The sequence below is a fragment of the Allobosea sp. 67-29 genome, assembly GCF_001898115.1.
GTDB lineage: Bacteria > Pseudomonadota > Alphaproteobacteria > Rhizobiales > Beijerinckiaceae > Allobosea.
On record NZ_MKSQ01000022.1, the window covers coordinates 109,431 to 165,049 of the forward strand.

Consider the following 55,619-nt stretch of genomic DNA (forward strand, 5'->3'; position numbering starts at 1 on the left):
TGAGCAGCCACGCGTTCGGCTGACACCCTTGGAGGCTCTGGACGCGCAATCCGATGGCCGCCAACAGGCGGCCTTGTCATTTCTGTGAAGTCAAGGACACCAACATGACCGCCGTGAAGCAAATCCAGGCTTCGGCGCGCGCACAGGTCGGCAAGGGGGCCGCCCGTGCAGTTCGCCGCCAGGGCCAGACGCCTGCCGTGATCTATGGAGGGGGCGCCGCTCCCGAAGCCATCGCGCTCGACGCCAACAAGACCCGCCAGCTCATTTTCGGCGGCCACTTCCTGACCACGATCTTCGAGATCGATGTCGCCGGCAAGAAGCAGCGCGTCATTCCGCGCGACTATCAGCTCGACCCGGTCAAGGACTTCCCGCTCCACGTCGACTTCCTGCGCGTCGCGAAGGGCCAGACCGTGACGGTGCTCGTGCCGGTCCATGTCGTCGGCCAGGAAGCCAGCCCCGGCGTCAAGTCCGGCGGCCTGGTCCAGATCATCGAGCACGCCCTCGAGATCTCGGTCGAGCCCGACAGCATCCCCGAGGCCTTCGAGGTGTCTGTTGCCGGCCTGAACATCGGCGACTCGCTTCACGCCGACGCCATCAAGCTCCCGGCCGGCGCCAAGCTGACCGTCGGCTCGGATGCCACGGTCATCACGATCGCTCCGCCGACCGTCGAGGTCGAGCCGGAAGCCGCCCCTGCCGAGGGCGAGGCCGAAGCCAAGGCCTGACGCGCGGGTGCCTCCCGGCACCCTTCATCGCGAATGTATCTGAAGCGGCCGGGTTTGCCCCGGCCGTTTTGCTGTGGCATCGGCTGTGCCGATCACCGGCTCCGACCCGACGGACCGATGCCTCTCGAGCCTGCCGGAGTTCCGTCATGCTGATCTTTGCCGGCCTCGGCAATCCAGGCACGCGCTATGCGCGCAACCGCCACAATATCGGCTTCATGGCCGTCGACGCGATCGCCCGGGCCCATCGGGCCTCGCCCTGGCGCGCCCGCTTCCAGGCCGAAGCCTGCGAGGCAACGATCGGAGGCGAAAAGGTGATCCTGCTCAAGCCGCAGACCTACATGAACGAATCCGGCCGTTCGATCGGCGAAGCCGCACGGTTCTTCAAGGTCCCGACTGCGGACGTCATCGTGTTCCATGACGAGCTCGACCTCGCCCCAGCCAAGCTCCGCGTGAAGCTCGGCGGCGGCAATGCCGGCCATAACGGCCTGCGCTCGACCACCGCCGCGATCGGCAACGACTACCGCCGGGTCCGGATGGGCATCGGCCATCCCGGCCTGAAGGAGCTGGTCCATGGCTATGTGCTGAACGATTTCGGCAAGGCGGAGCAGCCCTGGGTCGAGGATCTCTGCACCGCCTGCGCCGATTTTGCGCCGCTGCTCGCCGCCCATGACGATGCCGGCTTCCAGAACAAGGTGCATCTGTTCATGGATGCACGCGGGCATGCTTCCGTGAAGCGGCTGGGGGAGAAGAGCGAAGGCTGACCAGCCTAATACGGCAGCTTCGCCCCATCCTTCGCGATCGTGACCCGTTTGGTCGCATAGCTCCCGTCCGCCTGCCGGCTCGCGGTCATCGCGACCTGCGCGCCGGCCTTGAGCTCGTCCAGCTCAGCCGGCGTCGCCATCAGGATCGTGGTTTCCGGCGTGATCGTGACCTTCTGCTCGCCGCCGGGATAGCTGAGCACGAGACTGGCCCCGTCGACGCGCACGACCCTGTCGGCCACGGTCGCGTTTGTCATGGTCGCGTCCGGCAGCACGGCCCAGGGCCGGTGCCCCTCCCCGGTGCCCCGCATCGACTCGGGAAAGATGAAGACCTGCACCGCGAGCAGCGTCCCGTCCGGCTGCGGCCTGGCGCCGACGCCGATGAAGCTGCCCTTGCCGATGTCGGAGGCCTTTGCCGGCATCACACCGCCGACCGAGGAGCCTGGCGCAAGCGTGACTTTCGCCAGCTTCCCGTCCGCGCTCTTCAGCATCAGAACGCCGCCGTCGGCGGCCTCGATCTCGCCGCGGAGTCGTGTGCCGGGCGTCTGGGCGAGCGCGGCCGAACCGGCCAGGAATACGAAGATGGCGGCGAAAAGCGGGCGGCGCATCGGCAACAACCTCATCGAAGGGATCGGCCTCTCGAACCTGCGCCGGACGCCGCGCACCCCCTATCCACGTTCCCGTGATCGCTTGACACAAAAACACGGAAACACGATGTCGGTGACAGAGGTGTTTCCATGAACAACCTGAGCCTGACCCTCCCCGACGAGACCTATCAGAACCTGAGAATGGCGGCTGCGCAGCAAGGCAAGAGCATGTCCCGCCTGGTCGGCGAGCTCGTCGAGCGGCGGATCGGCCGGCCGATCAGTAAGGCCGAGGCGATGCGGCGGTTTCTGGCCGGACCGAGTCTGGACCTGACCGACGAGAACGGGAATGCGCCGACCCGCGACCAGATCCATGACCGCTGATGCGCTCGTCTTCGTCGATACGAATGTCCTGATTTATGCGCGCGACCATCGCACTGGGGACAAGCACGGCTTGGCCCTGCGCTGGCTCGATCGGCTGTCGGTCACCGAGCTCATGCCGCTCAACCTGCGGGTCCTGAACGAGTTGACCGATTGGATGCTGCGCAAGGGGCAGGCCTCGATCGCAATTGCCCGGGACGCCGTCGAATGGCTGCGCGAATTCGGCGAGGCGCCTCTGCGCAGCGAGGATGTCGAGCGCGCCTGGGACGTGCGCGAGGCCCTCGGCTACCCGTGGTTCGACTGCCTGCTCGTTGCGAGCGCCGCAAATGCAGGCTGCAGCCACTTCCTGTCGGAAGACATGGGGCACGAGACCCGCTATGGGTCCCTCACGATCATCAATCCCTTTCGGGTCGATCCCGAGACCATCCTAGGCAAGAACTGAGACCATGGGCTTCAAATGCGGAATTGTCGGCCTGCCGAATGTCGGCAAGTCGACCCTCTTCAACGCGCTGACGCAGACGGCGGCCGCGCAGGCTGCCAACTACCCCTTCTGCACGATCGAGCCGAATGTCGGCGACGTCGCGGTGCCCGACGAGCGGTTGGAGCAACTCGCCGCCATCGCCGGCTCGAAGGAGATCATTCCGACGCGTCTCACCTTCGTCGACATCGCCGGCCTGGTGCGCGGCGCCTCGCGGGGCGAAGGGCTGGGCAACCAGTTCCTCGCCAATATCCGCGAATGCGACGCCATCGCCCATGTCGTGCGCTGCTTCGAAGATGGCGACATCACCCATGTCGAGGGTAAGGTCTCGCCGGTCGACGATATCGAGACGATCGAGACCGAGCTGATGCTGGCCGATCTCGAAAGCCTGGAGAAGCGCGTTCTCCCGCTGGAGAAGAAGGCGAAGTCCGGCGACAAGGAGGCCAAGGAGGCGGTCGAGTTGATGACCCGTTGCCTCGTGCTTCTGCGCGACGGCAAGCCGGCCCGCCTCGCCGAGATCCCGGCCGACCAGAGGCGCGCCTTCGAGCAGCTCGGCCTGCTCTCCTCCAAGCCGGTGCTCTATGTCTGCAATGTCGAGGAGGCGAGCGCCGACAAGGGCAATTCCTTCTCGGAACTGGTGAAGAAGCGTGCTGCCGAGGAAGGCGCGGTCGCCGTCGTCGTCTCAGCCAAGATCGAGAGCGAGATCGCGGTGCTGCCTCCCGAGGAGCAGACGGAGTATCTGGAGGCGGTCGGCCTCGAGGAGCCGGGTCTCAACCGCGTCATCCGCGCCGGCTACAAGCTGCTCAACCTCGTGACCTACTTCACAGTCGGACCGAAGGAAGCGCGCGCCTGGACGATCGAGAAGGGCACCAAGGGGCCGCAGGCCGCTGGTGTGATCCATACCGATTTCGAGAAGGGCTATATCCGCGCCGAGACCATCGCCTATGACGACTACGTCGCCAACAAGGGCGAAGCCGGCGCGCGCGAGGCCGGCAAGTTCAGGCTCGAGGGCAAGGAATATGTCGTCGCGGACGGCGACGTCCTGCATTTCCGCTTTGCCAACTGAGAGCCGGGCGATGCTGCAGTTCGAGGATTTCGTCGTCGGCGAAAGTGTCCGCACGCGCAGCATCGCCGTGTCGCAGCAGGATCTCGTCGCCTTCGCCTCGCGCTACGACGCGCAGGATTTCCATGTCGATCCGGAAGCGGCGAAGGCGAGCTTCGTCGGCAGCCTGATCGGCTCCGGCTGGCAGAGCTGCTCGCTGCTGATGCGGCTGATCGCCGAGGACTTCCTGCTCGACTCCACCGGCATGGGCGCCCCCGGCATCGACGAGGTGAAGTGGCTGAGGCCGGTCTTCCCGGGTGACGCCTTGAGCGCCCGGCGCACTGTCCTCGAAACCAAGCCGTCGCGCTCGCGGCCCGAGATGGGCCTGGTGCGCTTCCGCTTCGAACTGCTCAACCAGCGTGACGAGCCCGTCCTCGAACAGACCAACTGGATCATGTTCGGACGCAAGGACTCCGGCATTGCGCCGCAACCTCGGGGCGATTGGCTCGCCCACGGACCGGATTACGAACGGCCGGCCCTCGAAAGCCCGCTGATCGCCCCGGAAGAGCCCGCGACGCCGACGCGCTTCTTCGAGGAATTGGAGATCGGCAGCCGCCATGAGCTCGGCAGCTTCGTCTTCACGCCGGAGGAAATCATCGCCTTCGCCCGCAGCTTCGACCCGCAGCCTTTCCACATGGATGTTTCCGCCGCGCGCGGCAGCATCTTCGGCGGGCTTGCGGCCTCCGGCTGGCATACGGCTTCGGTCTGGATGGCGACGATGGTTCTGCACCGCAAGCGCCAGCTTGCCGCTACCCCCGGCCGGCCGGCCCGTCTTGGCCCCTCGCCTGGCTTCAAGAACCTGCGCTGGTCACGGCCTGTCCTCGCCGGCGACCGCATCACCTATTTCTCGGAGGTCGCCGGCAAGCGCGAAAGCGCCTCACGACCGCAATGGGGCCTGTTCTTCCACCGCAATACCGGCGTCAACCAGCGCGGCGAAGAAGTCTTCAGCTTCGACGGCTGCGTTTTCGTCGAGCGGAAGCCGACATAACACCTTTCGTAATCGGTCGATTACGGCGATATTCGAGGAATCAGTTCCGAAACAATCGACGTAGCAGCTACAAGCCGGAAGGTTCAGGAACGTCCGGGGTCCGCGCCTGCCCGCGACGAACCGTTATCGGTAGACGAGTACCGGCACCTTCGAGTGGGTCAATACCTTGACTGTGACGCTTCCCAGCAAAAGCGCTGCGAAGCCTCTTCTGCCATGCGAGGCCATCGCAACCAGATCGCACCCTCGCTTTTGCGCTGTCTCGATGATGACCCGGTAGGGATCATCGCTTTCAATAGCTGCGGTCTCGACGGGGACATCATGTGCTTTCGCATCCGCCGCGGCCTCTTCGAGCGCGAGGTCGGCCTGACGGCGCGCCTCCTCGCTGTATTGTTCTTGCGTCGACTCAAGCTGTTCTGGAGAAACCGAGAATATCCTGAAGGGCTCGATGACGGTCAGCACCGTGACACGTGCTTTGGCATCGTGAGCGAGCGCTATCGCTTTCCGCATCGCCGCCATGGAAAGAGAAGAGCCATCGATGGGGATGAGAATATGGCCGAACATGTTCGCTCCATCTGCGGTTTGGGTGAAAACGGCCCTGACGCGTCAATGCGACATCAGGATCGGCAAGCGACAGTGCTCGAGCATGGACCGCGTCACGCCTCCGAGAAACCACTCTCGCAGGCGCGAATGCCGGTAGGCCCCGCTCACGATCAGGGACGTTTCAAAACCCGCGGCTTCCCGCTGAATGGCGGCTGCGACAGTCTCGTTCGAGCCGACCGCTGTGTTCGTCACGGTCACGTTGATGCCGTGGCGTGCGAGATGGGGCGCAAGAGCCGCGCCCGGCACGGATGCCGACAGGTCCTTTTCGCCTAGGACCGAAAGAATTTCGACGGCCTCCGCCGCTTTCAGGAACGGCATGGCTCCCGCCACGGCCCGCGTCGCACTGGCGCTGCCATCCCATGCGATGACGACATGTCGACATTCGAAGCGGGTTCGGCCGGGCGGCACGATGATGACTGGCCGGCCGCTCTCGAAGAGGCCTGCTTCGATCAATCCCCAGTCGGCTTCCATTCGTGACGGTTCGGCGTCGAGGATCGAGAGGTCATGCACGCGAGCATGTGCGAGAAAGCGATCCAGCAGCTCGCTGTAGTACAACTGCGGACTCTCGACCGCGCACACCACGCCGGCAAAATCCGCTTCCGCCTTAGCCGTTTCGGCGAGGTGTTCGGCCAACGCCGCGATGCGGCGGTTCTCCGCAGAGATGATCCTCTGAGAAAAATCGTCGAGCATCGAGTAAGGAACGTGGAAGCGGCCAGCGGCGGCCTGGATCGTCAGATGCGCATTTGCTTCGCGCGCCAGCGAAAGACCGTAATCAAGGGCAGAGACATCTTCCTCACGCCCTTCCTCGGTTATCGTGACCAGTACGCTCTTGATGCCCTCGACCATCGACGCCTCCCTTGATTTGAAAGCATCGCAGACAAAACGGAGCTCATCTTTGCGCGAGATCAAATCGCGCGTTCAGTATCCGCGATTGTCTTCCTGCAGGTTCCGGTGCGGCCATCGCGGTGGACCGCCGCCCATAGGATCAGGCTGCTTTGGTGCGGGAGGACGCGTTGTGAAGCCCGTTGGCCTATCCGTGCAACGTTGGCACTGCCTCTCTCGCGACGCCGCGCTCGCAAGTCTGGAAGCATCGGTTGATGGCTTGAGCCAGGAGGAAGCGCGTCGACGTCTTATAACGTTTGGTCCCAATCGATTGCCAGAGGCCAAAGGTAAGACGTTCCTCGCTGTCTACGTATCTCAGTTCCGCAGCCCTTTTATCTATTTGCTGCTGGGCGCGGGCGGGATCTCGCTGACCCTGGGACATCTTACCGACGCGTTGTTCATCTTTGGGGTACTCGTCGTCAATGCTGCCATCGGAGCGGTGCAGGAATGGCAGGCGGAGACGCGTGCGCGCGCGCTCAAGGCGTTGATTCTCGGCACGGCGACCGTTAGGCGCGATGGCCTCACCCTCACTGTTCCGACCGACCGTCTCGTTCCCGGCGATATCGTCCAGGTCGAAAGCGGCGTGAGAATCGCGGCGGACCTCAGGTTGCTCGAGTCGCAACGGTTGATGGTCGACGAGAGCCTCTTGACGGGGGAATCCTCGGCGGCAGAGAAGGCGGCGATTGACGAAGTCCCTTGCGAGGCCAGCCTGGGAGATCGTTCCACCATGCTTCATGCTGGCACCCTGGTCACCGCTGGTCGCGGTCTCGCCGTAGTCGTCGCAACGGCACGCGATACCCAGGTGGGACAGCTCGCAGCCGTGCTGGATCTGCCACCACCTCCGCCGCCGCTGGTCGGGCGGATGGCGCGCCTGACCAACCACATCGCCGTCGCGATGCTCGGCATGATCCTTCTGATCGCCGCAGCGGAAGCTTGGCGCGGAACAGGCATCACCGAAATCTTCCTGCTGGCGGTCGCGCTGGCTGTTTCCGCCATTCCGGAGGGATTGCCCATTGCCATGACGGTCTGCCTGTCGATTGCTGCGCAGCGAATGGCGCGATGCCACGTCGTCGTCCGCCATCTGGCGGCCGTGGAAGGTCTCGGCGCCTGCACCCTGATCGCGACCGACAAGACGGGCACCCTCACGCAGAATCGGTTGACGGTGGCCCGTCTTTGGGTCCCCGGTCATGGAGCAATCGAGCCGACGGATTGCCGTGGGCGGGACCTGCTCGAAGCGGCAGTTCGCGCGAGCGAAAGGCCGGCTGGAAGCGAACAGGGTCCGGGCGGCGATGCGGTCGACCTCGCCATTTTTCGAGCGGCATCGCTTCAAGGGCTGAACGCGGCAGGCGCGCCGCCGGTCCATCGTCACCCCTACGAACCGGAAGCTCGCTATGCGGCGAGCTTTCACGACGAGGGGGATAGCCTTGTCGTCTATGCCAAAGGCGCGCCGGAAACGGTGTCGTCGTTCTGCCGGGAGATTGATCTGGGAGCCGCGCCAGCCGTTCAACAACTCTCGGCCGAGGGTTACCGCCTGATCGCTGTCGCGGCGGGCAGAACGGCACTCGCGCCGGCGGGAAAGCTCGCCGGACTGCGGCTTCTCGGATTGGTTGCGTTGATCGATCCACTTCGGCCCGAAACGAAACAGGCCGTCGGGCGTGCGCGACAAGCGGGCCTTCAGGTCGTCCTGATCACGGGCGATCATCCGCTGACGGCATGGGCCATCGCCCGCCAGCTTGGCCTCGTCAAACGTCCCGAGGAGGTCCTGTCCGGCGCAACCCTTGCGAGATCCGAAGGCAGCGCCTTCGACCGGCTTGTTGCCGGTGCCAAGATCTTTGCAAGGGCCGAGCCGATGCAGAAACTTGCCATCGTGCAGAGCCTGCGCCGGCAGGGACATGTGGTGGCAGTAACCGGTGACGGCGTGAACGATGCCGCAGCCCTGCGGGCCGCCGATGTCGGAGTGGCAATGGGCAAGAGCGGTACCGACATCGCGCGCGATGCGGCGGATCTCATACTGACCGATGACAATTTCGCCTCGATCGTTGCAGGCATCGAAGCTGGCAGGATCGCTCACGACAATCTGCGAAAGGTGATCCTCCTCACGCTATCGACCGGAGGCGCCGAAATCTTGCTGATGCTGCTCGCAACGTTGTTTGCGCTGCCGCCACCTCTGACCGCGGTTCAACTGCTTTGGCTGAACCTCATCACCAATGGCATCCAGGACGTGGCGCTCGCCTTCGAGGCCGGCGATCCCGCGGTCCTGCAGCGCGCTCCCCGTCCCAACAGCGGAGCGATATTCGATCGTCGCATGACAGAGGCCTTGCTGTTGGGAGGCGCGGTCATCGGTCTGACGGCTTTCGGCTATTATTATTGGGCGGTCCGAGGGTTGGGCATGCCCCCTGCCGCGGCACAGGGGGCGGTTCTCTGGCTGCTCGTCTGGTGCGAAAACGCGCATTGCTTCAACTGCCGGTCGGAGGAGCGCTCGACTTTTACAGTGCCGCTGAGTTCGAATTTTGTCTTGGTCGGTGCCGTGCTGGGTACGCAGATGCTCCAGATTATCGTTCTCTGGGTGGCGCCGGTACGTGATCTGCTCGGGCTCGGCGCGCTGAAGGTTACGGACGGGCTGGTCCTGGCTGGAGGAGGCCTGCTGGTTCTGGCCGTGATCGAGCTGTACAAGCGGATCCGGCCGTCGAACATCGCCTTGCGAGGGCGGCCACAGCCAGGCTGTGCGAGCTAGAGAAGTGGCGCCGGTGGCAGGCCAAACTGATCACCGGTCTCGACGGAGATGAGGTCTCTTCCCGCTTGGCCGGGCCAATGGGAAGCAAGCGAACTTGCGGACCTTTCCTTTGGGGCTGTGAACGGGCGCCAAGCCGACCTCTCTGGCGCGGAAGAGCCTTCCAGAGGATTGCAAACTCTTCTGCCAAGGTGGGCGCAAAGCACACATGAGCGATGCGATGACAGACCGCGTGGTCGTTCGACGGCTGCGTCTTCATCGAACGGAAGCCGCGCTTCGCCGGTTGAAGCGGGACGCAACATCCGCTTGGGTTCCACAACACCGCCGTCGACCGAAGGGGAACCTTATCCGTGCTCTCGCTCGAACAGATCAAAGGCCGGCACATCGCCGTCTGCACGCCCTGCTATGGCGGCCAGCTCCATCAGAACTACGTCTTGAGCGTTCTCGGGCTCGTGCACGCCTGCATGCGGCACCAGGTGACGTTGTCCTTCATCCTGCGCGGCAGCGATTCCCTCATCCCGCGCGCGCGCAACATGATCGCAGCCGAGTTCATGGCCACGGAGGGCTATACCCATCTGCTCTGGATCGATGCCGATATCGGCTTCGAGCCCAGCGCGGTCTTCCGGCTCCTGCAGGCCGATCGCGATGTCGTGGCGGGCATCTACCCGATGAAGCAGATCGCCTGGCCGGACGTGGTCCCCGCCGGCATGACCGGCGCCGAACTGGAGGCACGCTCTCTGCGCTATCCGTTCAATCCGATCGACGGCCGCATGGAAGCCGACCCGAACGGCTTCGCCGAGGTCCTGGATGCGCCGACGGGCCTGATGCTGATCAAGCGCGAGGTCTTCCCCGCAATGATCGCGGCGTTCCCCGACCACAAGATCGTCGTCGACAGGTCCGCCGGCGGCGAGGGGGAGCGTCGAGGGTTCGACGACTACCAGTACCGCTTCTTCGACGTCATGGTCGATGACGACGGCCGCTATCTCTCGGAAGATTATGCGTTCTGCCGGCGCTGGCGCGCCCTCGGCGGCAAGATCTACGTCGACCTCATCTCGAAACTGAGCCATCAGGGTCAGATGCTGTATCGCGGCAACTTCCTGCAGAAGCTGACGATCCAGTAGCGCCGATCGCCGCGGCGACGGCTTGCGTCAGAGCGCAGCGCCTTCCGGCTGTCAGCCGGTCTTCACCCGGACGAGGTCGACGGGGCCGCGCTGGCCGTCCGATGACGGCCGCATCTGGGCCAGGAACGCCTCCTCGTCCGAGTTCACCGCGACCCGATCCCGGCCGCTGTGCTTGGCGGCATAAAGAGCCTTGTCGGCGTCCTGCAACAGCGCGTCGAAGTCGATGATGCTCTCTTCGCTGCGGGCGACGCCGGCGCTCAGCGTGCAGCCGAAGGAGCCCGCACCACCGGCAAAATGCCGCTTGGCGAGACGCGCGCGCACGGTTTCGGCGACGATGGCCGCCGAGACCAGCGAGGCATGCGGCATCAGCAGGGCGAATTCCTCTCCGCCGAGCCGCGCGGCCAGCCCGTGCGACCGGTTCGAGATCAGGATTTCTCCGAACGCCCGCAGCACTTCGTCGCCGGCGAGATGCCCCTGGAGGTCGTTGATCCGCTTGAAGTGGTCGATGTCGAAGATGATCAGCGCGGCCGGCCCGACGACCTCGCCCGCAATCCTGTCGAGCAGAGCGCGACGGTTCAGTAGCCCTGTCAGCGCGTCGGTTTCCGCATCGCGCTTGTGGCCGCGCGCCAGCCTGGCCTGGTTCAGCGCAAGCGACAACGCTCCGATCCCGGCGAGCGTGGCGAGGCAGGCGGCGATATTGAGGTCCTCGGCCCAGTTCGACGGAGCTGCGGACAAGACCCACCGGCCGTCCATCGCGAGGAGGACGGCGCAGGGAATGAAGGACAGCCCGGTCAGGACGTAGAGGGCCGTCAGCAGCGTGATCGCCAGCCTGGCCTCCGCCCGCCCGAGCCAATAGTCCCAGGCCGTGACGAACAGGATGATGCTGGCTGCGAGATTGAGCACGAAGATCGCGATGCCGTTGTATCCCGCCAGCATCGGCACGGCCACGACGATGGACGAGCCCGCCGCCATGGCGAGCATGCTGCGCCAGGGCAGGATCCGCGTGCGGAATTCACGGCCGGCGCCGAACACGAAGGCAAGGCCGATGAGCAGGACGGTGTAGCCCGCAGCGCCGAGGAGCGGTGCCATGGTCGTGACATAGGCGGCGTAGATCAGCACTCCCAGAGCCATCAGCGAGACGCCGATGGTCCAGGCCATCAGGAAGCGCTCCTTCTTCGAGACGAGCCAGCTGACGAGAAAGGCAGCTGCAAGCCCGCAGCCGGAAAGCGTGAAGGCCGTCAGCAGTGAGTGGTAGTCCAGTGGCACGGGAGTCTCTGGGCGCGGGAAGGCTGCGAGTTATGTCGGGGCTGCGCTTGCGGAAAGCTTAAGCCCAAAGGCGGCATTTTCACTGGGCACGCCTCTCCGGCGCGGCAGTTAACCGACCTTGCCGTAGCCTGCGAACTTCGCGGAAACCCGCGCCATTTCCTCCTCGTCGAGGATGACCGGCGCCAGCCCCGCTGCAAGGATGTCGAGATACTGCCCTGCGAGGTTCTCGACTTCCGCCGCGATCTGGTGTGCGCCGGCAAGCGAGCCGCCCAGCGCGATGACGCCGTGATTGGCGAGCAGGACCGCCTTGCGCCCTTCCAGTGCCGTCACGGCGTTGGCCGCCAGCTCCGGCGAGCCGAAGGTCGCATAGTCGGCGCATCGCACATCCGCGCCTCCGCACAGCGCGATCATGTAGTGGAAGGCCGGGATGCCGCGGCGCGCGCAGGAGAGCGCCGTCGCCCGCGGCGAATGCGTATGCACGATCGCCTGCGCATCCGGCCTCGCCCGGTAGATCTCGACATGGAACGGCCATTCCGAAGACGGCTTGCGCGCTCCCGACAGCACGGTCCCGTCGAGCGCAAGCTGGATCAGATCCTCTGGTCGCGTCTGCGCATAAGGCAAGCCGGATGGCGTGATCAGCAGGCCTCCGTCGAAGCGCGCCGAAACATTGCCGGATTTCGAGGGGCAGAAGCCCGCCCGGTCGATCGCCTGGGCGACCGCGACGATCTCCCCCCGCAAGGCCTGCTCGCTCATGCCGCTGCTCCACCCGCCATCTCGGGAAACAACCCCGCCAGTCCCTCGCCACTCGCGGCACAGACGCCGCGCTCGGTGATCAGCGCCGTCACCAGCCGCGCCGGGGTGACGTCGAAGGCCGGATTGGCCGTCGCACTGCCGGGAGCGACCACGCGCACGGTGCGAACCTCACCATCCTCCGCCAGTCCCACGGCATGGGTGACCTCGCGTCCGGCCCTCTCCTCGATCGGAATCCCGGAAAGGCCATCGCCAATGCTCCAGTCGATCGTCGGCGACGGCAGCGCCACATAGAACGGCACGCCGTTGTCATGCGCCGCCAGCGCCTTGAGATAGGTCCCGATCTTGTTGGCGACGTCACCTCGCGCGGTTGTGCGATCGGTGCCGACGATCACCAGATCGACCTGGCCGCGTTGCATCAGATGCCCGCCGGCATTGTCGACGATCACCGTGTGCGGCACGCCATGGCCGCCGAGCTCGAACGCCGTCAGCCCCGCGCCCTGGTTGCGCGGCCGCGTCTCGTCGACCCAGACATGGACCGGGATGCCCGCGTCATGCGCGAGATAGACCGGAGCCAGCGCCGTGCCCCAGTCCACTGTGGCGATCCAGCCCGCGTTGCAATGGGTGAGGATGTTGACCGGCTCGCCGGCCTGCTTGCCCGCCGCCAGGGAGCGGATCAACGGCAGGCCGTGCTCGCCGATCGCGCGGCACAGGGCGACGTCCTCGTCGCAGATCGCAGCCGCTTCGCGATAGGCGGCCTCGCAGCGCCGCGACGGCTCGTGGGATGCCAGTACGCGGCGCATCCGCTCGAGAGCCCAGCGCAGATTGACCGCGGTCGGCCGGGTCGCGCCCAGCAAGGCAAGCGCAGCCCCCAGTCCCGCATCCGAGGCATCGACCCGCATCGCGAGCGCGACGCCGTAGGCCGCGGTCGCGCCGATCAGGGGAGCACCGCGCACCACCATGTTGCGGATCGCATCCGCGGCCTGCTCGGCGGAACCCAGCGCCACCGTCTCGAAGCGGAACGGCAACCGCGTCTGGTCGATGACCACGACGCGCCAGCCATCCTGAGCGAGCCAGATCGTGCGATAATGCTGGCCGTTGATCCTCATGACGGCGCGCTCAATGCCCGCTGAACGAGACCAGCGTGCGCACCGGCACGCCGAGTCGGCGTATCTTGTCGGCGCCGCCGAGTTCCGGCAGGTCGACGATGAAGCAGGCAGCGACGACCTCGGCTCCCAGCCCCGTCAGCAGGTTCACGGCGCCTTCGGCCGTGCCGCCCGTTGCGATCAGGTCGTCGACGAGCAGGACGCGCTCGCCCGGCTGCACCGCGTCGCGATGCACCTCGATCTCGTCGGTGCCGTATTCGAGAGCGTAGGTGACGCGCAGCGTCTCGCGCGGCAGCTTGCCCTTCTTCCGGACCGGAATGAACCCGGCGGAGAGCTGATGGGCGACCGCCCCGCCCAGAATGAAGCCGCGCGCCTCGATGCCGGCGATCTTGGCGATCTTCAGCCCGGCGAAAGGTTGTACAAGCTCGTCCACGGCACGCCGGAAGGCCCGCGCATCGCCCAGCAGCGTGGTGATGTCGCGGAAGACGATGCCCGGCCTCGGGTAATCCGGAATCGCGCGGATCGTGTCGGCGAGGTTCATGGGCGGCATCCCGGGCGCATGGTCGAGCGCCTTGGTCGGACGCCCGGCCCGCTTCGTCAAGGGCGCGGCCATCACGCGCCCTTCAGCACCCGCCCGGCGACAGCATCGAGCTTCGCCAGCAGCGCAGGGTCGCGGAAGGCCGGAGCCGTGATCAGCGCATGGTCCAGCGCGTTGTGGGAGCCGGCGGGGCAAGGCTCGCGCTCGGCCGGGAAATCGGCGGCCAGCCGCGCGACCAGGCGGCGGGCCTTGTCGGCATTCGCGTGCAGCACCGCGACGACGGAGGCGACGTCGACGACGCCGTGCAGCTCGTGCCAGCAATCGTAATCCGTGACCATCGCGACGGTCGCGTAGGTGATCTCTGCCTCCCGCGCGAGCTTGGCCTCGGGCATCGCGGTCATGCCGATCAGATCGTAGCCGAGGCCGCGATAGGTCGTGGATTCGGCGTAGGTCGAGAATTGCGGCCCCTCCATCGTCACCAGCGTGCCGCCTCTGACGAAGGGCAGCTCCTCGGCCTCGGCCGCCGCTGCGATCCGGGCCTGCAGGTTCGGTCCGACCGGGTGCGCGACCGAGACATGGGCGACGCAACCCTTGCCGAAGAAGGAGCTCTCGCGCCGGCTGGTGCGGTCGACGAACTGGTCGACCAGGACGAAAAGACCGGGATAGAGCTCGGCCTTGTAGGAACCGCAGGCCGATAGCGAGACGAGGTCGGTCACCCCTGCCCGCTTCAGCACGTCGATATTGGCGCGGTAGTTGATGTCGGAGGGCGACAGCGCGTGGCCGCGCCCGTGCCGCGGCAGGAAGACGATCCTCGTCGCGCCGATGCGGCCGATCCTCAGCGCGTCCGACGGCTCGCCCCAGGGGCTCTCGATCCGCTCCTCGCGGATGTCGGTCAGGCCCGGAAGATCGTAGATGCCCGATCCGCCGATGATTCCGAGAACGGCTTCGCTCATGACTGATTCCCTGTTGCGGGCGCGGAAGGGACCACCTTTCGATGACGGTCGCAATACGGCGGCGGCGGTGAGCGGCCGCTGAGCCTTCCGCGGCACAAGCGGGGCGGCCGACGAAAAAGGCCCCGTCTCCGGGGCCTTCTCGTCTTCGATCAGGCTGTGCGGGGCTCAGTGCGCCGGCGAACCATCCGGCATCCGCGCCCAGATCTTCTTCTTGCTGAAGTAGAGCAGGATGGCGAGGATGATAAGGAACGGCATGAACCACAGCGCGATGCGCTTGCGCTGCTCCATATGCGGCTCGGCCACCCAGACCATGAAGGCGGCGACGTCGCGCGCATACTGGTCGACCGTCTCGGGCGCCTGCGGCTTGCCGTCCTCGCCCTTCGGATACTCGACCTGGCCGTCGTTCAGCGGCTTCGGCATCGCGATCAGATGGCCGGGCATGTACTTGTTGTAGTGCTGGGTCGGCAGCAGCGGCGGGAAACCGGCAGGCGGCTCCTCATAGCCCACCATCAGGGCGTGGATGTAGTCCGGTCCCTGTTCCTGATAGGTCGTGAAGATGTCGTAGATGAAGCGCGGGAAGCCGCGCTCATAGGTGCGCGCCTTGGCCAGCACCGAGAAATCCGGAGGGTAGGCGCCGCCGTTCGAGGCGCGTGCGGCCTGCTCGTTCGGGAACGGAGCCGGGAAGGCGTCGGCCGGGCGGCCGGGACGCTGGAACATCTCGCCGGTCTCGTTCGGCCCGTCCGTGATCTGGTAGGTCGCCGCGAGCGCGGCGATCTGCCCTTCCGAGAACTCCGGCCCGCCGGGCTGCGCCAGGTTGCGGAAGCGCAGCAGGTTGGCCGAATGGCAGCTCGAGCAGACCTCCTTGAAGACCTTGAAGCCGCGCTGGATCTGGGCCCTGTCGAACTTTCCGAGCGGCCCCGAGAACGTCCAGCTCAGCTTCGGCGGCTCGACGCGCCCTTCAGCGGCCCGCGCGGCCGGCAGCGAGAGCGCGGTGAAGGCGAGACCGGCGGCAAGGCCCGTCAGGGCCAGACGAAACGATGTCTTGCTCATGGTTCCGTCAGCCCTTGACGTTCGGTTCGGCAGCGGTGGCAGCCGCCATGCGGGTGGCCGAGCCCCCCTTGGCGGAGGCCAGCACGGAATCGGCGATCGAGGTCGGCAGCGCCTTGGGACGCTCGAAGAGCCCGACGATGAACAGCGCGACGAAGAAGCCGAAATACAGCACGGTGAAGATCTGCGACGCGATCACATAGCCGCCCTCCGGCGGCATCGCGCCGAGATAGCCCAGCCCGACGCAGACCACGAGCCAGGCCCAGAATAGCTGGCGCGCGATCGGACGGTAGTTCATCGACTTGACCTTGGAGGTGTCGATCCAGGGCAGGAAGGCGAGCACGACGATGGCCGAGCCCATGGCGAGGACGCCGCCGAGCTTGTCGGGAATGGCGCGCAGGATCGCGTAGAACGGCAGGAAGTACCATTCGGGCACGATATGCGCCGGCGTCGCGGCCGGGTTGGCCGGGATGTAGTTGTCGGCATGGCCCATGAAGTTGGGCTGGTAGAACACGAACCAGCCGAACACGATCATGAACACGACCATGCCGAACAGGTCCTTGATCGTGGCGTAAGGCGTGAAGGGCACGGTGTCCTTCTCCACGTTCTTCACCTCGACGCCGGTCGGGTTGTTCTGCCCGACGTGGTGCAGGGCCCAGACGTGCAGCACGACGACGCCGAAGATCATGAACGGCAGGAGGTAATGCAGCGAGAAGAAGCGGTTCAGCGTCGGATTGTCGACCGAGTAGCCGCCCCACAGATAGGTCACGATCGTCTCGCCGACCACCGGCAGCGCCGAGAACAGGTTGGTGATGACTGTCGCGCCCCAGAACGACATCTGGCCCCAGGGCAGCACGTAGCCCATGAAGGCGGTGGCCATCATCAGCAGGAAGATCACGACGCCGAGGATCCAGAGCACCTCGCGCGGGGCCTTGTACGAGCCGTAATAGATGCCGCGGAAGATATGCACGTAGACCGCGATGAAGAACATCGAGGCGCCGTTGGAGTGCAGGTAGCGCAGCAGCCAGCCATAGTTCACGTCGCGCATGATGTGCTCGACGGAGTTGAAGGCCATCGTCGCGTGCGGAGTGTAGTGCATCACCAGGATGACGCCGGTGATGATCTGCGCCACCAGCATGAACGCCAGGATGCCGCCGAAGGTCCACAGATAGTTCAGGTTGCGGGGAACCGGATAGGAGACCGCGGAATCATGGGCCAGCCGGATGATCGGCAGGCGCGCGTCGAGCCAGCGCTCGATGCCGGTCTTCGGAACGTAGGAACTGTGACCACTCATGAAGAATGCCTCAAGGCTGTCTCAATCTGTCGGGAAAGCGTTGAGCGCATCGCTCAGCCGATCTTGATCTTCGTATCCGCCGTGAAGGCATAGGGCGGAACCGGCAGGTTCAGCGGTGCCGGGCCCTTGCGGATGCGGCCGGAGGAATCGTAGTGCGAGCCATGGCAGGGGCAGAACCAGCCGTCGAAATCGCCCTTCGGCTCGCCCGGAGCGGTGCCGAGCGGAATGCAACCGAGATGGGTGCAGTTGCCGAAGACGATCAGGTACGGCTCGTGGCCGGGCTTGGTGCGCTGCTGGTCGGTCTGCGGGTCGCGCAGCGTGCTGATGTCGACCGCCAGAGCCTCGTCGATCTCCTTCTTGGTGCGATGGCGCACGAAGATCGGCTTGCCGCGCCAGAAGATCTTGATGGCCTGGCCCTCGGCGATCGGAGCCAGGTCGACGTCGACAGGCGCGCCGGCAGCGATCGTCTGGGCATCGGGCGCGAGCTGGCTGATCAGCGGAACGACGATGGCGCCGGCGGCGACCGCGCCGGCGGCGCCGGTCGCAAGCAGCATGAAATCGCGGCGGGTTGTTCCGGTCGATGTATCGGTCGCGTGCGCCACGATCCAATCCCTCATAGGTCTTGCGAGCTGGAACAGCTCGAAATTGTCGCCTCTCGCCCTCATAGGGGCGCGCCGCTGCCTCCGCAATGCGGTGGAGCGTCACCTTGGGCTCTTTGACATGCAGATTGGACGAAGTCTACTGTCGCGAACGCCTTGGCCATGCATGGCGCACAGTCCGCTGGCGAGGGCGTCAGACGGCGAGCTTTTCCGGGTCGGCCGGAGCCAGGAAGCCGCCGGACTGACGGGCCCAGAGCCGGGCGTAGAGCCCGCCTCGCGCGATGAGTTCCTCGTGGCTGCCGGTATCGACGATCCGGCCCTTGTCAAGCACGATCAGCCTGTCCAGCGCGGCGATCGTCGAGAGCCGATGCGCGATCGCGATCACCGTCTTGCCCTGCATCAGCGCCGCGAGCTGCTGCTGGATCGCCGCCTCCACCTCCGAATCGAGCGCGGAGGTCGCCTCGTCCAGGATCAGGATCGGCGCGTCCTTCAGCAGCACGCGCGCGATCGCGATGCGTTGGCGCTGGCCGCCTGACAGCTTCACGCCGCGCTCGCCTACTCGAGAAGCGAAGCCCTCGCGCCCGTCCTGGTCGCCGAGACCGAGAATGAAGTCGTGCGCCTCCGCCTGCCGGGCCGCTTCGGCGATCTCCGCCTCGCTCGCGCCGATCCGGCCATAGGCGATATTGTCGCCGATCGAGCGGTGCAGCAGAGAATTGTCCTGCGTCACCATGCCGATCTGCGCGCGCAGGCTGTCCTGTGTGACGTGGGCGATGTCCTGCCCGTCGATCAGGATGCGCCCACCCTCCAGCGGATAGAGCCGCAGCAGCAGGTTCACCAGCGTCGACTTGCCGGCGCCCGAGGGGCCGACGAGGCCGACGCGCTCGCCGGGCCTGATCGACAGGTCGAGCCCCTCGAACAGCCCCTGCCCCTTGCCGTAGTTGAAGCGGATCGCCTCGAAGCGGATCGCTCCGTCACCGACGACGAGCGGGACGGCGCCTGGCGCATCCGGCAGGTCATGCGGTTTGGCGATCGTCTCCATGCTCTCCTGCACGGAGCCGATGTTCTCGAAGATGCCGCGCACGAGATGGATCAGCCAGCTCGACATCTGCACCAGACGCAGCACGAGCCCGATCGCCGCCGCGACCGCGCCCGGTGTCATCTCGCCATGGCTCCACAGCCACAGCGCGAGCCAGGCCGTCGCGACGACGAGCAGGCTGTTCATCGTCTGCAGGATGACGCTGACGCCGGTGATCAGCCGCGACAGGTTGAGGAAGGAGGCGTTCCACCAGCCGAGCGATTCGCGCACGGCCGAGCGCTCGGCATCCGCGCGCGCGAACAGCTTCACCGTCAGGATGTTGGTGTAGGAATCGACGATGCGTCCCGTCGTGCTGGAACGCCCGAGCGAATTCGCCTCCGAGCGCTTCTTGGCCCGCGGCACGAAATAGATCAGCAGCGCGACATAGGCCCCGAGCCACACCACGACCGGCAGCGCCAGCCACAGGCTGGTCTTGCCGAAGAAGCCGATGGCGACCGAAGCGAAGACCAGCGCGTACCAGAGATCGTCGATGACCTCGATCGTCGCTCCGCGGATCGACTGCCCGGCCTGGATCACGCGGGCCGAGAGCCGGCCGGCGAAGTCGTTCTGGAAATAGGAGAGTGCGTGGCCGAGCGTATAGACATGATTGCGCCAGCGGATCTGGTTGGTGATCTGCGGCACCACGACCTGGTCGACGATGGCGTGGTTCGCGAAATAGATCAGCGGCCTGACCACGACGAGCAGGAACGCCGCCCCCGCCAGAAGCCAGCCATGGTCGCGGAAGATCGTTTCGGGTGACTGGGTCGAGAGCAGGTCGACGAACCAGCCGACCATCAGATACATCGCCGCCTCGATGCCGCTGAAGCCGAGCCCGGTCAGCATGATGGCCGCCATCCAGATCTTCACGCCCTTGATGTGATGCCACATGAAGGGCCAGACCCCACGCGGCGGCGTCTGCCGCTCATCGAAGGGCGCAAAGACATCGATCCGGCTTTCGAGCCAGCGGAACAGCGATGCGAACATGCCCCCTTCGCTACCGGGCTTGCTTGACGAGGACAAACGGCAATTCTCGACCCTGGCGATCTCTGGTCGCGAGCAGGCTCGCGGCTTTCGACCATGATCCCTGCGCGCGTCGAATGGCGGCAGTAGGGCAAGGCCCTAGCAGCCGGTGATCGGGGCTGACGCAAAGCCTCCCGGGTCAGAAGGCGTCAAAGACACCGTTAAAATCGAAGATATCGCATAAGCCGGGCATAAATGACGTGTAAATCCTTCCGGGAACCACGAAATACACGTTATCGTTGAGCAGACGCACGATATCCCTCATGTGAAGGAGGAAACAATGCGTCTCCGAATACTGGGAGCTATTGGCACGTGCATTGTCTTGAGCGCGTGCAACACGGCCGGCGAATATGCGGCCTTCGACGGATGTGACGGTTTGCGCGGTGCCGCGATGAAGCGCTGCATCAGGCTGGCGGCTTTGCAGAGCCCGGTCGTGAGTTCGCGCGGTTCGACAGGCTCCTTCGGCAATCCATCGAATCCCGGGAATCCCGGCAACCCGGGTAACCCCGGCAATCCGGGCAACCCGGGCGGCTCCGGCGGCTCGGGTAACCCTGGCAATGCTGGAAACCCGGGCAGCCCGGGCGGGTCGGGTGGAACGGGCGGCGGCTCGGCCGGCGCTGGATCCGGGCTCGGTGTCGGCGCGAATGTCGGCGCCAATGTCGGAGGCCTTGACGCCGGCGCCGGCGTCGGCGCCGGGCTTGGCAGCGGCGGACTCGGCGCGGGCGTCGGTGCAGGAGCGGGAACCGGAAGCGGAGGTCTCGGCGCCGCAGCCGGAGTAGGCGCGGGTAGCGGCGGCCTGGGTGCCGCGGCCGGAGCGGGCCTCGGCAGCGCGGTCGGCGGCCTTGGCGCAGGCCTGGGAGCGAGCGTCGGCAGTGGCGGCGTCAGCGCGGGCGTCGGAGCGGGCCTTGGCTCGGCAGCCGGCGGGCTGGGCGCCGGCCTGGGTGCGAGCGTCGGCGGCGGCGGGGTCGGGGCCGGCGCCGGCGTTGGGGCCGGCAGCGGCGGTCTGGGCACGGGCGCGTCCTGACGCAGACTTGCCAATCCAGGAGTTGCGAGGCGCCGCTCTCTCCGGCGCCTCGCGGCAGAGCGGGCAGGATGCGCTTGACGCAGCCTCGACGATGCAGCCAGGAAGCGCGATGCTCCGCCTCGCCCTCTTCCAGCCGGACATCCCGCAGAACGCCGGCACGATGATCCGCATGGCGGCCTGCCTCGGCCTGACCGTCGACATCATCGAGCCCGCCGCGTTCGACGTGTCGGACCGGCATTTCCGCCGCTCCGGCATGGACTATCTCGAGCGGGCAGCCGTATCGCGGCATGATTCGTTCCGCGCTTTCGACGATTGGCGCCGGGCTGCCGGGCGCCGGCTGGTGTTGGCGGAAACCGACGGTCCGATCGCGCTCCCGGACTTCGCCTTCCAGGCGGATGATGTTGTGATGGTCGGGCGCGAGTCCGCCGGCGTGACGCCTGAAGTGCGCAGCGCGGCGGAAGCCGTCATCTGCATACCGATGCGTCCTGGGTTGCGCTCGATCAATGTTGCGCTCGCCGCTGCGATGGTAATGGGCGAGGCATTGCGACAAACTGGCGGCTTCCCCGGCCGCGACGAGACTGACGATGCCGATGCGCCGCCCCACCGATAACGCCGCTCCTGCCGATCCCGCCGTGGTCGCCGCCCTGAAGCCTCGCGCGGCCGCCTGGTTCGAGACCCTGCGCGACCAGATCTGCGCCGCTTTCGAACAGGTCGAGGACGAAGCCTCCGGCCCTTTCCCGCCTGAGGCGGATGCGGCACCCGGCCGGTTCCAGCGCACGCCCTGGCAGCGCACGAATCACGACGGCGCCCCGGGCGGAGGCGGCGTCATGTCGATCATGAAGGGGCGCGTCTTCGAGAAGGTGGGGGTCCATGTCTCGACCGTGCATGGCAGCTTCCACCCGGATTTCGCCGGGCAGATCCCCGGCGCCTCCGACGATCCGCGCTTCCACGCCACCGGCATCTCGCTGATCGCGCATCCCTGGAACCCCAACGCCCCGACCGTCCACATGAACACGCGCTTCGTGGTGACGACCCGGCCGTGGTTTGGCGGCGGTGCCGACCTGACGCCGGTGCTCGACGCGCGCCGCAACCAGGACGACGCGGATTCGCGCGATTTCCACGATGCGATGCGCCGCCCCTGCGAGCGCTTTCCCGCGGTCGCCGACTACGCGGATTTCCGGAGTTGGTGCGACGAGTACTTCTTCCTGAAGCACCGCAACGAGCCGCGCGGCATCGGTGGCATCTTCTACGACTATGTCTGGACCGGCGACGTGGAGGCCGATTTCGCCTTCACCCGCGCCGTCGGCGAGGCATTCCTCGACATCTATCCGAACATCCTGTGCCGCAACATCGGCAAGCCGTGGAGCCAGGCCCAGCGCGACGAGCAGCAGGTCCGGCGCGGGCGCTATGTCGAATTCAACCTGCTCTACGACCGCGGCACGATCTTCGGCCTGAAGACCGGAGGCAATGTCGATTCCATCCTGTCCTCCATGCCACCGACCGTCCGCTGGCCCTGAACCGGTCCGGACGGGACTGCCGCGGCCACCGGGCAAGCACTGCCGCCGCGCGGCGTTCCGCATCGGCGGCGGGCGCTATCGGCGTTCAACGCAGGGAGCTTGATGGCGCGGCTGTTGCTCCACTCGCTTCCAAACCCCTGATCAGGCGGGGGAACTGATCGCAGCGTCCAGCAGGGCGAGCTGGATCGCGCGGTCGGCCGGGCAACCCTCGTCGATCCAGCGGTTGCGGGCGCTTTCCAGAATCCGCCCGACCGCCGGTCCCGCCGTGATGCCTCGATCGAGCAGGTCACGCCCCGTCGGGAGAAACACCGGTGTACGGGCGAGTTCGGCGATCATCGCCTGCGCCGCGGCGCCCTTCGCCATGCCGGCCCCGAGCGCAAGCGCGCCGGAGACGGCATCGGCCCCGATGCGGAGCGCCAGCCGGCGCAAGACCGCCATGCCCGGCTGCGCGCTTTTCCCCGACAGGGCCTCCAGCCCGGCGGCAAGCCGGGCGATTCGGTCGAACTCCTCGTTGGAAAGTCTCAGTCGCTCGCGCAGCCGCAGCGCATCCTCCCGCACACAAACCGCCAACGCCGCCAGTCGAAAGGCTGGATGGACCCTCTCTTCGCCCGGTCCCGCCACGGCGGCGAAGCGCGAGAGATGCGGCACACCGCCGATCACGGGCACGACCAGGCCGGCCCCGGCCATTGCCCGTAGCGTCGCCACGGCGCCAGGCGCGACGACGAGCTTCATCAACTCGGCGCGCACGCGCTCGCGCGACAGGCCTGCGAGCCCCGCGCGGCCTTCGATGCAGGCGGCGAGCCCCTCCGCATCGGGTTCGCCGGCGCCATAATGGGCATGGAAGCGGAAGAAGCGGAGAATCCGCAGATAATCTTCGCGGATGCGCGTCGCCGCATCGCCGATGAAACGCACGCGACGCCGCGCCAGGTCATCGAGCCCGCCGCAGTAGTCGTGCACGTTGCCGTCACGGTCGAGCCCCAGCGCATTGATGGTGAAATCGCGCCGCAACGCGTCCTGGGCGAAGTCGCGACCGAACACGACCGTGGCGCGGCGTCCATCGGTCTCGACGTCCTGCCGCAGCGTCGTCACCTCGAAGCTGGCTCCGTCGCCGACCAGCGTGATCGTCCCATGCTCGATTCCGGTCGGGACGGCCTTGAAGCCGGCGGCACGGCCCCGCCGGGCCGTCTCCTTCGGCAACGCGGTCGTCGCCAGATCGACGTCGCTGATCGCTTCGCCGAGCAGGAGATTGCGAATGGCGCCGCCGACGACGCGCGTCTCCTGCCCTTCGCCGTTCAGAGCGCCGAGCAGGCGTGCCAGGACGGGCTGCGCGAGGAAAGCGGTGATCCGCGCCGCCCGGGCCGCCGTCACCGGAAGCGTCCCGGGACCAGGACGCCGTTCTCCATATGGGGCGGCTCGTAGGCTCCCCGGCTGCGCTGCGTGAGGAAGCCCTCCACGGCCAGGATGAGAATCACCAGCACGAGCCCGGCCACCGCCAGGCGAAAGGCGTGCGGACTCCAATGCTCGACATCGAAGGGGTTGCGCCGCTTGACGACGAGATAGCCCGCGAAGATGCAGAAGGGCAGGACGAAGAGCAGAACCTCTTCGATGATCGCGCGCAGCATGCCCCAGTCCGTTTCCCGCGGGGCGCGCCACGCGCCCGTTCCCTAGTCCGCCAGCCGCTCGTAGAGATTACGGATCATCCCGGCGGTCGCCCCCCAGATATAGCGATCGCCGAACGGCATCGCATAGTAGGTGCGGAAATGCCCCTTCCATTCGCGGCCCTCGCGCCTGTGGTTGGCGGGGTCGAGCAGGAAGGACAACGGTGTCTCGAAGGCGTCGTCCACCTCGTGACGGTTGATCGTCAGCGAGAACGGCGTCTCGACCAGTGCCACCACCGGCACGATGCGATAGCCGGTGCCGGTCAGATACGCGTCGAGGAAGCCGAGCGTGCTGACGCGCTCGCGCGGCAGCCCGATCTCCTCCTCGGTTTCGCGCAGCGCCGTCACCACGGGCGATCCATCGACCGCATCGACCCGTCCGCCCGGAAAGGCGACCTGCGCCGAGTGGTTGCGCAGGCTTGCCGCCCGCTGCGTCAGCAGGACGGTCGGTCCCTCGGGTCGCGGCACCACCCCGATCAGCACCGCGGCCGGAACGGCGCGCCTCTCGTCTGGAACGGGGACCGGCTGCGGCTGGCCCTCATGGTCGCCGCGCGGCCGCGCGATCAGGTCGCCGAGGCTCGGTGGCTCGGAGCGCAGACGCTGCCGCGCCAGCGCCGCGAAAGCCTCGGCGCTGAGGTTGAGGGCCTTGCCGGATGTCATGGTGCCTCGAGGCCCTCGATCTCGCTCGCCGGCACGGCTGGGTAGAACTGTTCGGCGGCAGCGACTCCGAACATCGCATGCCCCTCCACCTGGCGCACCTCCCCAAGGGCAAGCAGGTCGTAGCTCAAGGCCCGGGTGAGCCGGGCCCAGAGACCGCGCCGGACATGCACATAGGGCTTCAGTCCGTCCTGTGCAGCCCGCTCGAAGCGCAACGGGTGCTCGGGGCCGACGGTGAGCAGGTCGTCGACCTGGGTGCGCAGCGCGATCACGCGCGCCGGGCCATGGCCGTCCACCTGCATCTCCACGGCCTGCAGGGGTGCGTCGTCGACCTTGATGCGGATCTTTTCGACCGGGGTCACGAGAAAGTGCTCGTCGCCCTCGCGCTTGAGCACGGACGAGAACAGCTTCACCAAGGCCGGCCGGCCGATCGGCGTGCCCAGATAGAACCAGGTGCCGTCCGCCGCGATGCGCATGTCGAGATCGCCGCAGAAAGGCGGGTTCCAGCGCTCGACAGGCGGCAGACCGCGGGCCTTGCCCGCAGCATCGCCGCCGAGCGCGGCCATCAGCCGTTCCATCGCATTTCCCGGCCCTGTCATCGCGGCATCGGTTCCCGTCACCTGCGGCATAGTCGTTGCACCGCGTTTCTGCCTTGAACTCCACATAATCGTGAAGCCGAGTTTATGTGTACCGCAGCAATCGGCGCTTGAGCCTGTAAAACGCCCCGTCCACATTCGACGGTGGATTAGAGCGACGGGTTCGCGTCCTGCGATGTGCGCGCCGGAAGCGGCAGGAGTGCAAGGGTGAAGGAGATCGACATGGCGGCGCAAGCCCGTGCGAGTGAGAGCAACTCCCCGATCGACCTCGACAGCGGCGTGGTCGAGGCGGCCGAGGCCGCGCTCGGCGCCATCGGCGCGGCGCGCAGGGAGATCGGCCAGGTGATCTTCGGCCAGCAGAAGGTCGTCGACCTCTCGCTGATCACACTGCTGGCCGGTGGCCACGGCCTGCTCGTCGGCGTGCCCGGCCTCGCCAAGACCAAGCTCGTCGAGGCGATGGGGACCGTGCTCGGCCTCTCGGCCAGGCGCGTCCAGTTCACGCCCGACCTGATGCCCTCCGACATCCTCGGCTCGGAGGTGCTCGACGAATCGAGCGACGGCAGGCGCCATTTCCGCTTCATCAAGGGCCCCGTCTTCGCTCAGCTCCTGATGGCAGACGAGATCAACCGCGCCAGCCCACGCACCCAGTCGGCGCTCCTGCAGGCGATGCAGGAGCATCATGTCACCGTCGCCGGAGAACGCTACGACCTGCCCGCGCCCTTCCATGTGCTCGCGACCCAGAACCCGATCGAGCAGGAGGGCACCTACCCGCTGCCGGAGGCCCAGCTCGATCGCTTCCTGCTCGAGATCGACGTCGACTACCCCGATCGCGAGGCCGAGCGCCGCATCCTGCTCGAAACCACCGGCGCTGCCGAATACAAGCCCTCTCAGGCGATGACCGCCGAGACCTTGATGTCCATCCAGCGCCTCGTCCGCCGCCTCCCCGTGGGGGACGCAGTGGTCGACGCGATCCTCGATCTCGTCCGCTCCGCCCGTCCCGGCGAGGGCAACGCCGCGCTCACCGACAAGCTGGCCTGGGGCCCCGGCCCACGGGCGAGCCAGTCGCTGACGCTGGCGGCTCGCGCGCGGGCGCTGGTGGAGGGCCGGCTCGCTCCCTCGGTGGACGATGTCGCTGCACTTGCCGCTCCCGTCCTCAAGCACCGCGTCGCGCTGACCTTCGCCGCACGCGCTGACGGCGAGACGGTCGAAGGCGTGATCGGCCGCCTCGTGGAAAGGCTGGGCTAGCGCGATGCTGCGCATGCGCGTCCTGAACCAGGCCGAGCGGCAACCGGCGAGGCCCGTCCTCACCGCATCGCTCGACCTTGCAGCGCGCCTGCCCCGGCTGATCCTCGAAGCCCGCCGCGTCTCCGCCAGCGTCCACGGCATCCACGGGCGCCGCCGCGCCGGGCCGGGCGAGACCTTCTGGCAGTACCGGCCGCTGGTCGCCGGCGAATCCGCGGCGCGCATCGACTGGCGCCGCTCCGCCCGCGACGGACATCTCTTCGTGCGCGAGCGGGAGTGGGAAGCCTCGCACACCGTCTGGCTCTGGGTCGACCGCTCCGCCTCGATGGGTTTCGCATCGTCGCTGGCCCTGGCCTCCAAGATCGACCGCGCCCTCGTCGCCGGCTTCGCGCTCGCCGAGACGCTGGTCGAGGGCGGCGAGCGCGTCGGCCATCTTGGCCTGACGCGGCCGCTGGCCTCCCGCAACATCATCGAGTTGCTGGCCCAGGCCATCGTTGCCGACCGCAAGGGCGCGACGGACGATCTGCCGCCGCCCGCACCGCTGCCGCGCCTGGCGGACGCCATCATCGTCACCGATGGGCTTTCGCCTTCCGACTCGCTGGCCAGGCGCATCGCCACGATGGCCTCGAGCGGCGCGCGCGGCCATGTCCTGCTCGTCGCCGACCCGATCGAGGAGACCTTCCCGTTCACCGGTCAGGCCGAGCTCTTCGACCTGGAGGATGGACTCAGCCTGCGCGTCGGCGACGCCGGGTCCTGGGGCGATGAATACCGCGGCCGCCTCGCTGCCCATCGCGAAGCCATCAGGGAAGCGTGCCGCAAGGCCGGCTGGACCTTGACGCTCCACCGCACCGACCGGCCTGCGAGCGAAGGCGTGCTGCGCGTCGCCAGCCTCGTCGCCGCCGCGCGCGGCGGTTCGGGCTTCTAGGGAGGACGCGGCATGTTCGGCGCCCTGCCCCTCACCTTCTCCGCCCCGCTCGCGCTGGCCGCGCTCGCGCTGCTGCCGGCGCTCTGGCTGATCCTGCGGGTGACGCCGCCGCGTCCCCGCCGCATCGATTTCCCGCCGCTGAAGATCATGGCCGACCTGATCCCGAAGCGGGAGACGCCAGCGCACACCCCGTGGTGGCTGCTGGCCATGCGCATGGTGGTCGCCGCGCTCGCGATCCTCGCGGTCGCGGGACCGGTCTGGAATCCGCCGCGCGATGCCGGGCCGACACGCGGGCCGGTGCTGCTGCTGGTCGACAACGGCTTCGGCGCAGCCGGCGACTGGGCCGACCGTATCGCGGTCGCCGAATCGCGCATTGCCGCGGCGACCCGCGAGAGCCGCACCGTCGCGGTGGTCGGCCTTGCCGAGAACCCGGCCGAGATTTCGCTGCTCGATCCCCGCACGGCACTGGAGCGGCTGCGAGCCCTCGCTCTGGAACCGCACGCGCCGGACCGCTCCAGCCATCTGCCGCGCATCGAAAGCTTCCTCCGCAGCTCGCCGGCCGCCGAGATCGTCTGGGTGTCTGACGGACTGGCCATCGGGGACGAAAGTCCCTTCCTGTCGCGTCTGAAGCAGATGGCCGGCGGGCATCGGCTCGCCATTCATGCCGGCCCGGCAGTCCAGCTCGCTTTGGCCGCGCCGGAAAATCAGGCGGGTGCTCTCACGGTGAAGGTGTTGCGTCCGGCGGCCGCCGCACCGGCCACCGGCGTCGTCCGAGCACTCGACCTCAAGGGCCTCCCGCTCGGCGAAGCTCCCTTCGTCTTCGAAGGCTCCGCGCTGGAGACGAGCGCGCGCCTGACCCTGCCGATCGAGGTCCGCAACGCTGTCTCGCGCCTTGAGATCGCCGGGCTGCGCAGCGCAGGTTCGGTCGCCCTGCTCGACGAGAGCGCGCGGCGCCGGCGCGTCGGCATCGTCTCGGGCACGACGGCCGACACGGCGCAGCCGCTGCTCTCGCCAACCTACTACGTCTCGCGCGCGCTCCAGCCCTTCGCCGAGATTCGCGAGCCGCGCCAGGGCTCGACCGATCCTGTCGGCGAACTGCTGGCGCAGAACCTCTCGGTACTGGTTCTCGCCGATATCGGCACGCTCGACCGCGAGACGGCGGCGAAGATCTCCGATTTCGTCCAGCGCGGCGGCGTGCTGCTGCGCTTTGCCGGTCCGCGCCTCGCGGCGAGCTCGGACGAATTGACCCCGGTCAAGCTGCGGCGCGGTGGCCGCACACTCGGCGGCGGCCTCTCCTGGGACACGCCGCGCAAGCTCGCGGCCTTCACCCGCGAGAGTCCCTTCTTCGGCTTGACGATCGGCGACGATGTCCGGGTCAACCGGCAGATCCTGGCAGAGCCCGAGCCGAACCTCTCGCGCAAGACCTGGGCCGCTCTCGAGGATGGCACGCCCGTCGTCACCGGAGAACGCCGCGGCGACGGGCTGATCGCGATGTTCCATGTCACGGCCGACACCACCTGGTCGAACCTGCCGCTGTCCGGGCTTTTCGTGGAGATGCTGCGCAAGGTCGTCAATCTCGCCGGCACAGGCACGGCTGCCGCGACGCAGGGTGACGAGGTCCGCGTCGAGACCTTGTCGCCGACGCGCGTGCTCGACGGTCTCGGCCAGTTCCGGAGCCCGCCCGCAACGAGCCAGCCCGTCGCCCGCAACTTCGCAGGCCGTGCGACGCTGCTGCATCCGCCAGGCTTGTACGGGCCGACCGAGGGTTCCTTTGCCGTGAATGCGCTCGCTCCGAACGACCGGCTCGCCGCGCTCGACCTCGCGATCCTCGGTGCGCCGATCCTGCCGATCGACGAGCCGATCGCGCGCGACATCCGCCCCCCGCTGCTGGTGCTCGCGCTGCTGCTGCTGATCGTCGATACGCTCGCGACGCTCTGGCTCGGCGGCCGACTTGGATTCCGCCGCGTCGGCCGGGCGGCAGCACCGGCTGTCCTGCTGTTGGCACTGGTCCTGGCGGGCGGGCTCGCACCCGGCCGTGCCGAAGCCCAGCCCACGCCGCCGGCTCAGGGCGCACAGCCCGAGCGCCTTCCGCCGATCCCCCGCGAGCTCCTCGCCAACGGCGCGATGACCCGCCTCGCCTATGTCGTCACCGGCGACAGGGCGGTCGACGACATGTCCAAGGCGGGCCTGACCGGTCTCAACACCGTGCTTGGCGCCCGCACCGCGCTGGAGCCGGGCGACGCGATCGGCGTCGATGTCGATCGTGACGAACTCGCCTTCTTCCCGGTGCTGTACTGGCCGATCGTCGCCGGGCGGCCCATTCCGTCGGCCGAGACGCTGCGCAAGCTCGAGGCGTATATGAAGGGCGGCGGGCTCGTCATCTTCGACACCCGCGACGCCATGAGCGCCCGGCCCGGCGGCGGCTCCACGCCGGAGGGCGATCAGCTCAAGCGCATGCTGCAGACGCTCGACATCCCCGAGCTCGAGCCGCTTCCGGCCGATCACGTCCTGACCAAGACCTTCTACATCCTCGACGGCCTCGTCGGCCGCTACGACACCGGCACCACCTGGGTCGAGACCCTGCCGCCCGCCGACAGCGAGGGCCACCGCCCCGCCCGCGCCGGCGACAACGTCTCGCCCATCGTCATCACTTCCAACGACCTCGCCTCCGCCTGGGCGATCGACAGGCGTGGCGAAGGCCTCGTGCCGCTGTCGGGCTCCGATCCGCGTCAGCGCGAGCTCGCCCTGCGCGGCGGCGTCAATCTCGTGATGTATGCGCTGACGGGCAACTACAAGGCCGACCAGGTCCATGTTCCGGCCCTGCTCGAACGGTTGGGGCAGTAGCCATGTGGAGCCTCTCGTTCGCGCCGCTGGTGCCGCTGCCGCTGCTGATCGGTCTCTCCGCGCTGGCCGCCGTGGCAGCAGGCGCGGCAATCGTCCTCGCCGGCCGCAGCGCCCTGCTGCGGGCGCTGGCGCTCGCCGTGCTGGCGCTGGCGCTGGCCGACCCGTCGCTTGTTTTCGAGGACCGCGAGCCGGTCAAGGATGTCGTCTCGGTCGTCGTCGACCGTTCGGCCTCGAACCGGCTCGCCGACAGGACGGCGCAGACCGATGCGGCTGTTGCCGAGGTCGAGCGGCAGCTGCGGGCCATTCCCAACGTCGAGCCGCGCATCGTCGAGGTTCGCGATGCGCAGGGCTCCGACGACGGCACGCGCCTGTTCGAGGCCTTGACGAACAGCCTCGCGGACGTCCCTTCCGAGCGCGTCGCGGGCGCCATCGCCATCACCGACGGCCTCGCCCACGACACTCCGCCCAATGCGGACGTTCTGGGCCTGCGCGCGCCGCTCCATGTCCTGACGACCGGCCGTGCGGCCGAGATCGACCGCCGCATCGTCCTGGTGGATTCGCCGCGCTTCGGCATCGTCGGCAAGGATCAGATCATCCGCCTGCGCGTCGCCGACAAGAACGGCCCGGGCCGGGCCGGGCTCACGATCCGCCGCGACGGCGAGATCATCGCCCGTCGCGAGGTCGCGACCGGCCAGACCGTGCAGGTACCGGTCCGCATCGACCGCGGCGGGCCGAACGTCGTCGAGATCGAGGCCGCGCCGCTCGACAACGAATTGACCCTCGCCAACAACCGCGCGGTAATCACCATCGAAGGCGTCCGCGACAAGCTGCGGGTGCTGCTGGTCTCGGGCGAGCCGCATCCGGGCGAGCGCACCTGGCGCAACCTGCTCAAGGCAGACGCCAATGTCGACCTCGTCCATTTCACCATCCTGCGCCCGCCGGAAAAGCAGGACGGCACGCCGATCAACGAACTCTCGCTGATCGCCTTTCCGACGCGCGAGCTGTTCCAGGTCAAGATCAAGGAATTCGACCTGATCATCTTCGACCGCTATGCCAACCAGTCGATCCTGCCCTTGGTCTATTTCGACAACATCGTCCGCTATGTTCGCGATGGCGGCGCGCTGCTGGTCGCCGCCGGCCCCGAATATGCGGGGTCGCAGACCTTGGCGCGCACCCCGCTCGGCCAGATCTTGCCGGCGATTCCCGATGGCAGCGTCATCGACGAGGCCTACCGCGCCCGCGTCAGCGAGCTGGGCAAGCGCCATCCGGTCACCCGCGACCTGCCGGGTTCGGAGGTCGACCCTCCGCGCTGGGGAGAATGGCTGCGCATGGTCGGCGCCCAGGCCCGTGCCGGCGCGGCGCCGGTCATGACCGGCCCCGGAGACCGGCCGCTGCTGATGCTCTCGCGCGAGCAGAAGGGCCGCGTGGCCTTGTTCCTGTCCGACCATGAATGGCTCTGGGCCCGCGGCTTCCGCAACGGCGGCCCCTATCTCGACCTGCTGCGGCGCCTCAGCCACTGGCTGATGAAGGAGCCCGAGCTGGAGGAAGAGGCGCTGCGCGCCACCGCCCGCAACGGCACCATCGAGGTCGAGCGCCAGACGCTGGGAGACAACCCCTTCCCCGTCACCGTCACCGGCCCCGACGGCCAGTCGCGGCAGGTCGCGCTGGAGGCGGGGCAACCCGGCCTGTTCACCGCCCGAATCCCGACGAGCGCGCTGGGCCTGTATCGGCTCACCGCCGACAACCTCACGGCCTTTGCCAGCGTCGGACCCGAGAATCCGCGCGAGCTGATGGAGGTCGTCAGCGACCCCGGCGCCCTGCAGCCGCTCTCCCAGGCGACCGGTGGCTCCTCGCGCCGAATCGGCAGGGAGAACGGCTCCGCGGTCGACGTTCCGCGCATCGTCCCTGTCCGCTCCGGCAGCCAGTTCGCCGGCGCCGACTGGATCGGGCTGAGGATCAGCGATTCCGGCGTGGTGCGCGGCGTGCAGATCTCGCCGCTCTTCGTCGGGTTGATCGGGCTGGCCGTCCTGTTCGGCGCGCTCGTCGCCGGCTGGCTCGGCGAGAGCGGCCGGCGCTTCAGGAGGGAGGCATAGACCGCGCCGAGGTCACGCTTCCGCGCCTCTGCGCCAGGACGCCCGCGACCAGTTCGAGGGCGAGGAAGCGGCCGGGATCGGCCGGTCCGGGCAGGACGAGCTGCCCCGGCGGAACCACGCCGAAGCCGAAGCGGGCGTAATAGGGGGCATCGCCGATCAGCAGGATTAGGTCATGGCCGTCCTGCCGCGCCGCCTCGATCGAGCGGCTCATCAACGCTGCGCCGATGCCCCTGCCCTCGAAGGCGGGATCGACCGTCAACGGCCCCAGCATCAACGCCGGATGCCCGCCTGCGCCGACCGGCGTGACCTTGACCGAGCCGACGAGAAAGGTGCCGACATGGGCGGCGAAGGACAGCGCCGGATCGGGCGGCACGCCTTCGCGCAGGCGGAACGCCGTGCGCGCGAAGCGGCCCGGACCGAAGGCGCGCTCGTGCAGCCGCTCGATCGCGGCGTTGTCCACGGGCAATTCGTGGCGGATAGTCAGAGGCAGGGATGTCATGGCGACCGGGAAAGGCAGCGAAGGAGCGAGCGGCGAGGCAAGGCGCGTCGGCGCGCATGCCGGAAAAGCGCATTCAGCGCGTCGGTCGTCGCAGGTCTCGCAGGTTGTGCCGGTCCGTCATGGCTGCGCCTGTAGCAGAGCGGCATCCCCGCGTCCATCCATGTCGGGTTCGGACGGCCGAGGCGATCGCGCTGCCGCCGCAACGAAAGCGCCTGGCGCGCGTTCGGATCGACGGGTCGGGCCGGAGCAACGCCGGTGGGATCGGAATAGGAGGAAAGATCGATGACACGACATCTTGCGGCAGCCTGCGCGGTCATGCTCGGCGCATCCTCTGTCCCTGCGCTCGCTCAGCAGGGCCCGACGCGAGACGAGTTCTTCTGGCTCGGCGAGATGAACAAGGCGAGCACCGTCATCAACAAGGACGAGGGGCTGCTGGACCCCGCCCTGGCGCCGAAGCTGGCACAAGGGCTGGCCCGGGTGATCGAGGCCGGCAACCAGCCCGGCGCCAAGCGTCCTTCGACCGTCATCACCTTCGAACCGCTGATGATCAAGGAGGCCGGCGTCGAAGTCACCCTGCTGCATGCCGGCCGCTCCAGCCAGGACATGCACGCGACCTATCGCGCCGCGATCATGCGCGACAGGCTGCTCGCACTTGCCGAACAGCTCGGCCGGACGACGCGCACCATGGTCGAGCTGGCCGCGACGCATCGAGGCACGGTCGTCCCCAACTACACCAACGGCGTCGCGGCGCAGCCCAACAGCTACGGCCATTATCTGCTCGGCCTCGTCGCCGGCTTCGACCGTGACGCAGAGCGCATCCGCGAGTTCTACGCGCGTGTCGACCGTTCGCCCATGGGAACGACGGTCCTCAACGGCACGAGCTGGCCGCTCGATCGTCGGCGCATGGCCGATTATCTCGGCTTCGGCGCGCTGGTCGACAACGCCTATGACGCGTCGCAGGTCGCGGCCGTCGACCTGCCCGTCGAGGCCGGCTCGATCGTCACCAGCATCGCGCTGCATACGGGAAGCTATATCGAGGACGTGATGACGCAGTATGCGCAGCCGCGCCCGTGGATCCTGTTGCGTGAAGGCGGAGGCACGACCGGCGGCGGCAACACCTATGTCTCGAGCGCCATGCCGCAGAAACGGAATCCCGGGCTGCTCAACGGCACCCGCGAACAGGCCTCGAACGCGCTTGCGCTGGCGATGGGCCCGGTCTTCAAGGCGCACAACATTCCGCCCGGAATGCCCGACGCCAAGAGCGCCAGAGCCAACAGCGCGATGATCGACAGCGCGGCCAGGACCCTCCAGGGGCTGGACCGCATCCTCAAGGCGCTGGTGATCGACCCCGACCGCGCGCTGGAGGAGCTCAACAGCGACTGGACGGCGTCTCAGGAGCTGGCCGACGTGCTGATGCGCAAATACAAGCTGCCCTTCAGGGCCGGTCATCACTTCGCCTCCGAAGTCGTCGACTACGCCAAGCTCAACGCCATCAAGCCGACCGACTTCCCCTATGCGCAGGCGCAGGCGATCTATCGCAAGGCCGCCGCGGAAATGGGCCTCGCCGCCGCGGAGCTGCCGATGAGCGAGGCCGAGTTCAGGGCGACGCTCGATCCCGTCGCGATCGTCAAGAACCGCGCGACATCCGGCGGTCCGCAACCGGCCGAGATGGATCGCATGCTGGGCGACGCCCGCAGGCGCCTGGACCAGCAGGACGACTGGATCAAGGAGCGGCGCGCCAAGATCGCGAGCGCTCTGGCCAGGCTCGACACCGATTTCGCGACGCTGGCCAAGGGCGCGAACTGAAGGCAGTGCGGCTGCTGTCCTCGGCTTCCCTTCACCAATCGGCAGCGGGAGTCCGGTTCGCAGTGATTTCCTCGAGGCGGCGGCGGGTGGCGGGCGTCACGCCCTCGGGCAGGCTGTCGAGCGGGAAGAAGCCGGCTTCGGCGATCTCGCGGTCGGGCTGCTTGACGCTCTCGACCCGAAACGCGCGCACCACATACAGAGCGACATGGTCCCGTCGCGAGATCCGGCCGTTGAAGTAGAGACCGTGGAGGCGCGGCGGCTCGGTCAATGCGATGCAGGCCTCCTCGGAGAGTTCGCGCGCCAGCGCCTGCAGCGCCGTCTCGCCAACCTCGACGCCGCCGCCCGGAAGCTGCCAGCCCGGCACATAGGTATGCCGGATGAGAAACACCTCGCCCGCCTCCGTCAGAACCGCCGCCCGTACCCCGAAGGTGATGCTGCGGGTCAGCCGGAAATAGAGATGCAGCAGGCGCACCATCATGCGACGCCAGCCCGAAAATCCCGCTTCCTCGCCAGCCCCTTCCGAAGGGCGCCGCTGCTCCATGGATCCGTTTCTCACCGTCAGGTTAATTGTCTATGCAAAAAGCGCATGACGGACACGCTGAGCCTAGGCTGGTTCTGACACAAACGCGCCCCAAATAACGTCCAGAGAAACACCCGTTACTGGAAACCGAACCATGCTCCTCTCATTCATCATCTCCCGCTTCAAGGCCAAACCGGCCTACGTCTGGAAGCCCGCCGTCACGCTGACCGACTCGCGCATCGTCTCTGAGCTCACGGGCGCTGCCAACTGAGACTGCCTGCCGACCCCGTCGACCGCGCTGAATTGCGCGCTTGACGGGCGGCCCGCGGCAAGGGCAAGCGCTGGAGCGTGTTCAAGCTCGCGCACCTGTCCGACCCGCATCTCGGCCCGCTGGCCGGGTTTTCGCTGCATCAGCTCATCGGCAAGCGGGCAACGGGTTACGTCAACTGGCGCCGCAAGCGTCGGCATGCCCACGACATGGACATCCTGGCGCGGATCGTCGCCGATATCCACGAGCAACAGCCGGATCATATCGCCTGCACGGGCGACGTTTCCCATATCGGCCTCCCGAACGAATTCAAGACCGCCGTCACCTTCCTCGATACGTTGGGCCCGCGCGAGACCGTCAGCTTCGTTCCCGGCAACCACGATGCCTATGCGCGGTCGTCGCTCAAGGCGCTCGCCACCCTGCTGGCGCCCTGGTCCGGGAGCGACGACGGCTCCCCCTCCTACCCCTGGTACCGGCGGCGCGGACCGCTGGCGCTGATCGGCGTCAGCAGCGCCGTGCCGACCCTGCCTCTGATGGCGACCGGGCGCGTCGGCCCCGAGCAGACCGAGCGAACCGCCGCCCTGCTCGACCGTGCCCGCGACGAAGGCCTTATCCGCGTCATCCTGATCCACCACCCCCCTTATGTCGGCGGCGCGCGGCGCTCGCGCGAGCTCATCGATGCCGCCGCCTTCGAAGCGATGCTGAAACGGCATGGGGCCGACCTCGTCCTGCATGGCCACAATCACACCTTCTCGCTGGCATGGCGGGCCGGCCCGCAGCGCGACTTCCCCATCGTCGGCGTGCCGTCCGCCTCGATCGGGCCGCGCGGCCATGGCGACCTCGGCACCTGGCATCTTTTCCGCATCGACGGCGACGCCGGGTCCCACCGGATCGTGCTGGAGCAGCGCGGCTTCGAGCTCGACGGCACGGTCATCCTGCGGCAGGCGATCGACCTGTCCGGCAGACCGGCTTGACGGCCACCAGGCCACCGCGTGTTTACGCCGGCTTCACCGGGCCGGCATACGCTTCCCTGCGGGAGGAAGCGCGATGTTCGCCGGAACCCTCGGCCGCGGCCAGTTCTTCGTCAAATCCGGTCTGCTGGCCACCGCGGAAGCGGCCGTTCTGGCCGTCTGCATCGCCATCCAGCATGAGGCGTTCTTCGGCCCGCCCGGAGAGGGGCGCTACCGGCTGGCGGCCAGCGTCCTCCTGGCCAGCATCCCCTTTGGATATCAGCGCATCAGCCTCGCCATCCGCCGCAATCGGGACGCTGGCGGCGGCCAGGCCGTGGCCGGCATCTATGCCATCGCCACCTGCGTGGCACTCGCGCTGCAGATCCAGGCGCTGATCAGCCGCGCCTCGGACGATCCGATCAACGGCATGGAGCAGCCCGGGCTGGTCTACCTCCTGCTGGGCGGGTTCTGGCTCTATCTGCAGTTCGCTGCATCCGCCCCGGTCGAACTTCGCGACAAAGCCGATGCTGCGAGCCGCAGCAGCCGAAGCGATGCGACCGAGGAGGCGGATGCCGGCTCCGCCCTGTCACAGGCGATGGAGCAGGCGATCGCCGGCCGCAAGCCAATCCCCGCTCCGCCTGTCCCGTCACAGCCGCAGGGCTTCCTCGGCGCGCTCCCAGCCGGTGTACCGCGTCGGCGGACGGAGTTCGGCCGACGCGGCCTGAAGTAGGGGCGTCCGGCTCAGACGCAGCGCCCGCCGTCGACCGCCAGCACCGAGCCCGTCACCATGTCGGCCTCGTCCGAGCACAGGAACAGCGCGGCATTGGCGATGTCCTGCGGGGTCGAGAAACGGCCCCACGGGATGGTGGAGGTGAAGGCCTTGCGCCGCTCGGGCGTGTCCTCGCCCATGAAGGTGGCGAGCAGCGGCGTCTCGCCCGCGACCGGCGCAATGGCGTTGACGCGGATCTTGTCGGGCGCGAGCTCGACCGCCATCGACTGCGAGATCAGGTTCGCAGCGCCCTTCGAGCCGTTGTACCAGGTCAGGCCGGGCCGTGGACGCAGGCCGGCCGTCGAGCCGATGTTCAGGATGACGCCGCCGCCATGCTGCCGGAAATGCGGCACCGTCGCCCGCGCCATCAGGTAGATCGACTTCACGTTCACCGCGAAGATCCGGTCGAACTCCTCCTCGGTCACCTCCGTCATCGGCTTGTTGCGATGGGTGGTGCCGGCATTGTTGACGACGATATCGAGCCGCCCGACCTTGGCGAGGATCTTCTCGACCGCCTTGTCGACGCTCTTGGCCTTGCCGACGTCGCAGGTCACCGCGAAGGCCTTGCGGCCGATCGCCTTGGCCGCCTCCTTGGCCTTGTCGCCATTGATGTCCAGCACCGCGACGCGCGCGCCTTCGCGCACGAAGGTCTCGGCGATGCCGAAGCCGAACCCCTGCGCCGCGCCGGTCACCAGCGCCGTCTTGCCCTTGAGTCGCATGATCGTTCCTTCGTGTTCAGCGATTGCGCGATGTTTGAGACGATTGAACGCCTCGGTAAATGCGCTTTCGCGCGCAGGCGCGTGCGAAAATGGGATGGCGGGAGCTTACGCCCCGATCTCCTCGCGCAGCATCTCCAGCTCCAGCCAGCGCTCCTCGGCCTCGCCGATCTCGCGCGCGAGCTCTTCCAGCCGCGCCGTCGCCCTGGTGAAGAGCTTCGGATCGCGGGTGTAGAGATCGCCGGCAACCGCTGCATTCAGCTTCGCGGCCTCGGCCTGCAGCGCCTCGATCTTTGTCGGCAGCGTCTCCAGCGCATGCTTCTCGTTGAATGAAAGCTTGCGCTTGGAGGCGGATGTGGCCGGTGATGACGCCGCCTTGGCAGCGACAGGCGCCGCCTTCTCGACCGGCCGGGCCTTGGCTCCGACGCCGCGCCCGCGCTGGGCCAGCATGTCGGAATAGCCGCCGGCGAATTCCGTCCAGACGCCGTCGCCATCCGAGATCAGTACGGAGGAGACGACGCGGTCGATGAAGTCGCGGTCGTGGCTCACCAGCAGCACCGTGCCCTGATAGTCGGCGAGCAGCTCCTGCAGCAGGTCGAGTGTCTCGAGGTCGAGATCGTTGGTCGGCTCGTCCAGCACCAGCAGGTTCGAGGGCTTGGCCAGCGCCCGCGCTAGCATCAGCCGCCCGCGCTCGCCGCCGGAAAGCGCGCCGACCGGCGTGCCGCGCTGGATCGGCTGGAACAGGAAGTCCTTCATGTAGGAGACGACATGGCGCGGCTGGCCGCCGACCATGACCTGGTCCGAGCCGCCACCGGTCAGGACATCCCCGAGCGGCGTCTCCGGATCGAGGCTTTCGCGACGCTGGTCGAGCGTCACCATCTCCAGCGCCGTGCCGAGCTTCACCTTGCCGGAATCCGGCGCGAGCGCTCCGGTCAGCAGGTTGATCAGCGTGGTCTTGCCGGCGCCGTTCGGCCCGACGATGCCGATCCGGTCGCCCCGCGCGACCCTGAGCGACAGGTTCTTGACCACGACATTGTCGCCGTAGGCCTTGGAGACGTTCACCGCCTCGATGACCAGCTTGCCGGAGGTCTGGGCCTCGCTGGCCTCCAGCCGCACGTTGCCGACGGCGGCGCGGGCGGTACGGCGCTGGTCGCGCAAGGCGTGCAGCTCGCCGAGACGGCGCTGGTTGCGCGTGCGCCGGGCGCTGACGCCATAGCGCAGCCAATCCTCCTCGCGTGCGATCTTGCGGTCGAGCTTGTGCCGTTCCAGCTCCTCCTGTGCGAGCACCTCGTCCCGCCAGGCCTCGAACTCTCCGAAGCCCCTTTCCATCCGCCGTGTCACGCCACGGTCGAGCCAGATCGTCGCGCGCGACAGCGAGGTCAGGAAGCGGCGGTCGTGGCTGATCAGCACCATCGCCGAGCGCAGCGATTTCAGCTCCTGCTCCAGCCACTCGATCACGGGCAGGTCGAGGTGGTTCGTCGGCTCGTCCAGCAGCAGGATGTCCGGCTCCGGTGCCAGCACGCGGGCAAGGGCCGCGCGCCGCGCCTCCCCTCCCGACATCGAAGCCGGATTTTCCTGGCCGGTGAGACCGAGCTCGGTCAGCAGGTACTGCGCGCGATAGGCGTCGTCGCCGGGCCCCAGCCCGGCCTCGACATAAGCGAGCGCGGTCGCGTGGCTGCCGAAATCCGGCTCCTGTGGCAGATAGCGGATCGTCGCGCCGGGCTGGACGAACCGCTCGGCATGATCGGGCTCGACGATGCCGGCCGCGATCTTGAGCAGCGTCGACTTGCCGGACCCGTTGCGGCCGACGAGGCAGACGCGCTCTCCGGCCGAGACCGCGATCTCCGCCGCCTCGAGCAGCGGCTGTCCGCCAAAGGTGAGCGCAACGTCGCGCAGATGCAGTAGGGGGGCCATCGCTCGTCCTGTGAATGCGAGAGCGGGATAGACCGCGGAAGCGCCGCTGTCACGCATCCCCGGCATGGCACGCCCCTTGCTCGGTCGGGCAGTCCCCCTATCGTGGGGCGATCACCTCGACGCGAAGCCCGCCCATGCCCTCTTCTCGCCCGCGCACCATCGGTATCGGCCACAATGGCGGTCCGCCACTCAAGGAACGCAAGCCGCGCTCGGAAGCCGGAAGGGGCACCATAGGCCGGTATTTCGACTGGCGCTTCGCTCATCGCAAGGCGTGGAAGAAGCCCCGCGAGATCGCGCTCCGTCGTCAGGAGAATGCCGAGGCTCTCGGCCTGACCTATGAGGAGTATTCGCTCGAGATCATGGAGCGAGGCTACTATCCGCAGCCCGAACATGCCGACGGGATCAAGGCGAAGCGCGCCCAGCGCCGCAAGGATGGCGGCGTGGTCGGGCAGTCGCTGAAAGGCATGAAGCTAGGCTGAACCGCCTGCTCAATTCCCCAGCCAGCGTCGCAGGAGCCGCGTCGCCGGCTTCTCGAAGCTGTGATGAAGCAGCATCGCAGCCAGCACAGCCCCGCCGAGCGCAAGGACGATGTACAGGCCCGGCAGCAGCACTCCGGCGCGCGAAGCAGCCTCCCGCAGCCCGCGGATGACGAAGGGATGCACGAGATAGAGGGCGTAGGAGGCGTCACCCACGGCCGCCAGCGCCCTGATCGGAAATGCCGGCGGCGCTGCGCGGTCCCGCCCGCATGCCGCCGCCGCCACCAGAAGCACGGCTGCGCCGCCTCGCCAGAGCACGACGTTCCAGGCACCGCCCGTCTCCTGGCCATGCGCTGCGGCGAACAGCACGGCGGCCCCGGCGGCCGCGACGGCGATCCGCCAGGCGCCGTGCAGGCGAAATCCTTTCCGCCGCAGGACGGCGATGCCCATTCCGGCGGCAAACTCGAGGACGATCGGCTGCCCCCAGAAGCCGAAGGGCAAGGCGAGCGGCCCCTGCGGGCCTTCTGCACCGACCAGCACGGCCAGAACCAGCGCGACCATGGGCAAGGTCGAGCGCGCCGGCAGCAGGAGCCCCGCCGCGAACAGCACGTAGAACAGCATCTCGTAGTTCAGCGTCCATCCCAGCGAATAGACCGGCTGGACCAGACCCTGGGCCGAGACCACCGGCCAGAACAGATAGGAGGCGATGATCTGAGTGGCGCTCGGCGCCCCGGAATTGAGCGCCGCCGGCACGGCGAGACCGACCAGCAGGAACAGGCTCGTCATGGCCCAATAGAGCGGCACGATGCGTGCGAGACGGCGTTTTAGGAAGACGAGCGCCGCCCCCGGGGCCCCGAACAGATCCTGCGAGGCATGGACCATGATGAAGCCGGAGACGACGAAGAAGATATCGACGCCCGCCATCCAGGGCAGCACGTCGTTGCGGGCGAAGGGGAGCCCGGCCTGCGCCGCAAGGATGGCGGCATCCGGCTGGACGTGGTGCACGGCCACCATGAAGGCGGCCAGCGCGCGCAGGACCTGGATGGAATGGATGGGCTGCACGCGGTCTTGACGATCTTCGGAAGGGCCGAGCTGCGGAAGGCGCTCAGCCAAACCACAACCGCTTCGGGTCGTCGAGCCCGAAACGGCCGAGATTGGCAGCAATCGCGGCGAGTCCCTGTTCGGCGGCATCCTGTGTGGTGACGATGTGCAGCGCGAAGCGCGCGGCGAGTTCCTCCATCGGCGGCTTGCCGGCGAAGACGCTCCTGACGGTGGGACGGTCCGCCAGCGACAGCAGCTTCGGTGCGATGCCGCCCGCGATGAAGACGCCGCCGGTCGCCTTGAAGGCGAGCGCCAGATCGCCGGCGACGCGTGCCAGCAGCCGCCAGAAGCAGACGACCGTCATCAGAGCGGCAGGATTGCCGTCGAGCGCGAGCCGGCTGATATCGGCCGCGCTGACATCGGCCTCGGCGACGCCGGACGTTGTGGCGACGGCGCGGTGGAGGCGCACGAGCCCGTCACCGCTCAGCAGGTGCTCCACCGTGACGCGGGGCAGCCCGGCCGCCAGTGCCGGCCAGATCCGGTGCTCCGCCGGGTCCTCCGGCCCGATCCCGATATGCCCCGTCTCGGTCGGGACCAGGAAGCCGCGTTCGCCGCGCGTCAGCAAGGCGGCGGCTCCGAACCCGGTCCCGGGGCCCAGCACCAGCTTGACCCCGTCCGGCTCCGGATCGCCCTCGACCAGCGTCTCGGCATCGGCCGGGCGCAACACGGCCAGGGACGCCGCCAACGCCTCGAAATCATTGACCAGCAGCCCCTGTTTGAAATCCAGGGCGGCGGCGAGCCTCGGACCGTCGAAATCCCAGTTCGCATTGGTCAGCTGGGCCCTGCGGCCATCGAGCGGGCCGGCAACGGCGAGGACCGCCGAGCGCGGCCGTTCGGGCAGTCCCGCGATCACGCTCTCGAAAGCCGCCTCCGGGGTCGCATAGCTGCCGGTGCCGATGCGGGCCAGAGCCCGATGCGGGCCATCGGGCTCCGCCACCAGCGACAACCGGCAATTCGTCCCGCCGATATCGGCGAGGAGAACCGGATAGGCGATCGAGGGCGGCCGCATCAGACCGGCTTCCGCCAGGGCGCGAACCAGCCGAGCCCTTCCAGGGTGCCATGCTCGGGCCTGTACTCGCAGCCGACGAAACCGCCATAGCCGAGCGCATCCAGCTCGGCGAAGAGCAGCGGATAATCGGGGCCGGACGCATCCGGCTCGTGCCGGCCATTGGCACGCGCGATCTGGACATGGCCGACGAGCGGATAGAGCGCCTTGAGCTTGCCGGAGACGTCGCCGTGGATCAGCTCGCAATGATACATGTCGAACTGCAACTTGACGTTCGGCCGTCCGGACTCGCGGATATAGCTGGCGGCCCGCTCGAAATCGTTGAGGAAATAGCCCGGCATGTCCTTGCCGTTGATCGGCTCGAGCAGCAGGTCGATGCCGTGCTCGCCGAGCCTGTCGGCGGCATAGGCGATCGCGGCGCGATAGCTCTTCTGCGCCGCCGGATCGTCGGGATCGGCGATGCCGGCCATCATGTGCAGCCGCTTCACCCCGGTCTCGTGGACATAGGGCAGCGCCTTGTCGACCGATGCCCGGAATTCCTCCTCGCGGCCGACCAGCGCCGCCATCCCGCGCTCGCCCCCGGCCCAATCGCCAGGCGGCATGTTGAACAGCGCCTGCTCCAGCTCGCCCCCCGCCAGCGCCAGCCCGACCTGCTCCGGCGCATGCTCGTAGGGGAACAGGAACTCGACGGCCTCGAAACCGGCCTCGGATGCCGCCTTGAAGCGGTCTAGGAACTCCCACTCGTTGAACATCATCGAGAGGTTGGCGGCGAAACGTGGCATGGACGGCCTCTGGCGGGCTGGGCGCCTTTCCAGCAGAACCGAGATCGGTTCGCCGGAAGGGAATCTGAGCAGGACGACGGCCCCGAGCACTTCCATGATTCGGTTGAACGCGGAAGCGACCGAGGTCGACACGACCGGCACAGGCTAGCGCGCCGCGCCGGCCGCGTCATGATCCAACGCGATACGACGGCGATGCGTTCCGGGCGCCGGCGAAGCTCGTCAGCGCTCGCCCGCAGCTGGCATCGCTGCCTGCGCATCTCCGGCACCGATGGCCACGAGCACCGGCGGGACTGCGAAATCCTCGGGAATGCCGCAAAGCCGGTGGCGAGCCAGCCAATCGCCGGCGGAAGGCAGCGCCGTCAGCACAGCAAAGGGGATGGCCAGGACGTAGCCGGCAGTCAGCGGGAGCGCCCAGGCGAGGATCGTCGGCGAAAGCCAGGCCAGCGACCCGAACAGATAGGCGCCGAACAGAAGCTGCGGCCACAACCCTGCAAAGGCGGTCGCCAGCGACAGCGCATGCGCGTCGCGCGCTTGTCCGTTCCACGCGATCCGCGCCTGTCCGAACACGAGCCCGATCATGAAGCGCGTGGTGCGGAAGCTGGAAACGGTGGTCTGCAGGAAGCCGAATGCGAGCTCGATTCCGACCGAGGCGAGAAACCGCCCCGGGCCACCGTAGCGGGCGGTTCCCTCCCGACTCAGCAGCACGTCGACGAAGCCGGCAAGCTTCGGCGCCAGATACATGGCGAGGAAGACGAGATAGAGCCCGGCCGCGAAGGCCACCGGATAGTCCGGGACGGCCCCGTCTGCCAGGACCTTGAGCGGCAGGAGGGCGACCAGCAGCGTCCAGGCCGGCAGGCCGAGGAACATCAGAACCGCCCAGACGAGCTGGAAGCGGCTCATCGGCTTCAGCCCCGGCAGGGAGAGCAGCTTGAGGTATTGCAGGTTGCCGAGGCACCAGCGCAGGTCCCGCTGGGCGTAATCGAGCATGGTCGGCGGGTTCTCCTCCCAGCTCCCGCCTTCGACTGGAAGCACGCGCACCTCGTACCCGGCCCGGCGCATCAGCACCGCCTCGACCTGGTCGTGGCTGAGCACTGCCCCTCCGAGCGGTGCCCCTCCGGGCAGGACGGGCAGATGGCAGTGGTCGCGGAACGGCGCGATCCTGACCAGGGCATTGTGCCCCCAGAACGGCCCGCAATCCCCACCCCACCAGGCCGCGCCCATCGTGTAGGGCCGCATGCCGTGACGCATGCCGAACTGGAAGATGCGGGCGAAGGCCGAGCGGCTCGGCATCCCCACCACCAACGACTGCAGGATACCGAGCTTCGGGTAAGCCTGCATCATCCGGGCGAGCGTGACCACGGTCTCCCCCGCCATCACGCTGTCCGCATCGAGCGGCAGCATCAGCTCGTAGCGCTCGCCCCAGTGCTCGCAGAAATCGCGGATGTTGCCCGCCTTGAAACCGGTGTTGCTGGCACGCCGGCGATAGGTCAGCCGTGCCGGTTCGCCGATCTCGGCGGCCCAGGCCTCGGCCAGCGCTGCCTCGGCTTCCGCCACGGCTCGGTCGCTGGTGTCCGACAGCACGAAATAGTCGAACCAGACGCCCTCGCCCGTCGCATCGATGCTGTCCTTGACCGCCCTGATCCTGCGGAATGCCCGGGCCGGATCCTCGTTGCGCAAGGTCATCAGCACCGCCGTGCGCAGCATCAGCGGGTCGGATCTTGCCGCTGCGGCCGCAAAGGGCGCAACCTCCGCCAGACCGTCGCGTCGGGCGTGCAGCAACCAAAGGCCCGCGACTGCGTTCCAGAAGCCGAGCACGGCCCAGGGCGCGGCAACGAGGAAGGCGACGAGAATTGCGGCATCGGTCACACTCCAGCCTCCTATGCCGAGCAGACGGGCGAGCGCGGCGGCGAGCGCGGCCAGCGTGGCGAGGTTCAGCGCGAGCATCGCGAGCCTGCGGCGACGCAGGGTGGCCGAGGACTGCAACCCCGCGGGCGTCAGGCCGAGCGGCTCGACATCTTGCACCGCCCGCTGGAACGTGGTCGGAGCGGGGCGCTGGTTCGTGACGGTGTCGGTCATGATCGGCGGCAACTGGGCTCGGACGAACGGGATCGGATCGCAATGGCGCGGGAGCTAAGAACCTCCACCGCGGCGGAGGCAAGGGCCGAAGCCCTGGCTCTTTGGTATGCGTCCGCCCGTGAATGCCGGCTGAATGCGGTCGCGCTGCCTCCGCTGGGGCCCGACGACTGTCTCGTCGCCACGCTCTGGAGCGGCGTCAGCCGCGGCACCGAGAGGCTGATCTTCGAGGGGCGCGTGCCGGCCTCCGAATGGGACAGCATGCGCGCCCCGTTTCAGGAAGGAGCCTTTCCGTTCCCCGTCAAATACGGCTATTGCGCCGTGGGCAGGGTCGAATCCGGCCCGGACGACCTGCTCGGCCGCCATGTCTTCTGCCTCCATCCGCACCAGGAGCGCTTCGTCGTGCCGCGCTCGCGGCTGACGCCGGTGCCGGATGATGTCCCGCCGCGCCGCGCCATTCTCGCCGCGAATATGGAAACGGCCCTCAATGCCCACTGGGACGCCGGGTCCGGCCCCGCTGACAGGATCGTGATCGTGGGCGGAGGTGTTCTCGGCCTTTTGACGGCCTGGCTCGCGGCGCGCTTGCCCGGCGCGGAGGTCACGCTCGTGGATGTCGAGCCCGGCCGCCGGGTCCAGGCCGAGGCGCTCGGGCTGCGTTTCACCCTCCCCGATTCCGCGCCGCAGGACGCCGATCTGGTCTTTCACGCGAGCGCCAGCGCGGAGGGTCTCGCCACCGCAATCGGCTGCGCCGGGCAGGAGGCCCGGATCGTGGAGATGAGCTGGTACGGCGAGGGCACGGTGGCCGTCCCGCTGGGCTGCGCCTTCCACGCGCGTCGCCTCCAGCTGGTCTCGTCGCAGGTCGGAACCGTGTCTGCGACGCGCCGTGCGCGCTGGAACCACGCGCGCCGCGCGCGCGCAGCCATGGCCCTGCTCGCCGATGATCGGCTGGACGCGCTGATTACGCTCGAGATTCCGTTCGGCGACGCGCCCGCCGCGCTTCCCGCCGTGCTGGCTCCCGGCTGGCCCGGTCTGACCGCCGTGCTTCGCTATTGACGCTGCCGCGAAACGATCGACACGCCTCGCCCACAGGAGCCTCCATGTTTTCCGTCGAAGTCCGCGATCGCATCATGATCGGCCATTCCCTGCCCGATCCGTTCTTCGGGCCCGCCCAGAACATGCACGGCGCGACCTTCGTGGTCGATGTCGCCTTCTTCCGCGAGACGCTGAACCGGCAGAACGTCGTGGTCGATATCGGCGCGGCGCTGGACGTGCTCGCCAGGACCCTGAAACCGCTGAAATACCAGAACCTCGATGCCCTGCCGCAATTCGCAGGCGTGCTCACCACCACGGAATTCCTCTGCAAGCATATTTTCGATGCCATGGCCGCCGCGGCGAAGTCGGGTACGCTCGGCGCCGATGGCGCGGGCCTCGCCCGCATCCGCGTCACGCTTCACGAAACCGACCTTGCGCGCGCCAGTTTCGAGGGCGCGCTCGCGTGAGCGGAATCGTCTTTGCCATCCCCGGCGACATCGACGCGCCCACCGGCGGCTATGGCTATGACCGGCGGCTGCTGCGCGAATGGCGCGAGATGGCTGTCGAATCCCGCCACCTCGCTTTGCCCGATTCGTTTCCGTTCCCGACCGCAGCTGACCTGGAAAGGACGGAGCGGCTCTTGGACCAAGCAGGCCCGGACGAGGTGCTGCTGGTCGACGGCCTCGCCTTTGGCGCCTTCCCCGAGCCCCTGGCCGCGCGGTTCGCCGATCGCCTGGTAGCGCTCGTCCATCACCCGCTGGCGCTCGAGACGGGGTTGGAACCGGCGGCTGCGGCAGCCTTGCGCCGGAGCGAGACATTCGCGTTGCGCCACGCCCGCGCCGTCGCGGTCACCAGCCCCGCCACGCGAACCGCCTTGATCACCGACTACGCCGTCCCCGGCGAAAGGATCGCGGTCGCGATCCCAGGCACCGATCCGGCGCCGCGCGCCTCCGGAACAGCCGTTGCCTCGGCGCCGCGGCTGCTCGCCGTCGGCTCGATCATTCCGCGCAAGGGCTATGACATCCTCGTCGAGGCGCTGGCGGCCGTAGCCGACCGGGCCTGGACGCTGGTGCTCGCCGGCTCGCCCGCCTACGCCCCCCGCACGGTCGAGGATCTGCACCGCCGGATCGACCGCCACCGGCTTGCGGACCGCATCTTGCTTGCCGGAGCCGTACCCCCGGCGCGGCTGGCGGAATATTATGACAGGGCGGATATCTTCATCATGCCCTCGCTCTACGAAGGCTATGGCATGGTCCTGACCGAGGCGCTCGCCCGCGGCCTGCCCATCATCTGCAGCCGCAGCGGTGCCGGCGCCGAGGCCCTACCCGACGACGCGGCGCTGAAAGTGCCGCCCGGCGACGTTGCGGCACTTGCCAAGGCCCTCGCAAGGCTGATTGATGCGCCGGCTGAACGCCGCCGGCGGAGCGATGCCTCCTGGGCGGCGGCAGCGAATTTGACGCGCTGGCGAGACACGGCACGGATCGTGGCCGGCGCATGCCTCGGCCTCGGCGGCCGGAAGGTGGGGTGATGGCTGGGTTCTCTGCAGAATGGCTTGCCTTGCGCGAGCCGGCTGATCATGCGGCGCGCAATCCGCAGGTGCTCGCGGCGGTCGGTGCGTCCTTCGCCGCGCGGCCATCCCTTTCGGTGCTCGACCTCGGCAGCGGTGCCGGCTCCAATCTGAGAGGCAGCTACGCCGCCCTCCCCGACAGGCAGCACTGGACGCTGGTCGATCATGACGAGGCGCTGCTCGCGCTGGCGCGCGAGCGCCTGCTGGCCTGGGCAGACGACGGCCGCGAGCAGGGCGAGGAGCTCGTGCTCGACAAGGGAGGCAAGAGCATCACCGTCGACACGCGCCGGGTCGATTTGACCCGGGATCTCGAATGGGTGCTTGGCTGGCAGCCCGACCTCGTGACCGCGGCGGCTTTCTTCGACCTGACCTCGAAGGCCTGGATCGAGCGTTTCGTCGCCGCGCTCGCCGCACAGAAGCTGCCGCTCTACGCCGTGCTGACCTATGACGGGCGCGAGACATGGACTCCCGCGCATCGCGCCGACGCCCGCATGCTGGCCGCGTTCAAGCATCATCAACATCAGGACAAGGGCTTTGGTCCGGCAGCGGGGCCGGAAGCTTGCGACATCCTGGCGGAGGCCTTCCGGAAATCCGGCCTCGCCGTTTCGACGGGCGACAGCGCCTGGCGTCTCGACGGTGAACGCGCGGCGCTCCGCGATGCTCTCGCGCATGGCATCGCCGCTGCCGTGAGCGAGACGGGCCAGCAGGACGCGGACGCGATCGCCGGCTGGCTCGAGGCCCGCTGCAGCGCCACATCCGCCCTGATCGGGCACCAGGACCTCTGGGCGCGGCCGGTCTGAGCTGCGACTAGCCGCTGCCAGGCCACATCCGACGCAGCACACCGTCGCGGAGGATGACGCGATGGTGCAGCACGGCCAGGATATGCAGGCCGGCGATCGCTCCCAGCAGCAGCGCCAGCGCGCCGTGGATGCCGAGCACGCGCTCGGCTGTTCCTTGATCCGGAGCCGCCAGCGCCGGCAGATCGAACAGGTTGAAGACGGTCCGCGCCGGAAACAGCGAAACGCCGAGCCAGCCGAGCAGCGGCACGACCAGAAGGAGCCCGTAGAGCAGCCAGTGGACGAGATGCGAGGCTGCCTTCTGCCACCAGGTCAGAGTCGGCTCGTCGGGCGGGGCGCCATGGGCGAAGCGGTAGATCAGCCGCCCTGCCATCAGCCACAGCAGCAGGAAGCCGATGAGCTTGTGGGCGCTGTAGAGCGCGTCGGTGGTCGCGTCGAAGATGTTCAGGGTCTTGCCACGATAGGTCATGGCGAGACCGAGCGGCAGCATCGCGAAGACCGCGAGCACCGTCACCCAGTGGAACGCCCGGGCGACGCGGCTATAGACCGGAAGCACCAGATTCTCTTTGCTCGTTCGGCTGTCCATCGAGCCCCCGCCCCCAGCTTGTCGCCGGCATTCATCTCACATTCAACGCGCGCGATCCATGCAGGCGCGGTTCATGCGCTGGATATCCTGTGGCAGAATGACCTGCCGCTCATGACAGGGTTTTGATCGCGGAACCGCTATTGCCGCAAGACGTTGGTGGAATGGCCGGCCACGAGACCCTATATCGTTTCCGGCTGATCTCCGACGCCTCCCGGTCCCAGTGACCTGACCTGACGGGTTTTTCGATGCCTGAGTCGTCTATGCTTTTCGGCCGCCCCGGCGAGGCCCTCAGGGTCGAGGTGGAGCGGGCCATTTCCGAGTTTCGTGCCGGGCGCCCGGTCCTGCTGCGCGACCGTGGCGAGTTGGGCCTGGTCCTTTCGGCCGAGCTGGCCGATGGCGAGCTCGTCCAACGCCTCGACAGGTTGGCGGGCGGCAGCGGGCATCTCGTCCTGACCCCGGCGCGGCTGCGGCGCCTCGGTGCCAAGGGTCGCTCGGAGCCGGGCGTTTTTGCCTTGCCGGCGCTCGATCTCGATCGTGTCGCCTGCCTGGCCTTCAGGCTCGACAGCCGCATGGACGCCCCCATCGCCCCGGCTTCGGCGCTGGACAGCGCCGCGCTGGAACTGGCGCGGCTGTCTCTCGTCCTGCCTGCCGCGCTTGTCGTGCCGGTCAGCGCGGAGGCGGTGGCGGGGGAAACCCTGGTCGCAGCCGAGATCGCGGCAGTGAACGCCTACCGTGCCGAGCAGGCCGCGTCTCTCACGATCGTCGGCCGGGCGCCCGTGCCTCTGGAGGGCGCACCGGAAACCGAGTTTGTGGTGTTTCGCGGCGGCGAAGGCCTGCGCGACCAGGTCGCGATCATCGTCGGCAAGCCGGATCTGGCCGCGCCGGTGCCTGTGCGGCTCCATTCAGCCTGTCTCACCGGCGATCTCTTCGGCTCGCTGAAATGCGATTGCGGCGATCAGTTGCGCGAAACCGTGCAATGGATGGCGGAGAACGAGGGCGGAATCCTGCTCTATCTGGATCAGGAAGGCCGGGGCAACGGCATCTCCAACAAGATGCGCGCCTACAAGCTGCAGAGCCAGGGCTGGGACACCTACGAGGCCGACGAGGTCCTCGGCTTCGATCTCGATCAGCGTCACTTCGACTTCGCCGCAACCATGTTGAAGCAGCTCGGCGTGTCGCGCGTCATCGCGCTGACCAACAACCCACAGAAGATCGGCGCGATCGCGGCGGCGGGCCTGGAGGTCGCGGCCAGCCAGCGCGTGCTCGGCCGGCCGAACGCCCACAATGTCCGCTATCTCGCATCGAAGCGGGACCGTGCCGGCCACCTCATCGACATGGATGCGCTGATGGCGCGTGCTGCGCCCAAGGACTGAACCGGCTCGCTTCAGCCCAGCGCGGCCATCGCGGCGACCGGGCGGACCGTCAGTCCGTCAAGCACCTTGGCGAGCCCGGCAGGGTCGACTTCGCCGCCGCGCATCGTCTCGTCGCGATGGATGCCGCCGGCGATGAACAGGCTGTCGAAGCCCATCAGCCGCGCCCCCGCCAGGTCGGTGCGGACGGCGTCACCGATCACCAGAACCCTGTCCGCCTCGATCGGCCGTCCGCCGCGCACCTGCGTGGCGGCGGCGAGCGCCAGATCATAGGCCGGGCGATAGGGCTTTCCGGCCCAGGCGACACGGCCACCGAGCTCCTCGTAGATGACGGCGAGCGACCCGGCACAGGGCAGCAGATCTTCCCCGACATGCACGACGAGGTCGGGATTGCCGCAAACGAAGGGCAGGCCGCGCTCGGCGAAGCGGCGCAGCAGCGGCCGGTACTGCTCCGGCGTCTCGCTGCGGTAGTCGTTGAGTTCGGTTGCCACCACCAGATCGGCGCGGGCCTCGTCGACAAGTTCGACGCCGAGGCCCTCGAACACCGCCCGGTCGCTCTGCCAACCGATATGATAGGCCAGCTTGTGATGGCTCTCCGCGATCAGCGCGCGCGTCACGTCGCCCGAGGTGACCAGCCTGTCCCAGGCCGCACGCGGCACCTTCTTGGCATCGAGCAGCTTGGCCACCTGCTCCGAAGGACCGGGCGCGTTCGACAGCAGGATCACCGCCCCACCGCGCTCGCGGAAAGCGGTCAGGGCGGCGCAGGCCGGTTCGAGCGCCCATAGCCCGTCATGTACGACACCCCAGACATCGCTGATCAGCACGTCATAGCGGGCGAGCAGCGCACCGGCCTGCTGCAGGACAGGAACAGTCATCGCGCGTCACCGGCCTCGGCGGCGATCCGCGCCTCGACCTCGGCGCGCCGCGGCACCGGCGCCACGGCGCCGTACCCTTGGGTCGAGAGGGCAGCCGCGACATTGGCGTAGGTCCCTGCCGCAAAGGCATCGCCTGTGCGCAGGTACTCGGCCAGGAAAGCGCCGTCATAGCAGTCGCCCGCACCGGTCGCATCGATGGCATCGACCTTGATCGGGCGGAAGCGCTCGCGCCGGACCGGCGTTGCGACCAGGGAGCCTTCGTGCCCGAGGGTCAGAGCCACGACGCGCGCTCCGAGCGAGAGATAGAAGTCGGCGATCGCATCCGGCTCGTTGAGGCCGGTGAGCTGGGTGGCGTCGTCGAGGCCGGGCAGGACGATATCGGCCATGGCGCAGGCGGCGTGGATGATGGCGCGGGCTCGCGCCAGCGGCCAGAGCTTGAGCCGCAGATTGGTATCGTAGGCGGTCAGCACGCCGGCCTTGCGCGCCGCTTCGAAGGCGGCGAACACGGCATCGCAGGCGCTGGCCGAGATCGCCTGGCTGATGCCGGAAGCCTGGACGATCCGCGCCGCGCCGATCAGCCCGAGCGGCAGGTCGCGAGGTCCGTAAAGGCTCGCGGCCGAGCCGGCCCGCAGATAGGAGAAGACATGGCCTGAAGGTCCGTGGTCGACGAAATACAGCCCCGTCGGCGCGGTCGGATGCGTCGCGACATGCATGTCGTTCACGCCTTCCCGCTTCCACAGCGCCCGCACCGAGTGCCCGGCCATATCGTCGCCCAGAGCACCGATATAACCGACCGACATCCCCTGTCGCGCCGCGGCCACCGCACAGTTGGAGGTGTCACCGCCCTGACCGAACTGGAAAGCGCCGGTTTCGGCGCGGGTCGCGTTGAACTCGCCAAGCGGCTCGCCGAGGCACAAGAGATCGATCTGACTGTCGGTCACGGGATTTCAAACCATTGAAACGGCGCGCGGCGCGGGCTGGTCTTCCTAGAGCATTTTCAAGCGAGGTGGCTACCGCCCACCGGAAGAAAATCGGGCCGCTCAGGCCATCGCACCGAGACCTTTCACCGAGCGTGTGGCCTCACTCGGCCGCTTCCGGCTCTGAGGAGTGGCTCATCAGCCGGTCCGCCAGGCGGATGATCTCCTGCCTCAGCGCCATGTTGCCGCCCTGCGTTGCGGCTTCTCGGCGCAGGGTGGCGAGTTCCTGCTTGGCCGCGATACTGTCGTCGCGCGCCTGGGCGAGCGCAGCTTCCAGCGTCCGCAACGCGGCCTGAAGCTCCTCGATCCGTCCCTCGCGTCCCTGTTCTGCTTCCTTCAAGGCCGCGACCTCCTGCTCGTGCTGACGCCGCAGATCCGCCAGCGCCTGCTGTGCCTCTTCCAGCCAGCCTTCGAGGGCGTCGACCCGCTCCGCTGCCTGGCCATGCCCGGCACGTTCCTGCTCCAGCAACAGCGCATGCTGCTGCATCTCGACCGCCGCCGCGCTGCTCTGGGCGTTGGCCGCGGCCAATCCGGCCTCGGCCTGCGCGATGCGGGCCGAGAGAGCGTCGGCGCGCTGGCGCTCGCCCGCGCGCTCGGCGGTCATCGCCGCAAGCGCGGCGTCGCTGTGCGCCAAGCGCTCCTCCATTGCCACCAGCCTGCCGGCAAGTTCGTCGCGCTTGCCCTGGAGGATCAGGATCTGCGTGCGATCTTCGACCTGCGCGACCCTGATCTTCTCATGCTCGCCCCTGAGCCTGGTCAATTCTCCCTCACGCTCCGCCAGCAACGCCTCGACGCGCCCGACCGTCTCGCGCTCCCGCTCGAGTTCGCCGGATCGCGCCGCGAGATCGGCACCGGTCCCGGTCAACGCCTGCCGGGTCTCGGCGAGATTGTCTTCGAGCCGGGCGAGATCGGCGACGCGCTTCTCGAGCGCCACGCGCGTTTCCGCATGCCCGTTACGCTCGGCTTCAAGAGCAACGCGCACAGTGTCGAGCTCGCCTTGCGTCTCGCTCAGTTCGGCATCGAGCGTCGCGATGCGCTCGTCGCGTTCGCTTCGGTCGCGCCGAAGTTGTCCGATCTCCATGTCGCGCTGGCCGATATCCCGCATCGCCTCGGCCTTGGCCGCGAAGCCGCGTTCCGCCTCCTGCTCGACAGACCGCATCCGTACCGCGAGCTCGGCCCGAAGATGGTCGCGATCGGCAGCGATTTCGGCCAGCGAGAGCGGAAAGGCCGCCTCGGCCCGCTTGCGCGCCAGGCGGTCCGCCCGCCGCGACAGGGCGGGCACGGCAGCCAGCGCCAGCAGCGCAGCGCAGAGGAAGCCGAGCGCGAACAGCATGGCGGCTTCGATCAAGGCAGGCGGCTCCGCGTCGGGTCAATCCGGCCCGAACCTGCCACGCCCGCCCCGTCATGGCCAGAGGAGCGGGCGGGACGCCGGCGCTAGAACGGGTTCCAGGTCGCCTGAGGCGAGAATTTGAGATAGCCGAGATTGACGCCGAGCCTCCAGCCGACGCCGGAACGGATCGGCACCACGGTGATGCCTTCCGCGGTCAACGCCGTGAAGCCGAAGCCGCCGATGAAATAGGCCGAGCCGTCGACGCCGGCGAAGCGCTGATACATCGAATCGACCATCGGCAGGTTGTACACCAGCATCATGGTGCGGGCGCCTTCGCCGCCGAAATCAAAGCCGATCGAAGGTCCCTGCCAGAACACCCGACGGTCACCGGCATTGCGCGTGTACAGCGTGCCTTCGCCATAGCGCAGGCCGCCCACGAACGCGCCCGCCGCCTCCTGGCCGAGGATATAGCCGTTCGGCTCGCCCCAGCGGCGGACGGCTTCCTCGATCGCCAGCGCCAGGCCACGCGAGACATTGCCGAAGAATTTGTGGCCGGAGGTGACGAGCTCGTTCTGCGAGAATGAACGCTGCTCGCTGTAGTTCTGCGCGGCTGCGGGAACCGGGAGCCCGGCCAGGCTTGAGCCGGCCAGGGCGAGGCCGCCCGTGATGAGACTGCGGCGGGTCTGGATCATGAACATGGTCTCCGGACAGGGCGGCCGGCGGAGCCGGACGCCGGAGCGGTGAGTTGGTCCGTCCGATCAGCGCCCGGCGGTTGCTTGGCAACCTGCCTTCGGAAGGCGCGGCACGAGCCGGAAGGCGGGCCGATCCTGGGCTGTCCGCCGTTCGCTGCCGGGCGTCGAAAACGCGACATCCGGCGAACGCGAATCAATTCGCTAACCAATTTGATACGCTGCAATTCTATCCAAGCGGTGAAGATTTGCTGATGTCAGACAGGCCCGGGATCGGGGCGTGACGAGGATTTGCCCGCGATGAAGGCCGCAACATGGCAGCACCGGCTCCGGCATGCCCTCGCCTGCCTGGTGTTCTCGCTCGCAGCACAGACGGCGCTGGCCCGCACGGCGGATGCGCCTGCGCCGGCCGCCGTGGCTCTTCCCGAGCCGAGCCTTCCGGCCGGCCTGCCGCCGCTTCCCGCGCTCGGCGAGGCGATGCAGCGCGACCTCGTTTCCGGGCTGGCGCTCAACGGCCTCGACCCTGTCTCCTACCAGCTCCCCGGTGGGCCGCTTGCCGGGCGGGCCGAATACGAGCTGATTCATGACGGGATCGTCTGGCGGTTCGCGTCGGCCGCCAACCGCGCGGCCTTCCTGGACGCTCCCGCGACCTACGCGCCGGCTTTCGCCGGCTTCGATCCGATCGGCGTCGCAAACGGGGTCGCCGTCGACAGCAACCCCGAACGCTTCGCAGTCATCGGCTCGCGCCTCTTCCTGTTCCGCTCCGACGACAATCGCCGACGCTTCCTGCTGGATCGGTCCCTGCTGGACAAGGCGGAGACGCGCTGGAAGGCCGTGCTGCGCACGGTCGCGCGCTGACTATCCGCCGGCGATGGCGCGCCGCGCCAACCCCTCGCTCGAGGCGGCGACGAAGGGCGGATTGCGAAACTGCCGGTCGACCCGGCCGTAATGCGGCACCGCTCCAT

Annotated in this window: 55 protein-coding genes (1 of these 55 only partly in view); 24 read left to right on the top strand and 31 right to left on the bottom strand. The window is 68.0% G+C overall.

Annotation, left to right across the window (positions count from 1 at the left end; translation table 11 throughout):
- Positions 1-104 precede the first annotated feature (104 nt).
- Together BGO20_RS16280 and pth are read left to right on the top strand one after the other, a co-directional pair.
- A complete protein-coding gene (locus tag BGO20_RS16280; protein ID WP_291660157.1) occupies positions 105-722 on the top strand; it encodes a 50S ribosomal protein L25/general stress protein Ctc in 618 nt (205 codons plus the stop codon).
- A 146-nt stretch (positions 723-868) separates the two neighbouring features.
- Positions 869-1,483 (top strand): aminoacyl-tRNA hydrolase, encoded by a 615-nt coding sequence (pth, locus tag BGO20_RS16285; protein WP_291660155.1) that lies wholly within the window; start codon positions 869-871, stop codon positions 1,481-1,483.
- Between the two features lie 5 nt (positions 1,484-1,488).
- Here the strand turns inward: pth and BGO20_RS16290 are convergent, their stop codons facing one another.
- A complete protein-coding gene (locus tag BGO20_RS16290) occupies positions 1,489-2,088 on the bottom strand; it encodes a DUF5666 domain-containing protein (RefSeq protein WP_291660153.1) in 600 nt (199 codons plus the stop codon).
- A gap of 129 nt (positions 2,089-2,217) precedes the next feature.
- Here BGO20_RS16290 and BGO20_RS16295 point away from each other — a divergent pair, with 129 nt between their 5' ends.
- From BGO20_RS16295 to BGO20_RS16310, 4 genes are read left to right on the top strand one after another with little or no spacing between them, the layout of a single operon-like run.
- Positions 2,218-2,448, top strand: coding sequence for a hypothetical protein (locus BGO20_RS16295; RefSeq protein WP_291660151.1), 231 nt, complete (start codon positions 2,218-2,220; stop codon positions 2,446-2,448).
- The gene (locus tag BGO20_RS16300; RefSeq protein ID WP_291660150.1) at positions 2,438-2,887 is read left to right on the top strand and encodes a PIN domain-containing protein; all 450 of its coding nucleotides are present in this window, start codon (positions 2,438-2,440) and stop codon (positions 2,885-2,887) included. The genes BGO20_RS16295 and BGO20_RS16300 overlap by 11 nt, the downstream gene beginning before the upstream one ends.
- 4 nt (positions 2,888-2,891) lie before the next feature.
- Complete coding sequence (gene ychF / locus BGO20_RS16305; RefSeq protein ID WP_291660149.1) at positions 2,892-3,989, top strand: redox-regulated ATPase YchF; 1,098 nt, start codon at positions 2,892-2,894, stop codon at positions 3,987-3,989.
- 10 nt (positions 3,990-3,999) lie between these two features.
- Positions 4,000-5,013, top strand: coding sequence for a MaoC family dehydratase (locus tag BGO20_RS16310; protein ID WP_291660148.1), 1,014 nt, complete (start codon positions 4,000-4,002; stop codon positions 5,011-5,013).
- Positions 5,014-5,136: 123 nt separating this feature from the next.
- Here the strand turns inward: BGO20_RS16310 and BGO20_RS16315 are convergent, their stop codons facing one another.
- Together BGO20_RS16315 and BGO20_RS16320 are read right to left on the bottom strand one after the other, a co-directional pair.
- The gene (locus tag BGO20_RS16315; protein ID WP_291660146.1) at positions 5,137-5,574 is read right to left on the bottom strand and encodes a universal stress protein; all 438 of its coding nucleotides are present in this window, start codon (positions 5,572-5,574) and stop codon (positions 5,137-5,139) included.
- Between the two features lie 42 nt (positions 5,575-5,616).
- A complete protein-coding gene (locus BGO20_RS16320; RefSeq protein WP_291660144.1) occupies positions 5,617-6,459 on the bottom strand; it encodes a universal stress protein in 843 nt (280 codons plus the stop codon).
- On the opposite strand from BGO20_RS16320, the gene BGO20_RS16325 reads away from it, so the two are divergent.
- Together BGO20_RS16325 and BGO20_RS16330 are read left to right on the top strand one after the other, a co-directional pair.
- Positions 6,446-9,229, top strand: coding sequence for a cation-translocating P-type ATPase (locus BGO20_RS16325; protein ID WP_291660838.1), 2,784 nt, complete (start codon positions 6,446-6,448; stop codon positions 9,227-9,229). The genes BGO20_RS16320 and BGO20_RS16325 overlap by 14 nt on opposite strands.
- 347 nt (positions 9,230-9,576) lie before the next feature.
- Positions 9,577-10,347 carry a hypothetical protein gene (locus tag BGO20_RS16330; RefSeq protein WP_291660142.1) on the top strand — a complete coding sequence of 257 codons (771 nt, stop codon included), beginning with the start codon at positions 9,577-9,579 and terminating at the stop codon, positions 10,345-10,347.
- Positions 10,348-10,398: 51 nt separating this feature from the next.
- Here the strand turns inward: BGO20_RS16330 and BGO20_RS16335 are convergent, their stop codons facing one another.
- The 10 genes from BGO20_RS16335 to BGO20_RS16380 all read right to left on the bottom strand — a co-directional run bounded on the left by BGO20_RS16335 (position 10,399) and on the right by BGO20_RS16380 (position 21,190).
- Positions 10,399-11,613, bottom strand: a complete 1,215-nt coding sequence (locus BGO20_RS16335; RefSeq protein WP_291660141.1) for a GGDEF domain-containing protein — start codon at positions 11,611-11,613, stop codon at positions 10,399-10,401.
- A gap of 108 nt (positions 11,614-11,721) precedes the next feature.
- Positions 11,722-12,366 carry a class II aldolase/adducin family protein gene (locus tag BGO20_RS16340; RefSeq protein ID WP_291660139.1) on the bottom strand — a complete coding sequence of 215 codons (645 nt, stop codon included), beginning with the start codon at positions 12,364-12,366 and terminating at the stop codon, positions 11,722-11,724.
- Positions 12,363-13,472: an S-methyl-5-thioribose-1-phosphate isomerase gene (gene mtnA, locus BGO20_RS16345; protein ID WP_291660138.1), complete on the bottom strand. Its 1,110-nt coding sequence runs from the start codon at positions 13,470-13,472 to the stop codon at positions 12,363-12,365. The genes BGO20_RS16340 and mtnA overlap by 4 nt, the downstream gene beginning before the upstream one ends.
- A 10-nt stretch (positions 13,473-13,482) precedes the next feature.
- Positions 13,483-14,019 (bottom strand): adenine phosphoribosyltransferase, encoded by a 537-nt coding sequence (locus tag BGO20_RS16350; RefSeq protein ID WP_291660837.1) that lies wholly within the window; start codon positions 14,017-14,019, stop codon positions 13,483-13,485.
- A 62-nt stretch (positions 14,020-14,081) separates the two neighbouring features.
- Complete coding sequence (locus BGO20_RS16355) at positions 14,082-14,960, bottom strand: S-methyl-5'-thioadenosine phosphorylase (RefSeq protein WP_291660136.1); 879 nt, start codon at positions 14,958-14,960, stop codon at positions 14,082-14,084.
- A 165-nt stretch (positions 14,961-15,125) separates the two neighbouring features.
- Positions 15,126-16,010 carry a cytochrome c1 gene (locus tag BGO20_RS16360; RefSeq protein WP_291660135.1) on the bottom strand — a complete coding sequence of 295 codons (885 nt, stop codon included), beginning with the start codon at positions 16,008-16,010 and terminating at the stop codon, positions 15,126-15,128.
- A 7-nt stretch (positions 16,011-16,017) separates the two neighbouring features.
- Positions 16,018-17,301, bottom strand: coding sequence for a cytochrome b (locus BGO20_RS16365; protein ID WP_291660134.1), 1,284 nt, complete (start codon positions 17,299-17,301; stop codon positions 16,018-16,020).
- Between the two features lie 53 nt (positions 17,302-17,354).
- On the bottom strand, positions 17,355-17,918 hold the full coding sequence (petA, locus tag BGO20_RS16370) for a ubiquinol-cytochrome c reductase iron-sulfur subunit (protein ID WP_440143443.1): 564 nt from the start codon (positions 17,916-17,918) through the stop codon (positions 17,355-17,357).
- A gap of 175 nt (positions 17,919-18,093) precedes the next feature.
- Entirely contained in the window at positions 18,094-19,959 is a 1,866-nt protein-coding gene (locus tag BGO20_RS16375; RefSeq protein ID WP_291660132.1) for an ABC transporter ATP-binding protein, read from the bottom strand.
- 175 nt (positions 19,960-20,134) lie between these two features.
- Positions 20,135-21,190 (bottom strand): hypothetical protein, encoded by a 1,056-nt coding sequence (locus BGO20_RS16380; protein ID WP_291660130.1) that lies wholly within the window; start codon positions 21,188-21,190, stop codon positions 20,135-20,137.
- On the opposite strand from BGO20_RS16380, the gene BGO20_RS16385 reads away from it, so the two are divergent.
- Both BGO20_RS16385 and hemF read left to right on the top strand, forming a co-directional pair.
- Positions 21,129-21,629 (top strand): tRNA (cytidine(34)-2'-O)-methyltransferase, encoded by a 501-nt coding sequence (locus tag BGO20_RS16385; RefSeq protein ID WP_291660129.1) that lies wholly within the window; start codon positions 21,129-21,131, stop codon positions 21,627-21,629. The genes BGO20_RS16380 and BGO20_RS16385 overlap by 62 nt on opposite strands.
- Entirely contained in the window at positions 21,610-22,536 is a 927-nt protein-coding gene (gene hemF / locus BGO20_RS16390; RefSeq protein ID WP_291660836.1) for an oxygen-dependent coproporphyrinogen oxidase, read from the top strand. The genes BGO20_RS16385 and hemF overlap by 20 nt, the downstream gene beginning before the upstream one ends.
- 141 nt (positions 22,537-22,677) lie before the next feature.
- Here hemF and BGO20_RS16395 read toward each other — a convergent pair whose 3' ends face one another.
- From BGO20_RS16395 to BGO20_RS16410, 4 genes are read right to left on the bottom strand one after another with little or no spacing between them, the layout of a single operon-like run.
- Positions 22,678-23,904 (bottom strand): CCA tRNA nucleotidyltransferase, encoded by a 1,227-nt coding sequence (locus tag BGO20_RS16395; protein WP_291660127.1) that lies wholly within the window; start codon positions 23,902-23,904, stop codon positions 22,678-22,680.
- The gene (locus BGO20_RS16400) at positions 23,901-24,158 is read right to left on the bottom strand and encodes a DUF6111 family protein (protein ID WP_291660125.1); all 258 of its coding nucleotides are present in this window, start codon (positions 24,156-24,158) and stop codon (positions 23,901-23,903) included. The genes BGO20_RS16395 and BGO20_RS16400 overlap by 4 nt, the downstream gene beginning before the upstream one ends.
- A 42-nt stretch (positions 24,159-24,200) precedes the next feature.
- Positions 24,201-24,854: a CoA pyrophosphatase gene (locus BGO20_RS16405; RefSeq protein WP_291660124.1), complete on the bottom strand. Its 654-nt coding sequence runs from the start codon at positions 24,852-24,854 to the stop codon at positions 24,201-24,203.
- Positions 24,851-25,450, bottom strand: a complete 600-nt coding sequence (locus BGO20_RS16410; protein ID WP_465246044.1) for a DUF1285 domain-containing protein — start codon at positions 25,448-25,450, stop codon at positions 24,851-24,853. Before BGO20_RS16410 ends, BGO20_RS16405 begins: the two co-directional genes overlap by 4 nt.
- Positions 25,451-25,669: 219 nt before the next feature.
- On the opposite strand from BGO20_RS16410, the gene BGO20_RS16415 reads away from it, so the two are divergent.
- The 4 genes from BGO20_RS16415 to BGO20_RS16430 are packed head-to-tail and all read left to right on the top strand — an operon-like array spanning position 25,670 to position 32,551.
- Positions 25,670-26,692: an AAA family ATPase gene (locus BGO20_RS16415; RefSeq protein WP_291660834.1), complete on the top strand. Its 1,023-nt coding sequence runs from the start codon at positions 25,670-25,672 to the stop codon at positions 26,690-26,692.
- Positions 26,693-26,705: 13 nt separating this feature from the next.
- Positions 26,706-27,614, top strand: coding sequence for a DUF58 domain-containing protein (locus tag BGO20_RS16420; RefSeq protein WP_291660121.1), 909 nt, complete (start codon positions 26,706-26,708; stop codon positions 27,612-27,614).
- Between the two features lie 12 nt (positions 27,615-27,626).
- On the top strand, positions 27,627-30,458 hold the full coding sequence (locus BGO20_RS16425) for a DUF4159 domain-containing protein (RefSeq protein WP_291660119.1): 2,832 nt from the start codon (positions 27,627-27,629) through the stop codon (positions 30,456-30,458).
- Positions 30,459-30,460: 2 nt separating this feature from the next.
- Positions 30,461-32,551 carry a hypothetical protein gene (locus BGO20_RS16430; RefSeq protein WP_291660117.1) on the top strand — a complete coding sequence of 697 codons (2,091 nt, stop codon included), beginning with the start codon at positions 30,461-30,463 and terminating at the stop codon, positions 32,549-32,551.
- Here BGO20_RS16430 and BGO20_RS16435 read toward each other — a convergent pair.
- On the bottom strand, positions 32,535-33,050 hold the full coding sequence (locus BGO20_RS16435; RefSeq protein WP_291660115.1) for a GNAT family N-acetyltransferase: 516 nt from the start codon (positions 33,048-33,050) through the stop codon (positions 32,535-32,537). The genes BGO20_RS16430 and BGO20_RS16435 overlap by 17 nt on opposite strands.
- Positions 33,051-33,332: 282 nt before the next feature.
- On the opposite strand from BGO20_RS16435, the gene BGO20_RS16440 reads away from it, so the two are divergent.
- Positions 33,333-34,856 (top strand): lyase family protein, encoded by a 1,524-nt coding sequence (locus tag BGO20_RS16440; protein ID WP_291660113.1) that lies wholly within the window; start codon positions 33,333-33,335, stop codon positions 34,854-34,856.
- Between the two features lie 31 nt (positions 34,857-34,887).
- Here the strand turns inward: BGO20_RS16440 and BGO20_RS16445 are convergent, their stop codons facing one another.
- Entirely contained in the window at positions 34,888-35,397 is a 510-nt protein-coding gene (locus tag BGO20_RS16445; protein ID WP_291660111.1) for an NUDIX domain-containing protein, read from the bottom strand.
- 327 nt (positions 35,398-35,724) lie between these two features.
- Between BGO20_RS16445 and BGO20_RS16450 the strand changes: the two genes are divergently transcribed.
- Together BGO20_RS16450 and BGO20_RS16455 are read left to right on the top strand one after the other, a co-directional pair.
- Positions 35,725-36,618: a metallophosphoesterase family protein gene (locus BGO20_RS16450; RefSeq protein ID WP_291660110.1), complete on the top strand. Its 894-nt coding sequence runs from the start codon at positions 35,725-35,727 to the stop codon at positions 36,616-36,618.
- Positions 36,619-36,691: 73 nt separating this feature from the next.
- A complete protein-coding gene (locus tag BGO20_RS16455) occupies positions 36,692-37,324 on the top strand; it encodes a hypothetical protein (protein WP_291660108.1) in 633 nt (210 codons plus the stop codon).
- A gap of 11 nt (positions 37,325-37,335) precedes the next feature.
- Here the strand turns inward: BGO20_RS16455 and BGO20_RS16460 are convergent, their stop codons facing one another.
- Positions 37,336-38,082 carry a glucose 1-dehydrogenase gene (locus BGO20_RS16460; RefSeq protein ID WP_291660107.1) on the bottom strand — a complete coding sequence of 249 codons (747 nt, stop codon included), beginning with the start codon at positions 38,080-38,082 and terminating at the stop codon, positions 37,336-37,338.
- Positions 38,083-38,187: 105 nt separating this feature from the next.
- Complete coding sequence (locus BGO20_RS16465) at positions 38,188-39,993, bottom strand: ABC-F family ATP-binding cassette domain-containing protein (RefSeq protein WP_291660106.1); 1,806 nt, start codon at positions 39,991-39,993, stop codon at positions 38,188-38,190.
- Positions 39,994-40,127: 134 nt separating this feature from the next.
- Here BGO20_RS16465 and BGO20_RS16470 point away from each other — a divergent pair, with 134 nt between their 5' ends.
- Entirely contained in the window at positions 40,128-40,472 is a 345-nt protein-coding gene (locus tag BGO20_RS16470) for a hypothetical protein (protein WP_291660104.1), read from the top strand.
- 9 nt (positions 40,473-40,481) lie between these two features.
- Here BGO20_RS16470 and BGO20_RS16475 read toward each other — a convergent pair whose 3' ends face one another.
- The 4 genes from BGO20_RS16475 to mdoH all read right to left on the bottom strand — a co-directional run bounded on the left by BGO20_RS16475 (position 40,482) and on the right by mdoH (position 45,434).
- The gene (locus BGO20_RS16475) at positions 40,482-41,531 is read right to left on the bottom strand and encodes an acyltransferase family protein (RefSeq protein WP_291660102.1); all 1,050 of its coding nucleotides are present in this window, start codon (positions 41,529-41,531) and stop codon (positions 40,482-40,484) included.
- Positions 41,532-41,574: 43 nt separating this feature from the next.
- Complete coding sequence (locus BGO20_RS16480; protein WP_291660100.1) at positions 41,575-42,579, bottom strand: glucokinase; 1,005 nt, start codon at positions 42,577-42,579, stop codon at positions 41,575-41,577.
- Positions 42,579-43,358 carry a 2-oxo-tetronate isomerase gene (gene otnI / locus BGO20_RS16485; RefSeq protein ID WP_291660098.1) on the bottom strand — a complete coding sequence of 260 codons (780 nt, stop codon included), beginning with the start codon at positions 43,356-43,358 and terminating at the stop codon, positions 42,579-42,581. The genes BGO20_RS16480 and otnI overlap by 1 nt, the downstream gene beginning before the upstream one ends.
- Before the next feature lie 219 nt (positions 43,359-43,577).
- Complete coding sequence (gene mdoH, locus BGO20_RS16490) at positions 43,578-45,434, bottom strand: glucans biosynthesis glucosyltransferase MdoH (RefSeq protein ID WP_291660096.1); 1,857 nt, start codon at positions 45,432-45,434, stop codon at positions 43,578-43,580.
- Between the two features lie 42 nt (positions 45,435-45,476).
- Between mdoH and BGO20_RS16495 the strand changes: the two genes are divergently transcribed.
- The 4 genes from BGO20_RS16495 to BGO20_RS16510 are packed head-to-tail and all read left to right on the top strand — an operon-like array spanning position 45,477 to position 48,830.
- On the top strand, positions 45,477-46,484 hold the full coding sequence (locus BGO20_RS16495) for a zinc-dependent alcohol dehydrogenase (RefSeq protein WP_291660094.1): 1,008 nt from the start codon (positions 45,477-45,479) through the stop codon (positions 46,482-46,484).
- Between the two features lie 44 nt (positions 46,485-46,528).
- Positions 46,529-46,930 carry a 6-pyruvoyl trahydropterin synthase family protein gene (locus BGO20_RS16500; protein WP_291660092.1) on the top strand — a complete coding sequence of 134 codons (402 nt, stop codon included), beginning with the start codon at positions 46,529-46,531 and terminating at the stop codon, positions 46,928-46,930.
- Entirely contained in the window at positions 46,927-47,991 is a 1,065-nt protein-coding gene (locus tag BGO20_RS16505; RefSeq protein WP_291660091.1) for a glycosyltransferase family 4 protein, read from the top strand. Before BGO20_RS16500 ends, BGO20_RS16505 begins: the two co-directional genes overlap by 4 nt.
- Complete coding sequence (locus tag BGO20_RS16510) at positions 47,991-48,830, top strand: SAM-dependent methyltransferase (protein ID WP_291660090.1); 840 nt, start codon at positions 47,991-47,993, stop codon at positions 48,828-48,830. Before BGO20_RS16505 ends, BGO20_RS16510 begins: the two co-directional genes overlap by 1 nt.
- 7 nt (positions 48,831-48,837) lie before the next feature.
- Here BGO20_RS16510 and BGO20_RS16515 read toward each other — a convergent pair whose 3' ends face one another.
- A complete protein-coding gene (locus tag BGO20_RS16515) occupies positions 48,838-49,383 on the bottom strand; it encodes a cytochrome b (RefSeq protein ID WP_291660089.1) in 546 nt (181 codons plus the stop codon).
- Between the two features lie 275 nt (positions 49,384-49,658).
- Between BGO20_RS16515 and ribA the strand changes: the two genes are divergently transcribed.
- Positions 49,659-50,786, top strand: coding sequence for a GTP cyclohydrolase II RibA (gene ribA / locus BGO20_RS16520; protein ID WP_291660087.1), 1,128 nt, complete (start codon positions 49,659-49,661; stop codon positions 50,784-50,786).
- Positions 50,787-50,797: 11 nt separating this feature from the next.
- On the opposite strand, the gene BGO20_RS16525 is transcribed toward ribA, so the two are convergent.
- The 4 genes from BGO20_RS16525 to BGO20_RS16540 all read right to left on the bottom strand — a co-directional run bounded on the left by BGO20_RS16525 (position 50,798) and on the right by BGO20_RS16540 (position 54,657).
- Positions 50,798-51,658 carry a TIGR01459 family HAD-type hydrolase gene (locus BGO20_RS16525; RefSeq protein WP_291660085.1) on the bottom strand — a complete coding sequence of 287 codons (861 nt, stop codon included), beginning with the start codon at positions 51,656-51,658 and terminating at the stop codon, positions 50,798-50,800.
- Positions 51,655-52,599 (bottom strand): sugar kinase, encoded by a 945-nt coding sequence (locus tag BGO20_RS16530; protein WP_291660084.1) that lies wholly within the window; start codon positions 52,597-52,599, stop codon positions 51,655-51,657. The genes BGO20_RS16525 and BGO20_RS16530 overlap by 4 nt, the downstream gene beginning before the upstream one ends.
- 139 nt (positions 52,600-52,738) lie before the next feature.
- Positions 52,739-53,983 (bottom strand): coiled-coil domain-containing protein, encoded by a 1,245-nt coding sequence (locus tag BGO20_RS16535; protein ID WP_291660082.1) that lies wholly within the window; start codon positions 53,981-53,983, stop codon positions 52,739-52,741.
- A gap of 86 nt (positions 53,984-54,069) precedes the next feature.
- A complete protein-coding gene (locus BGO20_RS16540) occupies positions 54,070-54,657 on the bottom strand; it encodes a DUF1134 domain-containing protein (RefSeq protein ID WP_291660080.1) in 588 nt (195 codons plus the stop codon).
- 297 nt (positions 54,658-54,954) lie between these two features.
- On the opposite strand from BGO20_RS16540, the gene BGO20_RS16545 reads away from it, so the two are divergent.
- Positions 54,955-55,512, top strand: coding sequence for a YHS domain-containing (seleno)protein (locus tag BGO20_RS16545; protein ID WP_291660078.1), 558 nt, complete (start codon positions 54,955-54,957; stop codon positions 55,510-55,512).
- Here BGO20_RS16545 and BGO20_RS16550 read toward each other — a convergent pair whose 3' ends face one another.
- Positions 55,513-55,619, bottom strand: the end of a protein-coding gene (locus BGO20_RS16550; protein WP_291660077.1) for a 3'(2'),5'-bisphosphate nucleotidase CysQ family protein. It continues 718 nt past the right edge of the window; 107 of the gene's 825 nt are visible here — the last part of the coding sequence; the start codon falls outside the window, past its right edge; the stop codon is at positions 55,513-55,515. It lies immediately after the preceding gene.

Coding starts and splice junctions, on each gene's coding strand:
- otnI (WP_291660098.1), bottom strand. CDS start 43,358: ATGCCACGTTTCGCCGCCAACCTCTCGATGATGTTCAACGAGTGGGAG.
- BGO20_RS16425 (WP_291660119.1), top strand. CDS start 27,627: ATGTTCGGCGCCCTGCCCCTCACCTTCTCCGCCCCGCTCGCGCTGGCC.
- BGO20_RS16445 (WP_291660111.1), bottom strand. CDS start 35,397: ATGGAGCAGCGGCGCCCTTCGGAAGGGGCTGGCGAGGAAGCGGGATTT.
- BGO20_RS16545 (WP_291660078.1), top strand. CDS start 54,955: ATGAAGGCCGCAACATGGCAGCACCGGCTCCGGCATGCCCTCGCCTGC.
- BGO20_RS16340 (WP_291660139.1), bottom strand. CDS start 12,366: ATGAGCGAGCAGGCCTTGCGGGGGGAGATCGTCGCGGTCGCCCAGGCG.
- BGO20_RS16295 (WP_291660151.1), top strand. CDS start 2,218: ATGAACAACCTGAGCCTGACCCTCCCCGACGAGACCTATCAGAACCTG.
- BGO20_RS16385 (WP_291660129.1), top strand. CDS start 21,129: ATGCTCCGCCTCGCCCTCTTCCAGCCGGACATCCCGCAGAACGCCGGC.
- BGO20_RS16510 (WP_291660090.1), top strand. CDS start 47,991: ATGGCTGGGTTCTCTGCAGAATGGCTTGCCTTGCGCGAGCCGGCTGAT.
- BGO20_RS16455 (WP_291660108.1), top strand. CDS start 36,692: ATGTTCGCCGGAACCCTCGGCCGCGGCCAGTTCTTCGTCAAATCCGGT.
- BGO20_RS16320 (WP_291660144.1), bottom strand. CDS start 6,459: ATGGTCGAGGGCATCAAGAGCGTACTGGTCACGATAACCGAGGAAGGG.
- BGO20_RS16410 (WP_465246044.1), bottom strand. CDS start 25,450: ATGACAGGGCCGGGAAATGCGATGGAACGGCTGATGGCCGCGCTCGGC.
- BGO20_RS16540 (WP_291660080.1), bottom strand. CDS start 54,657: ATGATCCAGACCCGCCGCAGTCTCATCACGGGCGGCCTCGCCCTGGCC.
- BGO20_RS16355 (WP_291660136.1), bottom strand. CDS start 14,960: ATGAGCGAAGCCGTTCTCGGAATCATCGGCGGATCGGGCATCTACGAT.
- petA (WP_440143443.1), bottom strand. CDS start 17,918: ATGAGGGATTGGATCGTGGCGCACGCGACCGATACATCGACCGGAACA.
- mdoH (WP_291660096.1), bottom strand. CDS start 45,434: ATGACCGACACCGTCACGAACCAGCGCCCCGCTCCGACCACGTTCCAG.
- BGO20_RS16440 (WP_291660113.1), top strand. CDS start 33,333: ATGACACGACATCTTGCGGCAGCCTGCGCGGTCATGCTCGGCGCATCC.
- ychF (WP_291660149.1), top strand. CDS start 2,892: ATGGGCTTCAAATGCGGAATTGTCGGCCTGCCGAATGTCGGCAAGTCG.
- BGO20_RS16400 (WP_291660125.1), bottom strand. CDS start 24,158: ATGCTGCGCGCGATCATCGAAGAGGTTCTGCTCTTCGTCCTGCCCTTC.
- mtnA (WP_291660138.1), bottom strand. CDS start 13,472: ATGAGGATCAACGGCCAGCATTATCGCACGATCTGGCTCGCTCAGGAT.
- BGO20_RS16500 (WP_291660092.1), top strand. CDS start 46,529: ATGTTTTCCGTCGAAGTCCGCGATCGCATCATGATCGGCCATTCCCTG.
- BGO20_RS16525 (WP_291660085.1), bottom strand. CDS start 51,658: ATGACTGTTCCTGTCCTGCAGCAGGCCGGTGCGCTGCTCGCCCGCTAT.
- pth (WP_291660155.1), top strand. CDS start 869: ATGCTGATCTTTGCCGGCCTCGGCAATCCAGGCACGCGCTATGCGCGC.
- BGO20_RS16325 (WP_291660838.1), top strand. CDS start 6,446: ATGCCCTCGACCATCGACGCCTCCCTTGATTTGAAAGCATCGCAGACA.
- BGO20_RS16495 (WP_291660094.1), top strand. CDS start 45,477: ATGGCGCGGGAGCTAAGAACCTCCACCGCGGCGGAGGCAAGGGCCGAA.
- ribA (WP_291660087.1), top strand. CDS start 49,659: ATGCCTGAGTCGTCTATGCTTTTCGGCCGCCCCGGCGAGGCCCTCAGG.
- BGO20_RS16315 (WP_291660146.1), bottom strand. CDS start 5,574: ATGTTCGGCCATATTCTCATCCCCATCGATGGCTCTTCTCTTTCCATG.
- BGO20_RS16430 (WP_291660117.1), top strand. CDS start 30,461: ATGTGGAGCCTCTCGTTCGCGCCGCTGGTGCCGCTGCCGCTGCTGATC.
- hemF (WP_291660836.1), top strand. CDS start 21,610: ATGCGCCGCCCCACCGATAACGCCGCTCCTGCCGATCCCGCCGTGGTC.
- BGO20_RS16280 (WP_291660157.1), top strand. CDS start 105: ATGACCGCCGTGAAGCAAATCCAGGCTTCGGCGCGCGCACAGGTCGGC.
- BGO20_RS16350 (WP_291660837.1), bottom strand. CDS start 14,019: ATGCCGCCCATGAACCTCGCCGACACGATCCGCGCGATTCCGGATTAC.
- BGO20_RS16365 (WP_291660134.1), bottom strand. CDS start 17,301: ATGAGTGGTCACAGTTCCTACGTTCCGAAGACCGGCATCGAGCGCTGG.
- BGO20_RS16465 (WP_291660106.1), bottom strand. CDS start 39,993: ATGGCCCCCCTACTGCATCTGCGCGACGTTGCGCTCACCTTTGGCGGA.
- BGO20_RS16290 (WP_291660153.1), bottom strand. CDS start 2,088: ATGCGCCGCCCGCTTTTCGCCGCCATCTTCGTATTCCTGGCCGGTTCG.
- BGO20_RS16380 (WP_291660130.1), bottom strand. CDS start 21,190: ATGCGGATCATCGTGCCGGCGTTCTGCGGGATGTCCGGCTGGAAGAGG.
- BGO20_RS16470 (WP_291660104.1), top strand. CDS start 40,128: ATGCCCTCTTCTCGCCCGCGCACCATCGGTATCGGCCACAATGGCGGT.
- BGO20_RS16405 (WP_291660124.1), bottom strand. CDS start 24,854: ATGACATCCGGCAAGGCCCTCAACCTCAGCGCCGAGGCTTTCGCGGCG.
- BGO20_RS16480 (WP_291660100.1), bottom strand. CDS start 42,579: ATGCGGCCGCCCTCGATCGCCTATCCGGTTCTCCTCGCCGATATCGGC.
- BGO20_RS16415 (WP_291660834.1), top strand. CDS start 25,670: ATGGCGGCGCAAGCCCGTGCGAGTGAGAGCAACTCCCCGATCGACCTC.
- BGO20_RS16460 (WP_291660107.1), bottom strand. CDS start 38,082: ATGCGACTCAAGGGCAAGACGGCGCTGGTGACCGGCGCGGCGCAGGGG.
- BGO20_RS16310 (WP_291660148.1), top strand. CDS start 4,000: ATGCTGCAGTTCGAGGATTTCGTCGTCGGCGAAAGTGTCCGCACGCGC.
- BGO20_RS16300 (WP_291660150.1), top strand. CDS start 2,438: ATGACCGCTGATGCGCTCGTCTTCGTCGATACGAATGTCCTGATTTAT.
- BGO20_RS16360 (WP_291660135.1), bottom strand. CDS start 16,010: ATGAGCAAGACATCGTTTCGTCTGGCCCTGACGGGCCTTGCCGCCGGT.
- BGO20_RS16420 (WP_291660121.1), top strand. CDS start 26,706: ATGCGCGTCCTGAACCAGGCCGAGCGGCAACCGGCGAGGCCCGTCCTC.
- BGO20_RS16435 (WP_291660115.1), bottom strand. CDS start 33,050: ATGACATCCCTGCCTCTGACTATCCGCCACGAATTGCCCGTGGACAAC.
- BGO20_RS16375 (WP_291660132.1), bottom strand. CDS start 19,959: ATGTTCGCATCGCTGTTCCGCTGGCTCGAAAGCCGGATCGATGTCTTT.